We start from the raw sequence: 55,961 nt of genomic DNA on the forward strand, positions 1-55,961 counted from the left end.
GGATTTTGATATATCATCAATTAATGCAATTAAAGCCAGTTTGATGGGACCATTATCAGGAATTGGAGATTCATTCTTCTGGGGAACATTCCGTGTTATTGCAGCAGGTATTGGTATTAGTTTAGCACAGAAGGGTAACCCACTTGGACCTGTATTATTCCTGTTACTGTATAATATTCCTTATTTCCTTACAAAATATTTCTTATTAAGACTTGGATATAATCTTGGTGGACAATTTATTAAAAAAGCGTATGAGAATGGTCTGATTGAAATTATCACAAGAGCAGCTGGCATTTTGGGACTTATGATGGTTGGTGCAATGATTTACTCTAATGTAAGTTTAGCAACAACAGTAAAGTTTACATTAGGGGATATGACATTTAAGCTTCAGGAGATCTTAGATCAAATTTTAAAAGGATTTTTACCACTTATCGCTACCATGGGATGCTTTGCTCTGCTAAGGAAAAAAATAAGTGCCAATAAGATAATTATTGGAATCTTGGTTTTATCTTTAGTTTTAAGTCTTTTTAAAATAGTATAAATAATGATTATACAGGATTGCTCTAAATAGAGCAGTCCTGTATAGTTTCTTGATAGTTTTATTGTATAAAAAAGGGAAAGGAAATAAATATATGAAGTATCAAAATCCTATTATAGAAGGTTTTTATCCGGATCCGAGCGTATGCCGTGTTGGGGAAGAATATTATTTAATCACAAGTTCATTTGAATATTTTCCTGGAATTCCGATTTTTAACAGCAAAGATCTGGTGAATTGGGAACAAATCGGACATTGTCTGACAAATGATAAACAGCTGCCGATACAGAATGCTCTAAATTCTTATGGAATTTATGCCCCAACAATTAGATTTCATAATGGCAGGTTCTATGTGATTGCAACAAATGTTACAAATTATTATAATTTTATTGTCTGGGCAGAGAATCCAACCGGACCATGGTCAGATCCTGTTAAGTTAGAAGAATGGGATGGGATTGATCCATCATTGTTTTTTGATGATGATGGGAAGGTATATATTATGGGAAATTCTTATAAAAAAAAGGCAGAGACTCTGGGATGCTATATGGCAGAATTGGATATCAATACAGGAAAATTAAAAACAGAAAGACGATTGGTATGTACTGGATCTGGTGGGAAAGCGCCGGAAGCCCCCCACCTTTATAAGAAAGATGGAAAATATTATCTGATTTTGGCAGAGGGAGGAACGGAATATGGACATATGGTAACTGTATTTAGAAGCGATAACCCTTATGGACCATTTGAAAGTTATGAGAATAATCCCGTTCTGACACATAGAAGTAGAAAGCATACATTTCAAGGAATCGGTCACATGGATCTTGTAGAAGATCACCAAGGAAACTGGTGGGGCGTATGTCTGGGGATGCGTCCAAAGGGGAGTCATGCATATTTCCATCATCTTGGAAGAGAGACATTCCTTGTGCCAGTTGTATGGACACAAGATGGCTGGATAGAAGTCGGAACAGACAAAATGGTAGCAGAGACATATGAAAATCCATTGATGACAGAGGAACAGAAAAGACCTGGTGATTTTGAAGATGATTTTTCGACAGAATGCAGGCCGAAAGAATGGGTATATCTGAGAAATCCGGAAAGAGGAAATTACGCATTAGATAAAAGTGGAAAAGGATTCTGGTTGACAGGTAATAAAGAGAGTCTTAGCTCAGGAGGTGCATGTACTTTTATCGGAAAACGACAGTGTCATTTTGAGTGTGATACAACGACGGACTTTTATGTGGATTTTAAGAACGAAAATGATGAGGCAGGTTTAACTGCCTATATGAGTGATCGTTATTATTATGCTATTTGTGTAAAGAGAAAAAATAATGAAAATTATATTGTTTTACGAAAAAAAATTGCTGATTTTGATATAGAGGAAACGGCGGTATTACTGGAGGATGATCATGTAGTTCTTGGAATAGAAGCGGATGAAAAAATGTACAAATTCTATTTTAAGGATTCAAAAAATAAAAAATGGTTTATTGGAAAAGCTGAATGCAGATTTTTGGCAAGTGAAATCTCTGCAACTTTTACAGGAACTATTTTGGGAATTTATGTTACTGCAAATGGGAATGAAGAAACTCCGAAAATATGTGTTAATAATTTTAAATATGGTACTTTATAGGTTAGAAATTGTACTATCGAGAGGATAAAATATTTGATTATGAAAAAGGGCTGTAAAAAAGTCTTTATCTAGGAAGCGCCAGAACTGGCAAATGCTGAGTCTGGAGAGACCTCTTCAATTATTATAATGCAGTTTCCAGGCATCTCTTGTAAAGACAATAAAGTAGTGGATTAGACAATTCAATTATCGTAAAATTTGCGGCAGTACCACATCTTCGTAGAGCGGTGCCTGCCGTCTTCTAGTTTATAGTCCTCTTTCTCCCGCTTGTTGGAGCGTTCTGCGGAAGCTCTTCCGGCATATTCCTTTTCCCCTGCTTTGCTGTCCCTTGGCGGTTTGTTAAACAACCTTGGATTGTCATCCGTAAAGATGTGTACAGTCCGGCCGTATTTCACTGGTGAACAGGGATGCTCACAGAAGCAGCCACGTTTCCGGTTTGCTTTTGGGCACCAGTACTTTGCACGGTGCTTGGCAGCCTCATATCCATCTTTGTGCATGCGTAAGCCCAACTTACAGACAGGGACACCGTCATCGTCAATGGTGAAATCGTCTTTATACGTGAAATGCCCGGAGTGTCCCGGGTTCAGGTCCATAAAGGGTGTGGTGTTCTCCCTTGTGCAGTATTCATAGACAGCGTAGGCATCATGGGCGGAATCCAGAGGGAGCTTCTTAATGCGCAGTTCCGGAAGATACGCTTTCATGGTGAAAAAGGAATGGAGAAAGGAAAGCATGTCATGCCGGGAAGCCTTATAAAATCAGGACTGAAGATTCCGAGAAGTTATTGAAAGAAGAAGGAAGGTAAAAATGCGACTGAAAAATAAGAGAAAGAAACGATCATCTTGTTTAACGAGTCCGCGGGTGAGGCGAGCATCTATACGTATAATGCCGGATTAAAAACTTGTTTGGAAAAGTTCAGCAGACAGTATCCGCAATTCTGCCGTATGAAAGAACAGAATAGATATGGCGGTGTGGAGTATTTGATCGATAAATCCAGACTATCTATTCATTTACAGTCATCGTATAGTAAAGAACGAATTGAGACTGTAACTCGAAATCTAAAAAATGGATTATGCAGATAATTAAAATGATAATGAACTGAAAAAGTAAGAGGATGTTCCAAAACAAGAATGATTATTAAATAGCTTTGGAACATTCTCTTCGTTAGATTAAGCCTTGTTGGAGGGAAGATTTTTTGTTAATAGTATTGTATAAAGATATTCTTGACAAAGAGTCCTGAATAATTATTTTGAGCTTGTGCACAGATTGCCTCTTGGATGGATTTGCTATTTTTATATGCTCAAATTTCCTTAATTTTTTTTCGGCAAATCACAGTAGAATATCCGCATACACCTCCGTCATAGCTCCCCCATAAAATTTCTGTGTTTTTGGGAATTCTAATAGATATTTTGTGGTCAGTATAATTTTGAATAAATAGATATTCATATTTTTCTCCAGATCTACTTGATACCTCAATACCATCGGGTATATCTGTCATAATTTGTTGTAGTTGATTTTCTGTGATTATTCTATTATATAAATCATGATAAAAGTTCATTTCTGCATCGGCACATACATAATATGCAATTCCTTTTCCATATTTATGCCGTGTAAGTGCGGGATAACCTTTATAAAAATTATCACCGTAAACCATAAGGGGCTCAGCATCTTTGAGACGCACTAAATCACATAAATGTTTACAGGAATACGAATTTTTCATATTCATCGGATTGCCTGTAAAAGGAAGTAGATGATTGACTTCGTGATCGCATAAGCTATCAATCTCTTCACTACGTAATCCTAAAACATCCATAAGACCATGAGGTGTTCCACCAAGGAAACACAGATCTGTCTCATCTACTATCCCACTCCAATATGTCATGATTAAGATTCCACCGTGTTCAACAAATTTTTTTAGTTTTTTTTCAAATCCGTTACGGAACATATAAAGCATAGGTGCAGCGATAATTTGATATTGTTCTAAGGATTGATCCATATTTATTATATCCGTGTTTAAACCGTTTTCACGCAACCCGCGATATGACTTTAGGGCTGCTTCATGGTAATATAGTCCCTCATTTCTTGGACCTTTCGCGTTTTCCATAGCCCATCTACTTTCCATGTCATATATAATTGCGGCAGTAGCATGAACACGTGTGTTAGTAATCTCTTTGATTTGTTTTAGTGCTTTTCCCAGTTCTGATACTTCGCGGAATACACGAGTATCCGCTTCCCCATAATGATCAATTACTGCACCATGAAATTTCTCAAACCCCCCTCGACTCTGACGAATTTGAAAGAATTGAACACTGCAGGATCCATGCGCAATGGCCTGAAGGGATGCATTAGATAACAGGCCAGGTTTTTTAATTTTGCTGATGTTCATCCAGTTAGGGCTGGCGGGACATGATTCCATTAGAAAGAAAGGTTTTTGTTTCATAGAGCGCATAAGATCATGTTGCATTGCTGTGTCATATGCTGTTTGAATATCTGGTTGTTGATGCCATGCAGGATAGCTATCCCAGGAGATATACTCTACATGTTCTGCGAGCCGGTAATAGTTAAGTCCTGTATAGTCATCCATAAAATTTACCACTGCGGGCTGTGTTGCTCCAGCATCGCGGAGAGCTTTTATCTCACAACACATAAAGTCGGTGGTTTGATCTGTTACAAATCGTTTCCAGTCCAGTGAAAGCCCATGAAGACCTTTGTCACCGATAAATGAAGGACTTTCAATTTGATCGAAAGAATTATATGTATGGCTCCAGAATGTTGTCCACCATGCATGGTTCAATTTATCAATACTTTGATATTTGCTTTTCAACCAATTTCGGAACGCATTTTGGCATAGAGGACAATGACATTCATCTCGATATTCGTTTGAGATATGCCACATAATTACTGCCGGATGATTTTTGAAATTTTCTGCAAGCTTCTGATTGATGATACGAACTCTTTCACGATATGCGGGTGAAGTGTAGCAATGATTATGCCTTTCACCGTATAGATAACGCATACGATTTTCCTGTACTCGCAGTACTTCAGGATATTTTTCTGCCAGCCAGCGGGGGCGAGAGCCTGATGGGGTCGCAAGAATTACACGAATATCGTGACAATACAGACTATCTATAATTTCTTGAAGCCATTCAAAATGGAATTCATTTTCCTGTGGTTCCAGTACAGACCAAGAAAATACACCGAGAGTCACGGTGTTGATACCTGCTTTTTTCATTAAAGTAATGTCTTTCTTTAATATGTCTGGTTGGTCAAGCCATTGCTCAGGGTTGTAATCTCCGCCATAGATAAAATGGTTAGATAAAAAGATATCTTTCATCTAAAAATCTCCTCTCAAAATCAGTTATATGTTTCAGAGTATAAAGCTATCTTTGATTCAGAGCAATACTTTGTACTGCAATAAACCGTCCACCTTTTTGCACAGCTAATAGGCAAAAAAAAGATTTTTTTGCGATAAATAATTAGGATAAAATGAGAAATGTAAGAAGATAAAGGAAAGGAGAAGAGAAAATGATGAAACCAGAATATCACATAACGCCGGAATATGGATTTCTTAATGACCCAAACGGATTAGCACAGTTTAATGGAAAATATCATGTGTTTTATCAGTGGCTTCCAGAAGTAACCCCGCAGGGAAATAAGCGGTGGCGACATTGTGAATCAGATGATTTGATTCAGTGGAAGGATAAGGGCTGTGGGTTACAACCGGAAGAGTGGTTTGAGAAAAACGGCTGTTATTCAGGTTCAGGTGTCATTGACAATGGACAATATTATCTGTTTTATACAGGTAATGTCAGAGACAAAACCGGGGGCCGGGAAACCTATCAGTGTGCAGCGGTCTCAGCGGATGGAAACAATTTCACAAAAATAGGACCAGTAGCCTATCTTACAGAAGCATATACATCTCATTTTAGAGATCCCAAAGTGTGGCATAAAAATGGAAGATGGTGGATGATTGTTGGTGCTCAAACAAAGAAATTAAAGGGAAATGTGGCGCTGTATGTATCGGATAATTTAAAAGAATGGAAATGGCTTGGCAATCTGTTGGACGAATCCATGGATTGGGGGTATATGTGCGAGTGTCCAGATATCATTGAAAGTGAAAAACGGGATTTTCTTGTTGTGAGCAGACAGAAGGAAGACGGTTGCCGTGCCATGGCATTTGCTGGAAAGATGGATTATAAAATAGGAAGATTCAAAATAGAAGATTGTTCAGGAAAGTATCTGGATGAAGGAATGGATTTTTATGCACCGCAGAGCTTTGTTGATGAGAAAGGAAGATGCCTTCTTTTCGGATGGCTTGGCTCCGGAGAATTTGACTATCAAATGAGCCAGCCTGCAGTAAAAGAAGGATGGCTTCACAGTCTAACGATACCTAGAGAGATTTTTGTTAAGGACGGTGAACTTTGCCAGAGACCGGCAGAAGAATTAAAAGTTTTGAGAAAGCAGAGACAGAAGTTTTTCAGCTGTGGAAACACTATGATAGATCCAGAATCCTCATGCATAGAAGTCTATGCAAAAGGACTGACAGGAAAATCGATATCAATTGATATTGGTGGAGTGTTGAAAATAGATTATTCAAAAGATAGTAAGGCGTTACGTGTACAGAGAAAAAAATGGGATGTTGACGAGTATGATGAACGGATGCTTGTGGTAAAAAATTTAGTCGATATTCACATCTTTCTAGATAACTGTACAGCAGAGATATTTGTCAATGAGGGAAAGACTGTACTTACCATGAAAGCTTATTTTGACGTTGATACTAAGATACTGGTTTATTCAGATAAGCAAATTGAAGTTCAGACATGGTTATTGGAGGTAAAATGATGGGTAATACAACAGATTATAATGCGATAGCAAAACAGATTATCGAGACAGTTGGAGGAGCAGATAATATTATCTCGGCCGCGCACTGCGCAACAAGGCTCCGCTTGATCGTAAAGAATAGAGACATTATAGATGATAAAAAAATTGAGGAAATTGATCTTGTAAAAGGATGTTTTTTTACCGCAGGGCAGTATCAAATTATATTGGGGACGGGAATTGTCAATAAGGTTTATGATGAAGTAATTAAAATAGGAATATCCGGTTCATCTAAAAATGAACAGGCGGCTGCAGCAGCGGAAAAGGGAAATACAGCGCAGAGACTAGTTCGTGTATTTGCGGATGTATTTGTTCCTATCATACCGGTTATGGTAGCGACAGGTCTATTTATGGGACTTAGAGGTCTTCTTACACAAGAGGCTCTGCTAGCATTCTTTGGAATGTCAGCTGATGCAATTCCGCAACAGTTTCTTGACTTTACATCCATACTTACAGATACAGCATTTAGTTTTTTACCAGTACTTGTATGTTGGTCGGCATTTAAAAAATTTGGTGGGTCCCCAGTGCTTGGTATTGTAATTGGCTTGATGCTTGTAAGTAATGTGTTGCCTACGTCTTGGGACGTGGCTCAAGGCGTGACAGAGCCAATGACATTTTTTGGATTTATTGATGTGAGTGGTTATCAGAGTTCAGTTCTTCCAGCATTTATTATTGGATTTTTAGGTTCAAAAGTGGAACAGTGGTTACATGATCATGTAATAAATGCACTTGACTTGATTGTAACTCCGTTTGTGACAGTTTTTGTTTCCCTCTGTCTAGGACTTTTTATTGTAGGACCTATCTTCCATACGGTCGAGATGGCTCTTGTAGGTGTTGTTACAGCACTTTTTTCACTTCCCTTTGGTATTGGAGGACTCATTTGGGGAGCATTATGTCAGGTGATTGTTATTACAGGAGTACACCATGCACTTAATTTGGTTGAAATTGAGATGTTGGCAAGTACATCATGGAATCCAGTCAATCCAGTGGGCTCATGCGGTATTGTTGCACAGGCTGGTGCTGCGATGGCAGTTGCTGTAAAATCAAAATCGGCAAAAATGAAATCCCTTGCTTTCCCATCTTCGGTATCGGCGCTTCTTGGAATTACGGAACCTGCAATTTTTGGTGTTAACCTTAGGATGGTGAATCCATTTGTATGGGGATGTGTAGGAGGCGGCATCGGAGGATGGTTGGCTGCGTTATTAAATTTGAGAGGTACAGGGATGTCTGTGACCGGTATACCCGGAATGTTACTGTATTTAAATGATCAACTTCCGCTCTACATATTTGTGAATGCGGCAGCGTTTGCAGTGGCATTTGTGCTCACATTCTTATTTGGAATGAAAGGAAAAGAACAGGAGTAACATGGATAATAGTCAGATTAGAGCGCTGATTGGTAAGATGACTCCAGAAGAAAAAGCCGGGCAGCTAACACAGCTGCCTACTCGGCTTTTTGGAAATAATGAAAGTGAGCTTACCGGTACAGATAATAGATTGCGTATTACAGATGAAGAAAAATGGTTGGCAGGAAGCCTTTTAGGCCGACTTGATGCGAATTCTATGCGACATATTCAAAAAGAAAACATGAGCAGGAGTCGGCTTGGGATACCAATGATGTTTATGACAGATATCATACATGGATATCGCACAATTTTTCCGGTGCCACTTGCTCTGTCGTGTTCATTTGACACATCTCTTGCATGGAGATGTGCAAGATGTAGTGCAGAAGAAGGAAGCGCGGCAGGATATCAGGTGACGTTTTCACCTATGGTGGATTTAGTACGTGATCCCAGATGGGGAAGAGTAATGGAGAGCTTCGGTGAAGACAGTAAACTTTCTTGCGAATTTGGGAGAGCAATGGTACAGGGATATCAGGGAAATGACCTGAAAAATCCATCTACACTGGCAGCCTGTGCTAAGCATTTTGTTGGATATGGAGCAGCTGAAGGGGGACGGGATTATAATCAAGCTGATTTATCTGATTACACGCTTTATAATCAATACTTTCCTTCCTTCCAGGGGTGCATTGTAAATAATGTAAAACTTGTAATGGCAGCTTTTGAATCCGTAAATGGGATACCTGCTACAGCCAATAAGCGATTTCTAAAGAAAATTCTCCGGGAAGAACTGGGGTTTAATGGGATTATCATTTCAGATTGGAATGCTTTGCCGGAATTGATTTGTCATGGTGTGGCTGAAAATGAAAAGGATGCGGCTGAATTGGCCTTGAAATCAGGAATTCAGATAGAAATGGCGTCTGATATTATTTTTAAACATATTAGATTGATTCTGGAAGAAAACCCTGATCTCGAAAAAATACTGGATGAAGCCGTGGAAAAGGTTCTTACGCTAAAAGCAGAGCTTGGACTATTCGAGGATCCATACCGGGGTGTAAGCAGAGAAAACGAGCAAAAAACCCTTATTAGCATAGAAAAACGCCGTGCTGCTTTGATTGCAGCGCAGGAGTCTAGTGTCCTTCTGAAGAATGAAGGGATATTGCCACTCAAAAAAGATTGTCCAATTGTTTTGACCGGTCCATATGCTGATTCCGGAGATATCCTCGGTCCATGGTCGGTGGATGGAAGGATAGAGGATGCAGTTTCTGTTTTGGAAGGATTGAAAAACAGAGGGGGAAAGATTATTGATGTAATTCAAACCGGATCTGAGAATATTGCTCCAGAAATGACAGAGAGCATCTTGTCTTCAGCAAAGCAGGCGGATATTGTGCTGCTAACTTTGGGGGAACCGGTATCGTGGTCTGGAGAAGCCGGAAGCAGATCTTTAATAGAAATTCCGAAAGATCAGTGCAAGCTTTTACAAAAATTGCATAAGAATGGTGTTAAGACGGTAGTGTTGCTGTTCAATGGAAGACCTCTTGATTTAAGATCCATTTTACCGTGGGCAGATGCTATTCTTGAAATGTGGTTTCCTGGAACAGAGGGAGGAAATGCAGCTGCAGATCTTGTATATGGAAATGTGAATCCATCCGGTCATCTGACTATGAGTTTTCCCTATGGGAGTGGGCAAATTCCAGTCTATTATAATAGAGGTAGAACTGGTCGCCCGGCAGAATATCTACAGTCTGAACCAAGATATAAGTCTCAATATTTGGATATTCCTAATGAACCTCTTTACTCATTCGGTTTTGGAATGAGTTATACAGAATATTGTGTGAGGAAGAACGGTGAGATAAAGAAAAAAGGGAATGGAAATTATGTGATTCCTATTTATGTTTCAAATATTGGAAACATGGACGGTAAAATTGTGGTGCAAATATATATTCATAAGATTAAATCTATTATCTCTCGTCCTGTGCAGGAGCTTGTAACATGGGAAAAGATTTTATTGAAAGCAGGTGAAGAAAGAAAAATTGAAATTGTGTTGAATTCAGATGTGTGGAATTATTGGATTCCAGGAGAAGGCTGGACAAAAGATATAGGTGACTATATAATTACTGCTAGCACAGATAGTCAACATAAAGATGTTAAATGGGAACTGACTGTAAAATGAGATAAGCTGAAAGGCAGGAACAGTACATGTACAGCAGAAAGATTAAACTTATTCGGGTACTTGTGGAGAATGAAAAGATGTCATCAGCAGAACTGATGAAAAAATTGAATGTCAGTCAACGTACACTTCGTGCAGAAATACGCGAAATTAATGGTATTTTAAAGAAAGAAAACGTATATATCCGTTCGTTTAATGTAGGTGGTTATTACATAAAGAAAGAGGATAAGCGCTTAATCCAAAAAAGTTTGGAAGAGATGATTATAGAGAGTAAGCAGATGATTTTTCCAGAAACACCGAACGAAAGATTTCTCTTTGGATTTACATGGCTGTTTTTTCAAAAAAATCCTGTGTCTATACAGCATGCTGCCGAGAGTTTATATGTATCTAAAACGTCTATGCTTGAAACGAAAAAGCAGATTCAGGATACTATTAGATGGTATCATAACATATATCTGGAATCAGGTTCTCGAGGTATGTGGATTAGCGGAGATGAGGCTATAAAACGTCATGTTCTGGCAGAAATTGTAAATTATTGGACGTATGGTTCTATCTTGATGGAACGTGTCATAACCTTTTTGTTCGGTCAAAAAAAATATCAACACTATATTTCTCTTTTTAAAGCACTTCCCAAGATTCTTTTATATTATGGATATCGTTTAATTGACAAGGGAATTGAAGGGTTTGCACTTGATATTTTTCTAAGTTTAATGCGTACGGAAGAAGGATTCATATTAGATGAAAACAATTCTTATTTTGAAGTGCCATGTATAGAAAAAGTTTGTGGATTTATGAATGAAATGGGGTATACAATCAAGGAAGAAGAAAAGCAATATCTTTACAAATGCTTACAAGCAAAGAGATTATTATATGATACGAATATGAAATGGGAATTTGATCAGGAATTTTTAGAATTGATTACAGATTTTTTAACAGTTGTTGATCAGAAATATCATACAGAATATCAGAATAATGAAGAATTAAAAGAAAAGCTTATTATTCATACGATGAAAATGTTTCAACGCCTGAAAGAGGGATATTTTGAAACAAATTCCATCCTGAAAGATATCCTTGCTAATTATGAAAGAGAAGTCAATATGGCAGATGAAATAAATACGCTCTTGCAGGAACGGTATGGTTTAACAGTAAATATACACGAGATATGTTATATTGCAGTGTATCTTAGAGCGTATTCTTGCAGAAAATTAACGGCTATTATATTGTGTGATATTGGTGAGAGTATTGCGGATAATATGGAACGCCAAATTAAAGACTATTGTGGAGAAAAAATTCATATCATAAAAAGGATGTCTCTTTCAGAATATAGAATGAATCCCATTTCGGTGGATTTACTGATAACCGGTTCACGTGTATATAATGTAATGCTACCCGAAAAGACAAAAGTTATTTATGTGGATTATCTATTAAAAGAAGAAGATTTAAAAAAAATACAGGATTATTTATTAGAAAATTCGAATATGGTCAAATAGACAAGTAGGAGTAGGAAATGTTGTTTTATAAGAAAAATAATAAAGTAGAAGAAAAAGAAAATGAACTAAAAGCATATATTTCTGGAAAAGTTATTTCAATCACAGAAGTAGCTGATTCAGTGTTTGCATCTAAAGTACTAGGGGATGGAATTGCAATTTTACCAGACGGAAATACAGTTTTTGCTCCTTGCGGAGGTACAATTTCTATGCTTGCTGATACAGGACATGCAGTAGGAATTACAGCAGACAATGGAGCAGAAATTTTGATTCATATTGGTCTTGATACGGTGTCGTTAAATGGAGAAGGATTTAAGATAATGACAAAACAAGAAAAAAGAGTTAAACTTGGCGATCCATTGATAAAATTTGATAAAGGATTCATTGAAAAGAAAGGTCTTGCATCAGATTGTATTCTAGTTGTAACTAATGCGGATGCTTTTCCAAAACTTGAGTTTCAGAGTGGGATAATGGCAGATCAAGGAGAAACAGTGATTGGTACTTTTTAGAATATAGTTACTATAATCCTTTTTGTTAAAGCCAAACATAACATTGACAATGAACGCCAACCCTATTGTTAGCACGTGCAAACATCGGGCTAATATTCTAGGGTTATATAAGGCTGACAGAAATGATATTTAGATTGACGGAGAATAAAATATATGTTCGATTCTCCGAGCTATTATATTTCATGATCTGTTCTTCTTTTTTAGTATATGTAGTTTTATAAAGTCTGATGGCGGTAGTGATAAAATGCTCACACCAGGACCACATCGGTCATTTCCTGTATGTTGCGCAGCACGTCCCCGGGGATATCCCCATCGATGATCAAATGGTCGATATCATGCCAGCTTGTGTACTGGATCAGGGAAGATGCCTGGGCCTTGGAGCTGTCTGCGATCACCACATTGGTTCTGGCGTTCGGTATAATGGCCTGCTTTGTCTGGGCATCCTGAAAGTCCGATACAGCAGGTCCTTTGTGCTGTTCAAAACCATTGGTCCCTAAGAATGCAATGTCAACCTTCAGGGAGTTGATCAGGCTGGTAGCCTGGAAGCCCTCGGCTGCCATGCTGTTTGGATTCAGCATGCCGCCGGTAAGAATCACCTTATTGTTGCTGTGAACCAAGGCATAAGCAGCCTCCAGTGAAGTGGTCACAATGGTGTAGCCGGATTTCTTGCTCAGCATTCCTGCCAGGCAGAAGATGGTGCTTCCGGAGTCCAGGAATATCACATTGCCGTCCTCAATGAACTCCATAGCCCGTTCGCACAGCTTTTCTTTCAGCGGTACCTTCTCCCTGACCCTGGACTCCCACGGCAGAGGTTTTAGTTCATAGACAGAAGTGGCCCCGCCGTGGCTTTTCTTTACCGCTCCTATTTCATTTAGATGTAGTAAATCCCGCCGGATCGTTTCTCTGGATACCTGGAACTGTTTCGCAAGCTGGCTGATCTTTACGCTCCCATTGCTGTTTAGCAGCCTTATGATTTCTTTTTGGCGTTCTGCCGCGATTAATTTTCCCATGCTGTGTCTCCTTCGTAGATCAAACTATGATAAGTTTTCTTATTGAACTATTTTAGAAATAGTTTACATCATTTTAATTGCGAAGTCAAATTTATACAACACAAAAAACTGCAAAACTGCAAAAAAAGCAAAATATTATGTTGACATTGTTGGGTTGTGAATCTATAATGAAAGCATAAAGCAACAAAAGACCACAATTAAAAACATATTGCCACATGTTAAGGAAAAGGAGAATATCATGGAAGCAGTCAATTTAAAGATAATCACGGATGAACTGTCAAAGTTTTCAGGGATGGTCAAAGAAGAAGAAATCCAGGGTCTGGCAGATGAGATCAGGAAAGCAAACAAGATCTTCCTGGCAGGAGCAGGTCGTTCTGGACTGGCAGCAAGAGGATTTACCAACCGTTTATTACATATGGGATTTGACGTGCACTTTGTAGGAGAGATCTCCTGTCCGCCGATCAAAGAAGGAGACCTGATCGTCCTCGGATCTGGCTCAGGAACAACGCAGAGTCTGATCGTCATGGGTGAAAAGGCAAAGAAGGTTGGAGCAAGAATCGCTACTGTGACTATGTTTCCTACACACACCATCGGACAGATGGCAGATGTGATCGTGACAGTGCCTGGATCTACCCCGAAGAAAGCAGAAGGAGAAAAGAATCTGGCAGAATCCAATCAGCCAATGGGAAATCTGTTTGAGCAGATGAGCTGGCTGACCTATGACAGCATTATCATGAATCTCATGAGCGACCTGGGACAGACAAGCGAAGAGATGATGGGAAGACATACAAATTTAGAATAGGAATCTAAAAAGGAGGAAGAACATTGCAGAGATTTGTAAATAATCCGGATTACATTGTAGAGGATATGGTTAAAGGCTTTCTGAAGGCTCATGACGATCTGATCGTTAAAAATGAAAAAAATGACCGCGTTGTCCAATATAAAAATGCTCCGGTAGAAGGCAAAGTCGGCCTGGTCACCGGAGGCGGAAGCGGACATGAGCCTGCGTTCCTTGGATACGTAGGAGAAAATATGATGGATGCGGTAGCTGTCGGAGAGGTATTTTCTTCTCCGTCTGCCCAGGCATTTTATGACGCATTTATGGCGGCAGACTCTGGAAAAGGTGTTGCCTGCCTGTTTGGGAACTATGCCGGTGACAACATGAATGTAAAAATGGCTATCCGCAAAGCAAAGAAACAGGGAGTCACTGTAAAATATGTGACAGCAACGGATGATGTGGCATCTTCTCCGAAAGAGACAAAAGAAAAACGCCACGGAATCGCAGGCGGAGTCTTTATGTGGAAGGTTGGAGGCGCTAAGGCAGCTAAGGGAGCAGACCTGGACGAAGTCATCGCTACAGCGCAAAAGGCAGTGGACAACACGAGAAGTATCTGTGTGGGACTGAGCCCGTGTGCAATCCCGGCAGTGGGCCATCCGAACTTTGACATCAAAGAGGGGGATATGGAATTCGGTATCGGCCATCACGGTGAGCCAGGGATCAATGTCCAGAAACTAAAACCAGCCAAGGAAATTGCCAATGATATGGCAAAAGCAGTCATTGATGACCTGGAGCCTGCTGACGGTGATGAAGTGGCAGTGCTTTTGTCCGGATTGGGTGCTACACCGATCATGGAACTGTATGTGCTCTACGATGAGATTGAAGCATACCTGAAAGAGCAGGGGCTTTCCATATATAAAGTACTGATCGGTGACTATGTGACCTCACTTGATATGAATGGTGCGGCTCTTACTGTGATGAAGCTGGATGAGGAGTTAAAAGAGCTGCTTGACTATGATGCCAAAGCGCCAGGTTTAAAATAAATTTATAGACAATGTTAATCATTTAGGAAAGGAATCCAATTATGAAATTACAGTTAGCATTAGACGAAATGCCGTTAGTAGACGCCTTGAGATTTGCAGATAAGGTAGCAGAGCACGTTGATATCATTGAGATCGGAACTCCATTTGTTATGGATGAGGGAATGCGCGGAGTGCGTGAGTTCCACCGTTTCTTCCCTGACAAGGAAATCCTTGCGGACTTAAAGATCATGGACGGAGGATACCTTGAGGCGAGTTATGCATATGAAGCTGGGGCGGCTTACGCAACCATCCTCGGAGTGTCTGACAACCTGACCATTGAAGGAGCTTTGAAGGCTGCCAGAGATTATGAAAGGAAGCTTGTGGTAGACATGATCTGCGTAGAAGACCTTCCAAGCAGGATCGCAAAGATGGAAGAGATCGGCGTTGACATACTGGCAGTACATACCGGAGCTGACCAGCAGGCAGCGGGAAGAGAACCGATTGAGGATCTCAAAGTTATGACAGAAAATGCAAAGAAAGCACAGATCGCCGTAGCCGGAGGAATCAATAGCAAAACCATTGACAAATATGTAGCATTAAAACCGGAGATCATCATCGTGGGTTCTGCTATTGGCCATGCAGATGATCCTGTAGCGGAAGCAAAAGCAATCAAAGACGCAATGTTGTAAAATAATATAAAAGTGATGAGGTGAGAACAATGACTAGTTTTAAAAATGCCGAAGCAGGTTTGATTGTTGACCAGCTGATCAAGACCATCCAGGAACAGAGAGATTATCTGAGTGAGATTGACGGCAAGATCGGGGATGGGGACCACGGTATCAACATGAATAAAGGCTTTACAATGTGTGAAGAAAAGTTAAGCCATATGACATATAATCTGAGTGAAGCTTTTTCAACCCTTGGTGAGACATTGTTAGACGACATTGGAGGTTCTATGGGACCGCTGTATGGTATGCTGTTTGATGAAATGGCCATGGCCTGCGAGGACGCAGAAGATATAGACGCAGAAGTCTTCGGTGAGATGCTGGTCAATGCGGTAGAGGGTATCCAGGAGATCAGTCCGGCAAAAGTCGGAGATAAATCAATGATTGATACCCTGGTCCCTGCCAAGGAAGCCTTTATCGCGGCAAAAGAAGAAGGAAAAGAATTTGTACAGTGTCTGGAAGCAATGAATGATGCGGCCGAAAGGGGATGGCAGTCAACAAAGGATCTTGTGGCAAAGATAGGCCGGGCAAGCCGTCTGGGAGAGCGTTCCAGAGGTGTTCTGGACGCAGGTGCCACCAGCTGTTACTTCATTGTGACAGGGATTGGAAAAGCAGCAATCGGGCTGCTGAAATAAATCTGCCTGAAATATACAATGTGAGAGATTGAGGAATTTCTTATTCAGGAAAGGCTGTCATGCCGGGAAACTGGGGACAGCTTTTTGCATGTGTCCCTTTTACAAGTATAAAGAATTAAGAGCAGAACCGGGAATGGTTCTGCTCTTACAAATGAAGAGGATCATTTATTTTTTCTTCTCACACATTAAAAGATGTTCACAAGCCAGGACCACTCTTCCATCCTGATTGATAACTTCTAATGCCTCTGTTACCACCCCCATATCAGGATTTTTCTTATGATCCTTCTTTTCTTTAATAGTGACTTTAGTATGAATGGTGTCACCGATAAAGACGGGACCGATGAATCTCAAACGGTCATAGCCGTAGGAAAAAGCCGCAGGATTGATCACATTGGCAGTAAGTCCCACACCTATGCTGAAGGTTAATGTTCCGTGAGCAATCCTCTTTCCAAAAGCGGTTGTCTTTGCAAATTCCTTATCTAAGTGATGGGGGAAGAAATCGCCGGTCTGGCCTGCATGCATTACGATGTCAGTCTCTGTGATGGTTCTTCCGATACTTTCTCTGACACTTCCAATTTCATAATCTTCATAATAAATTGCCTGTTCCATGATAAATCTCCTTTTTAATGAATATAAAGTTCGTTATCCTGTCCGATGGCAGGAGCTGCTTTTTTATTTGTATAGCGCTGCCGGTCAATGGTGATCGGACATCTCGTTGTATATAATTCGGTACCGTTTTTGCGGGTAATCTTTTGGATCATTTCAAGTTCCTTAAATCCGTCCAGCTGCATCAGTTCATCCCAATTCAATACATCGGCACACCAGATGTCTGCTCTTTCAAGAATAGAAAGCCAGTGAGAAGTGGTATTAGTTTTTAAGAAATCTTTTAAGATTGTTTTAATTTCATCTCTCTGATCAGACCAGGAAGAGGGATCAGTATACTGAAGTAGAGCTTTACATCCGATGAGCTCCCCTAAATAAGGGATCGGAACCATGGCCAGTGCAAGGTAGCTGTCTGCAGTCTCATAAATTCCGTATGGAGCACCGATATATGCATTGGCATTATTCACAGCGCTGCGCACAGGTTCTTCGTATCCATCATTGAGATAGGTTGTAAATACTTCAAATTGAATGTCTAAAATTGATTCCAAAAGACTTACCTGGATCAGTGATCCTTCGTTGGAATGTTCTCTCTTGATCAGTGCGGATAAAACTCCCTGCACCAGATGCTGACCGGCAAACATATCTGCAACAGAAAGGCCAAAAGGCATGGGAGCATCATTCCGATTTCCGTTCAGGAAAGGAAGGCCAGACAGCGACTGGACCAACAGATCCTGTCCGGGCTTTTGTTTCCAGGGGCCTTTACAGCCATAGCCGCTGATCTCGCCGTAAATGATCCGGGGATTTATTTTTTTTACAGAATCATAATCTAGTCCCAGTTTTTCTGTAACTCCGGGACGGAAGTTAAATAAGGTCACATCGGACTGACTGATTAAGTCCGCAAGGATACTTTTGCTCTTTTCTGCCTTCAGATCCAGTGTAATGCCGTCCTTATTTCTGTTGATTGCGTGGAAAAGAGAACTGTCCCCGTCAATCATGCAGTTGGAAATATAAAGCGTGCGACAGATATCTCCTGTTTCTGGTTTTTCCACTTTGATGACATGGGCACCCATGTCAGCAAGTCGCAAGGCAGCGGAAGGAGCGGATAAAAACTGGCTGAAATCTAATACAGTAATGCCTTCAAGGGGCTTCATAGTGCATCTCCTTTCTCTGAGATCAAGCCGAATTCACGGCTGATTTTTTCGGTGTCTTCTCCTAATGCAGGTGCCCACTTGGAAGACTTCATAGAATCTCCGTTTACAGTGATCGGACATCTGGACGTCCACAAATCCTGACTGGTATGCGGACGCTTTACATTTTGAAGAAAGTCCAGGGCTTGAAAGCCATCGGACTCTATTAAACGATTCCAACTATATACATCAGAGCACCAATAACCGTTCGCTTCCAAGATGTCTAGCCAATGACCGGTTGTTTCTGATTTTAACTTTGCTCCGATGAGCTGCTTGATCTCCTCTCTTTTTGTAAACCATTCGTTCTGATCCGTATACCGGGCAAGTTCATCAATGTGGAGATATCTGCCCAGATCTGTCACAGAGCCCATTGCCAGTGCTATGTAATTATCTCTGGTTTCATAGATACCGTAAGGGGCGCTTAAGTATGCATGGGCATTGTTGTATTTGCTGCGCTGAGGCTGCTTATGACCGTCATTCAGATAGGTTGTCAGAACTTCAAACTGCATATCTAAAATAGATTCCAACAGGCTGACCTCCACAAGGCCGCCCTTGTCAGTTCGGAATCTTCTGAACAAGCAGGCCATGATCCCTTCTGCAAGATGAACCCCGGTATAGGAATCGGCAATAGAGAGAGCAAAAGGTGCAGGGGGTTCACCGTCATTTCCATTTAGCCATGCAATTCCTGATAAGGACTGCAGCAGCAGGTCCTGACCTGGCTTCTTTGTCCATGGCCCTACTGTGCCGTATCCGGTAACGGTTCCGTATACAATACGAGGATTTATTTTCGTTACCGCATCATAGTCCAGGCCTATTTTTTTCATAACACCGGGCCTGAAATTCTCGATCATTACATCTGCTTTTTCGATGAGTTTTTTTACGGCCGCAAAGTTACTTTTGTTTTTCAGGTCAGCACAGAAGCTTTCTTTGTTGCGGTTGATTGTCTGAAATAAGACGCTGTCTTTATCTGCAATTAGATTCTTCAGGGTCATACTGCGGCTGCCGTCTCCAGAAGAGGGGCGTTCTATTTTGATAACTCTTGCGCCAAGGTCTGCCAGGCGCAGAGCGGCAGAAGGACCAGCCAGGTACTGGCTGAAGTCTAAAACTAAGATTCCTTCTAGTGGTTTCATGAGTTTTCTCCTTTCGATTTGAGATAAAGGGCATTTAACTGATTCAGTGTTTTTTTCGGATCACCGCCGTTCATAACATAATCCTGGACATAATCACCTGCATGATCCTGGAAGTACAAGTATCCGCTGTATCTTGGACGCAGATAAGAGTGATCCAGGGTTTTTAATGTGTCTTTGAAGAAATCCATACACCGGCTGTTGGCGGTTTTATCTGTCCATGCACCGCGGTGGCCCGGCTGTCCTCCGTTATCAAAGAATAAGGTTCTTTGAATGAGAGGAGATGCCGTATACTCAGCAAATTCAACAGCGGTATCAATATTCTTGCACTGGCTTGAAATGGCAAGACCGGTACCTCCTAAGACTGTTCTGAACATATTTCCTTTGTAAGTGACCACATCTGCTGCTTTCAACAGGTGTTTTGCATAACCTTCCCTGGAATAGTTGGTATATCCATAAGCGAATGGACAATAATAGATTTCCTCTTGTGAAGAGAGAACCTCATGGACCTGGATTGGATCCCAGGAAAACATCTCTTTAGGACAGTAACTGGCAAGTTCTCTCATAGTCTCTAAAATTTCAATTCCCGAGGAGATATCGATGACTTCATCCTCTGTAAAAAAGCCGGAAGCAGAAGTGGCTGCAAACATATAGAAGTCCATTAATAAGTTCAAAGGGATACCGGCGTAAGCTACCACCCCCTGTTTTGCCAGAGTCAGCACTTCCTCAAAGGTCATAGGGACATTTTGTCCAGTGTTCTCAAAGTAATCCGGCCGGTATACTGCGATGGGAGTAGCTGCATCAATTGCCAATGCGCTCTGGAATCCCTGAAAATTGTAACTGATATGGGAAGCACCCACAGAATTCTCAGCCTGATCTTTTAGGAAATCTTTAGACAAATACTTTTCTAATGGAAGCAGGATTCCTGTGTCTGCAGCAAAACCAGCCCATGGATGGTCAATGATCAATAAATCATATGTCTTCGCCAGATTTTCTATAGGAGCATCGGCAAATTCCTGGAGAGAACGTTTTTCCCATTGAATATCGACACCCGGATGGAGTTCACTGAATCGTTGTGATACGGCTACGATAGAGGTAAAACCTCTGCTGTGCGACCATGTGATACCTTTTAATGTTTTGTTCATGAATGTTACCTCCTAACATTATCTCAAGTCGGTAATACCAAGGATGATATGTTGGTACTACCAAAATTTTTTCTTTTATTATATGTTTTATTGTATAATAGGAAAAATAAATGCGTCAATGGGAAAAATAGATAAAAACTGATAAAATATTTAGTTAATATTGCATATTGCATTAAAATAAATGCAGTGTTAAAGTGTAGACAACTGGTATCGTGGTAGTACCAAAAAACGAATGTGAATTAAGGAGGATGTATTAATGGTGATTTATGGTTTTGGTGTTTTGCTGCTTGCATGTCTGTTTCAGGGGAGTTTTGGTATCTGTTTTAAAAAATATCAGCCTTTTTCATGGGAAGCGTTCTGGGTGTTATTTTCAATTGTAGGAGTTCTGCTTATTCCTCATATCTGGTCGTTCATAGAAGTTCCTAATTATATAAGCTACATTATGCAGACCCCGGCGAAGACACTATTTTTTGGGGCGCTGGCAGGATTCTTTTGGGGGATCAGTTCTATTTGGTACAGTAAGTCCATTGATATGATAGGAGTTTCCTTGGTAACCGGGATCAACCTTGGACTTTCTAATCTGCTGGGAAGTTTTGTTCCCATGGCCATCCTCGGCAATGTGCCGTCTGCAAGAGTATTGGCTGTTCTTCTGGTCGGTCAGGCCGTTTTATTAGTAGGAGTTGTGATTTTATCAAAAGCCGGATTTATGAAGAATGATGATACCAGGGAAAGTATGCAGACAGAGGGAAAGAAAGGTTCCTTATTTGTGACAGGACTGATCATGGCACTGGCATCCGGGGCAGGTTCTGCAGCCATTAATATCGGCGCAACAGCATCAAATTATCCTGTGAATCTGGCGGTTGCGGATGGCATCAATCCTACAAGTGCTAGTTTATTATCATGGGTAGTGGTATTCTTCGGCGGTTTCATCGCAAATTTTGTCTACGCTATGATCAAATTGATCAAGAACAAAACTTATACGGATTATACCAAACCGGGATGCGGAAAAGCATACTTTAAAGTTCTTATTACATCCATTGTGTGGTTCAGCGCACTGGCTGTCTATGGAAAAGCGACATCATTGCTGGGAACCTTTGGACCGGTAGCCGGATGGGTTGTCTTTAATGGTTTGGCACTGATCATTGCGAATTTATGGGGATTTGCCGACGGTGAATGGAAAGGCTTTGAGAAAGCAAAAAAGGTGGCATTACTGGGAAATGGCGTCATCGTAATAGCGTTGGTGATCGTGGGTATATCAAATGGTTTGTAAATTAATTATAATGATATTGAATAGGAGGAAGCAAAAATGGTAAGCAGTGTAAAGGAATTAAACTATGTACCAGAAATGCCTGAGAAGGCAAGAAATATTGTGATCATAGGTGCGGGAGGGATCGTTTCAGGATCTCATCTCCCGGCATATCGGCTGGCAGGATATCCGGTGGTGGGCATCTATGATCTTGATGAGGAAAAGGCCAAAAGTGTGGCAAAAGAATTTGGGATCGCAAATACAGCGTCTACTGTAGAAGAACTTGTAAAGATCGGAACAGAGTATGATGCGGTATTTGACATCGCGGTTCCAGCTTCAGCGACAGCTGCGATCTTAAAACAGCTTCCGGATGGAGGGGGTGTTCTGATGCAGAAGCCCATGGGTGAAAGCATTGAACAGGCAAAAGAGATTCTGGACATCTGTCATCAAAAGAATCTGACTGCAGGAGTAAACTTCCAGCTCCGCCAGGCTCCTTATATTATAGCGGCAAGAAAGCTCATTGAAGAAGGTGTTATCGGGGATGTTGTAGATGTGGACTGGAGAGTTGTAGAACTTCATCCATGGCATTTGTGGGATTTTCTGTTTGAAAAAGAGAGGATGGAAATCAATTATCACAGCATCCACTACATTGACTGTATCCGAAGCATTGTCGGGGATCCGTCAGGAGTTTACTGTAAAACCATGCAGCATCCCAAAATGAGAGATCTGGCTCAGACACGTACAGCTGTCATCATGGATTATGGAAAAGATCTGAGGGTAAACATTCATGTCAATCACAATCATGATTTTTCAAATGACTATCAGGAAAGCACATTAAAGATTGAAGGAATGAAGGGTGCTATCCGTGTGACGGTTGGTTTGATCCTTGATTATCCGACGGGACGGCCTGATAAACTGGAATATATTACAGATGACGGCAAGGGATGGCGTGAAGTAGAAGTGAAGGGAAGCTGGTTCTCAGAAGCATTTATCGGCACTATGGGTGGATTGATGAAGAAGTTAGATGATCCGGATTATCATTATATGAATAGTGCAGAGGATGCTTACCGCACTATGTGTGTTGTGGAATCCTGCTATGAGTCAAGTGCTGATGGTGCAACGCCGGTAGAATATTAAAGGTAGTGTAAAGTAGCCTATGAAAAAACGAGCCAAAGAAAAATAGAGCTCAATGAACCTTGATAATTGCAGATATTATAGATGCTGACAGCATACGCCACCCTTGACGGCGCGCCAAAGCAATGCTCTGAACGTCATACCGACGGCGAAGAACTCAAGAACAGCTAGCAGCTCTGTTTCGTTGCAGCTTCAGGATTTCCTGTCGACCAGGAAAAATCAGGAGCTGCCATTTGTCGGGTATGCCACTTGCACCTTCCAACAATTCCACCTTATTTAGGGGTTCTTTTCCGCCGGATAATTCGTGTGGACGTAAGAAGTTGTAATAGGCAATCCAAAGGGAGGCGTTGTGAACAGCACCGCTTTCTGTGCCATAGCCGCAAGTAATGCCGTACGATTCTTTGAAGGTGTGGTTAAGACGTTCTATGAACTGCATAAACGGACGGAACTTTTTGAATTTATCAAAGGCCATGCGTATGGTGAGGATACAGGGACCTGGCTCTCTGGAAGTGGATACCTGATATCCGAGAATCGAGCGAGAGACTTTGTCCATGATGACAGCAGCTGTCTTAGCATAGTTGTTGCTGATACATTTATGGACACGGAAGTGTTTTCGGTCTTTGACAGGCTGGAGTGCATGACTACAGTATGGGCATTGGAGTTTTAAAGCAGTAACTATCTGAAGGAATATTTCGGGTCTTACCCTTGTGAGGCTTTACTGGTTTTTTCTGCTTTGCCATAGCTGAGGTGGTAATACTCGGTACCATATTAAAAATGGAGGGGATATCATGAAATTAATAGATACGCATTTACACCTTTGGAATATTAATGAGTTTTCTCTGCCGTGGCTGGACGGAGAAGGTTCTGTTTTAAAAAGAAATTATTCTATAAATGACTACAGCAAAGATATGGCGGCAGGATCAGATTATGAAATAGAAAAAGCGGTTTACGTGGAAGTGGACAGCGCCGATTTTGAAAAGGAACGTGAAAATCAATATGCATTAAACCTTTGCAGGGACAGTTCCAATATGGTATCTGCAGCTATTATTTCCGGTGACCTGACGAAAGATCAATTTAAAGAATATATCAATGCTTATCGGGATATTCCTCAGGTGAAAGGGGTAAGGCAGGTGCTTCATGTACCGTCTGTAAAGCCTGGAACATGTCTTTCCGGACAATTTATTGAAAATGTACGCTATCTTGGAGAAAACGATTTTCTCTTTGAGGGATGTTTAAGGAATGAAGAGCTTCATGATCTGTATCAGATGGCAAAACAATGTCCAGATACAATGATCGTTTTAGATCATATGGGAATTGCAGATCCGGATATTATTTCAAAGCCGGCTCCGGATGCAGAGGAACTGGCGTATAAGCGGCAGTGGATAAAAAACCTGACATTGCTGGCAGGACTTGAACATGTCGTGTGTAAAATCTCAGGACTAAATCCTGCCGGAGAGTGGAATGTAGATACTTTACGTCCGGCTGTGGATATTGCACTGGACATCTTTGGCGAAGACCGGGTGATGTTTGCAAGCAATTATCCGGTATGTAATATAGCAACCGGACTGTCCCCGTGGATTAAAAGCCTGGATGAAATTACAAGAGAGCGGGGAGAAGAGTTTCAAAAGAAACTATTTTATAACAATGCCAAACGGATTTATCATTTATAAGAAAGGAAATCATTATGGGAAAAGTACAGCGTTTTGGAAGTATTTCAAAAGTGAAACCGGAAAAATTAGAGTATTATAAAAAGCTGCATGCCAATCCATGGCCTCAGATCAATGCGATGATCAAAGAATGTAATATTGAAAACTATTCTATTTATTATCATGATAACCGTCTGTTTACTTATTTTGAATATACAGGGGATGATTACGAGGCAGACATGGCAAAAATGGCGGCAGATCCTGAAACTCAGAGATGGTGGGATGAATGTATCCCGTGTCTTGCCCCATACACAGAGGACGGACCGTGGCTTGATATGGAACGCGTATATCGCTTAGATTAGTATTGGAGGAAGAGTGAAAAATAAAGTAGATTTTGAGACGCACTTAAATTAGTTATCGTTGCGTTTTACTAACTTAGTGCTATCGTAACCGAGAGATTCAAGGTAGGCGAAAACATTGTTTTCGTTTAATGTAACCCGCTCTACATGATTTTGAGGATTCATCAATTCCTCATAGTCAGTCGGGGTAAAAGGCTTCTTTTCGGAAACCATGTGGTAAATACAGACCATCATCATACGTGCAATGGCGATAATGGCTTTCTTGTGACCACGACGCTTTTTGATACGTCCATATGAGCAATTATTCTTGATAAGCCAGTTGTGAAACCTTTGGATATCCGAGTTAATGGTGGAAAAAGATTTTTGATTATACTCGGAAATTCCGTTCTTGCCGGTGGTTACGATGGTTGCAACGATAACATTTTTGTGGACATCAAGCCCACAGCAGATGGAGTATTTTAGCTTCATCATAAGTATCACCACCTTAACTAAAAAAGGAATAGCAGCATTGACTGTCATCCTGCGACTAAATAAACATGGTTTATTACCAATGATAAGAGTCCGGGCTCAATGTCCCACTTGTTTGTGCTTGAAAGGATGACGGCACATATAAAAATACGGGGTGAAATAAATTCGCCACTCCTCCTCCCGTGCTCTGTAGTGTATTGCTATTCCATAGGAAGATTATATAACGGAAAATGGAGGGGCACAACTTTTTTCATTAACCTGTTTGTGCCTTGAGCGAAGCGAAAGGAATGGTAAAAATGATGAAAGGTTTATATGTGGCATCTATCACCCCTTATGATAGAGAGAATAAGATCAATGAAGAAGCAGCCAAACAGCTGTTTAGCAAGAATTTGGAAGAAGGTGCAAAAGGATTTTTTGTGGGAGGCAGCTCCGCAGAATGCTTTCTGATGACGAGAGAAGAAAGGGTTCAGTTGTTTGAAATAGCCAGCGGATTTAAAGAAAAAGCAGATCTCTTTGCCCATGTGGGAGCGCTTTCCACGGATGAAGCAATCTATTATGCCAAAGAAGCCAAAGCGATGGGATATGAGAATATTGCGGCAACACCTCCTTTTTACTTTGGATATTCACAGAAGGCCATTGCGCAGTACTTTTATGATATTGCTGAGGCGGTTGATATGCCGATTTTATATTATAATATCCCTTGTAATACATATAAAGAGTTGGATTTGAACAATGCGGATACGATTGCCTTGTTAAAGTCGGGAGCCTTAAGTGGTGTAAAGCATACTAATCTGGATGTGTATCAAATGGAGAGAATCAAAAATGTGAACCCTGAGTTATTGACATTCGGCGGATTTGAACAGAATATGGTTGCCTTTTTAGCGTTGGGATGCGACGGATTCATTGGAAGCACATTCAATTTTATGCTTCCGCACTACAAGAAAATTTATGATTTATATCTGGACGGAAAATCGGAAGATGCAAGAAAGCTCCAGATCAAAGCAAATAATATTATGGAGTGTATCTGGAATATCGGATTGTTCCCTGCGATCAAACATATCTTAAATGCCAGAGGAATGTATGTAGGGGAAGTGAGAAAACCGTTTCTTGAGTTAAGTCAGGAAGAAAAAGAAATTGTGGATCGTGTGGTCAGAGAAAATTTAGAGAACTAAAAATAAAGAAGTATTTCCGCTGAATGTGGGAAATACTTCTTTTTATTGTGTATTATTGTTCAATGGATGCGGAATTATCTATGGTAATAGATTGAATAGAATATTTAAAAAAGTCATCTAAGGCTTTTTTTAGTTTCTCCCGGTCATCCTGGTGAAAACAGTCAATGATTTTTTTGCGGTAATAAATGGCAGACGCTCTCGAGGTTGATAAAGCAAGAATCTTCATAGCTGATTCTTTCCTGAGGAGTACCATGGTCTGCATGAGCTTGTTATAGATGTTGTTGCCACATGCACTTCCTACATAGAGATCAATATCTGAAATCAATGTATAGAAAGTGTCTGACGAAATTTCATTGATATCGGCATCAAACAGGACATCACCATAAGAAGTGATACGGGATATAATGTCTGGAGTCCTGTGATCAAAACATGTTAAATATACTTCAGTTTCGATCAACTTCCTTGCGGCATAAATTTCATCATGATTGTGGATCTCCTGATGATATATCCATAATAAAGTTTCATCGGGGATCTTGATTCCTTCCTCGTTGACAAAGCTGCCGTCACCTGGTTTGATCGTGATCAGACCAATCAGTGATAATGCGCGAAGTGCCTCACGAATCCTGCTTCTGGTGACATTGAACATCTCGCCCAAAGCGCGTTCATTTGGAAGTTTTTCTCCTGGTTTTAATTGTCCGGAAGTGATCTGAGAAGCAATCTCCTGCATGATCTGTTCCGTTAAAGTGATTTTCTTGACTGGTTCAACTTCCATGAAGCTAACCTCCTTTGTTTAAAATCGATACTCTAATTATACTGATAAAACAAGGAAATAGCAACTGATCTAGGTGCGGGAAAAACGAATCTGGGTACCTTTAATACTTCAGATAGACGTGCTTTGCACGAAAAGACACCGGCGCAGGTCCTCCTTCACTGACTTGTGCAGGATGGATTCGGAGTCATACCGAAATCTTCAAATGAGAGAAGGATCCGGCAGAACATGGGGAATTTTGATTTCCAGCTGACAGATGAAGAGATGAGCCGCATGCAGGAGCTCGCAGAGAAGCAGATCCAGATGGGAGATAATCCGAGAACCTACCGGTTCCCACTGCTGGATGAAATGATCGCGGCTGGAAAGGAACCGGAGAAGGATAAATTCGGGAATTATATGTAAGAAAGCGAAAAAAGAAGGACGGGTGTGCCCGTCCTTCCGATGTTTCCAGGGATATTAGGTCTGTTCAATAAAATGTGTATTAGTTTAGCTTTTTACAATCCCTGCTTAAAAAGCTACTTAAATTTATAGTATTTTTCCGTATAATTCTGATCCATATAATTCATACCTTTTGAGGAAATATTCCAAGTACATATGACCTTAATATTTTTGGCGAGATATCTTTTTTTAGATCCATTTCGCTTACAGCGGATGACATCTACAAGAAAGCCTTTTTTGAGAGTTTTTTTATAGTTTGAATAATATAAAGTTTTTCCGCGGACCGTATAATTTGCACATTTGGAGATTGTTTTAACTTTATCATTTTTTGTGGATAAAAACCTGAGAGGCTGTCCGCCATAGGCGTCTCCTGAATAGGGGTCTAAATATAAGTAATTTCCAGAACGGGTTGTCGAAGTGACATTCTTTGCAAGCCACTTTATCTTTTTTTTGTTTTCATAATTTTAGACCACCCTTCCTTATTTTTTATAATTATACGATATTCTGGGAGATTATCCAAGTTATTAATTGGAAAACTACAGATAATGACAAATTGCATTTCTCAAATAGATATGCTACATTTATTCTAGATAAAAGTAGTCAAACCAAAAAGAAAAATTAGAAATAGGAACAAAATATATGGATATCACTGATACAAGCGGAATAAAGAAAACAGTATTTGAAGAGATCAGAAAATTGGCAGAAGATTACGGCGTTAAAAAGGTTATTTTATTCGGCTCCCGTGCCCGTGGGGATTACCATAAGAAAAGTGACATTGATCTGGCAGTGTGCGGCGGAGACACAAATCGGTTTACACTGGCAGTGGATGAGGAGACTTCTACTCTGTTGATGTATGATGTAGTAGATTTGGGTCTGCCGGTTCAACAGGAATTGAAAGATAAGATAATTGAAGAAGGGTTAGTCATCTATGAAAAAATTTGAAAACTTCTGCAAGGCAGCAGATAATTTAGAAGATATATATAAGTATAAAGAGCCGTATGACAACGTTGTTCTCACTGGTTTGGTAGGGCTCTATGAAATCTGCTTTGAGCAGTCATGGAAGGCGGTCAAAGAAGTTCTATATGACAATGGAATAAAAGAGGCAGCCACAGGTTCACCCCGCAGTATTATAAAACTGGCTTACAGTTCAGATCTGATAAAGGATCAGGAGGTCTGGCTGGAGGCGCTGATTTCCAGAAACAATGTTGCTCATGCATACAATCATGCTATCGCCATGGATATTGTCAAAAAGACAAAAGAGAGATATGTTGATATGTTCCGGGAATTGAGAGAAGAAATAAAAGAAAACTGGATTTAAAGGTATTTCTTCTATATTATATAGCAAAAAGAAAAAACTTTGACCAATTTAGAAAATTTACAGTCTGGTATTCCAAAAAAAACAAAAAAAGCCTTGCAATACCTTGGATATTCGTATATAATCAAATCGTTGTGACCTTGATAGCGGTGAAGCGTGAGGTTGCTGTACCGGCAAAAGCCGGCGCAGGTTTTCCGTGGAGCGAATGTCAAGTTGTTAAAACTGGCGACAAGTCACTGTACGAATATTACAATCTATTTTTATAATATAAAGATAGAGACGCAGTGTGTAAATCTTACGATACACACGGAGGAGTGTACAGTCACCACTTGTCGTGCTACAAGAAATTTATAGTGCGAAAAGGAGGCGGCTTTTTTTATGGCAGCAAGTCAAGTAATGAGAATTACATTAAAAGCGTATGATCATCAATTAATCGATGCATCAGCAAAGAGTATCATCGAAACAGTAAAGAAGACAGGATCTAAGGTGAGCGGACCGGTACCGATGCCGACAAAGAAGGAAGTAGTTACCATCATCCGTGCCGTACACAAGTACAAAGATTCCAGAGAACAGTTCGAGCAGAGAACTCACAAGAGATTGATTGACATCATCACACCAACACAGAAGACAGTCGATGCATTATCTAAGTTAGAAGTACCGGCTGGTGTTTACATCGATATCAAGATGAAAACAAAATAGGAAGTTATCCCGCAGGGTTATGAACAAATAAGGAATCCCCTTTAGCTTTCATAGCGTCTAGGATGATTTTAACGTCATGCGTTATAATCCGCTGTAGATTAAATAGGAGGAAATATCAATGAAAAAAGCGATTTTAACAACAAAAGTCGGAATGACTCAGATCTTTAACGAAGACGGAGTTTTAACACCGGTTACTGTACTGCAGGCTGGGCCTTGTGTCGTTACTCAGGTAAAGACAGAAGAAAACGATGGCTACGAAGCAGTTCAGGTCGGATTTGCAGATAAGAAAGAAAAGTCTGTAAACAAACCGGAGAAGGGGCACTTCGACAAAGCAGGTGTTGCACCTAAAAAATTCGTGAGAGAATTCAGATTTGAAAATGCTTCTGAATACACAGTAGGTCAGGAAATCAAAGCTGACATTTTTGAAGCAGGAGATAAAATCGATGCAACTGCTACATCCAAAGGTAAAGGATATGCAGGTGGTATCAAACGTCACGGTTTAAGTACTGGTCCTAAGACACATGGTTCTAAGTATCACCGTCATGCAGGTTCCAATGGTATGGCTTCTGATCCGAGCAAAGTTTTCAAAGGAAAGAAAATGCCGGGACAGATGGGTGCTGAAAGAGTTACCATTCAGAATCTGGAAGTAGTAAAGGTTGATGCAGAAAAAAACATTATTTTGGTAAAAGGTGCTGTACCAGGACCTAAGAAATCTTTAGTAATGTTGAAAGAATCAGTGAAGGCGTAGGCCTAGGGAAGGAGGACAAACAGATGGCAGAAGTATCTGTGTTAAACATGGAAGGAAATGAAGTTGAGAAATTAAATCTTAACGACAGCATCTTCGGTGTTGAAATAAATGAGCATTTAGTGCATTTGGCAGTTGTAAGCCAGTTAGCAAATAACCGTCAGGGTACACAGAGCGCGAAGACACGTTCAGAAGTACGCGGCGGCGGAAGAAAACCCTGGAGACAGAAAGGTACCGGTCATGCAAGACAGGGATCTATCAGAGCTCCGCAGTGGACAGGCGGAGGAGTTGTATTTGCTCCGAAACCAAGAGAATATTCTAAGAAGTTAAATAAAAAGGAAAGAAGATTAGCTCTGAAATCCGCTTTAACTTCCAGAGTCAATGAAAATAAGTTCATCGTAGTAGATGAGTTCAAATTTGACGAAGTAAAGACAAAGAATGTTGCAAACATGTTAAACAACTTAAATGTAAAAAAAGCGCTGGTTATCATGGGAGATAAGAACGACAACTTAATCTTATCTGCAAGAAACATTCCTGGAGTAAAAACTGCTCTCACAAGCACCATCAACGTATATGATATCTTAAAATATGATACCGTTGTTGTTTCTAAAGAAGCAGTAGCAAATATTGAGGAGGTGTACGCATAATGGCAGACATCAAATATTATGACGTTATTTTAAAGCCGATTGTAACTGAAAAAAGTATGAATGCAATGGCAGAGAAAAAATACACTTTCTTAGTTCATCCGACTGCAACAAAATCTCAGATTAAAGAAGCAGTGGAAAAGATGTTCGAAGGAACAAAGGTTGCCAAAGTCAACACAATGAACTACGACGGAAAGACAAAAAGACGTGGAATGACTTTCGGAAAGACCGCTAAGACAAAGAAAGCGATCGTACAGTTGACAGAAGAAAGCGCAGATATCGAGATCTTCGAGGGGTTATAGGCATTGAGCACTTAGAGAGTGCAAGCGAAAGCGCAGCATGAGCTTAGTGCGAAAGCCGTTACCGAGACTCAGTGAAGCCGAGCCGCAGGCGAAAGCTGAACGCTAGTCGAGTGTAACTACCTTAATATATTTTATTGAAGCTATACGCAACAAAAGCGTGATATTAAATTGGAATTGAAAGGAGAAAGACATGGGAATCAAGACATATAACCCATATACACCTTCCAGAAGACATATGACCGGGTTAGATTTTACTGAAGTGACAAAGAGCACTCCTGAAAAATCTCTGACAACTTCCTTAAAGAAGACAGCCGGCCGTAATAATCAGGGTAAAATTACAGTAAGACACCGCGGAGGCGGAGTCAGAAGAAAATATAGAATTATCGACTTCAAGAGAAGAAAAGATGGTATTCCGGCAACAGTAACAGCTATCGAATATGATCCGAACAGAACAGCAAACATTGCACTGCTCACATATGCAGACGGTGAGAAAGCTTATATCATCGCTCCGAACAAATTAGCTGTAGGCGCTACAGTTATGAACGGTCCGGACGCTGAGATCAAAGTTGGAAACTGCTTACCGATGGCAAACATCCCGGTAGGTACAGAAATCCACAATATCGAAATGTATCCTGGAAAAGGCGGACAGTTAGTTCGTTCCGCGGGAAATTCCGCTCAGCTTATGGCGAAAGAAGGAAAGTATGCAACCCTTCGTCTTCCGTCAGGTGAGATGAGAATGGTTCCTGCTGTGTGCAGAGCTACTATCGGCCAGGTTGGAAACATTGAACATGACCTCGTAAACATCGGTAAAGCGGGACGTAAACGCCATATGGGATTCCGTCCTACAGTCCGCGGTTCTGTTATGAACCCTAATGACCATCCGCACGGTGGTGGTGAAGGTAAGACTGGTATCGGCCGTCCGGGTCCATGTACACCTTGGGGTAAACCGGCACTTGGTTTGAAGACACGCAAGAAACACAAACAGTCTAACAAGATGATCATTAGAAGAAGAGACGGTAAAAACGTTAAATAGTTTAAGGAGGTAACTTATGGCTCGCTCACTGAAAAAAGGACCATTTGCGGATGCAAGCTTATTGAAAAAAGTTGATGCAATGAATGAAGCTGGAGACAAAAATGTCATCAAGACATGGTCCCGCCGTTCCACAATCTTCCCATCCTTTGTAGGGCATACAATTGCCGTACATGACGGAAGGAAGCATGTGCCTGTATATATAACAGAAGATATGGTTGGACACAAACTCGGGGAGTTTGTTGCGACCAGAACATTCCGTGGTCATACAAAAGCAGAAAAGAAATCAGGAATCAGATAATCGATAGAGGAATGGAAGGAGGTTTCACAATCCATGGCTAAGAAATACAGCAGATCTCAGTACAAAAAAGAAAGAAATGCACAAAAAGATACGAGACCTAGCGCTACCTTATCCAATGCCAGAGTGTCTGTTACTAAGGCATGTTTCGTATTGGATGCGATCAGAGGAAAGAGCGTTCAGGAAGCACTTGGTATCTTATTATATAACCCAAGATACGCATCTAGTTTAATCGAAAAATTATTAAAGTCTGCAATTGCCAATGCAGAAAATAATAATGGAATGAATCCGGAAAACCTTTATGTTGCAGAGTGTTATGCAAACAAAGGACCAACAATGAAAAGAGTTAAACCTCGGGCACAGGGAAGGGCATACAGAATCGAACACCGTATGAGCCATATCACTGTTGTGCTTGACGAAAGATAGAAGGAGGCAATAATGGGACAGAAAGTTAATCCTCATGGTTTAAGAGTTGGTATTATCAAAGACTGGGATTCCAGATGGTATGCAGAAGGCGATTTTGCAGATAACCTGGTTGAAGATGATAAGATCAGAAAATATGTAAAGAAAAAATTATACAATGCAGGAATCTCCAGAATCGAAATTGAAAGAGCTTCCGACAGAGTAAAATTGATCGTCTATACAGCAAAACCTGGAGTAGTGATCGGAAAAGGCGGATCTGCCATTGAAGAACTTAAAAAAGAACTCCAGAAGATGACAGACAAGAAACTGCTGATTGACGTAAAAGAAGTAAAAAGACCGGACAAAGACGCACAGTTAGTTGCAGAAAATATTGCACAGCAGTTAGAGAACCGTATCTCTTTCAGAAGAGCTATGAAGTCCTGCATGCAGAGAACGATGAGATCCGGAGCACAGGGAATCAAGACATCCGTATCCGGACGTTTAGGCGGAGCTGACATGGCCCGTACAGAATTTTACAGCGAGGGAACAATTCCTCTGCAGACACTCCGTGCAGACATCGATTATGGATTCGCTGAAGCAGACACAACTTATGGTAAAGTCGGAGTTAAGACTTGGATCTACCATGGTGAAGTTCTTCCGACGAAAGAAAAGCAGGAAGGGGGAAATAAATAATGTTAATGCCTAAGAGAGTAAAACGCCGTAAACAGTTCCGCGGAAGCATGCGCGGAAAAGCGACTCGCGGTAATAAAATCACTTACGGAGAATTCGGTATCGTGGCAACAGAGCCGGCTTGGATCAGATCCAACCAGATCGAGGCAGCCCGTGTCGCTATGACCCGTTACATCAAGCGTGGTGGTAAGGTTTGGATTAAGATTTTCCCTGATAAGCCAGTGACAGCACAGCCTGCTGAAACTCGAATGGGTAAAGGTAAAGGTAACTTAGAGTACTGGGTAGCAGTTGTAAAACCAGGACGCGTTATGTTTGAGATTTCTGGTGTAAGTGAAGAAGTTGCAAGAGAAGCTTTACGTCTTGCTGTTCATAAACTACCTGTTAAGTGTAAAATTGTTTCTCGTGAAGCTTTAGAAGGCGGTGACAACAGTGAAAACTAAAGAATTTGTAAAAGAGTTAAATAATAAATCTATTGATGAATTAAACAAAGAGCTAGTAGCTGCGAAAAAAGAATTATTCAACTTGAGATTCCAGAATGCAACAAATCAACTTGAGAACACAAGCAGAATCAAAGAAGTTAGAAGAAACATCGCTCGTATTCAGGGAGCGATTACAGCAAAGGCTAACGCTTAAATCGAAAGGAGGAATTTGTTGTGGAAAGAAATTTGAGAAAAACCCGTGTCGGGAAAGTTGTAAGCGACAAGATGGATAAGACAATCGTAGTTGCAATCGAAGATAATGTAAAACATCCATTATATAAGAAAATCGTGAAAAGAACTTACAAGTTAAAAGCTCATGATGAAAATAATGAATGCCGTATCGGAGACAGAGTTAAAGTTATGGAAACAAGACCTCTCTCTAAGGACAAGAGATGGAGACTTGTGGAAGTAGTCGAAAAAGCGAAATAGATTGTTCCATTAGGAAAGGAGAAACAGCATGATTCAACAGGAGTCAAGACTTAGAGTGGCTGACAACACTGGGGCAAAAGAAATCCTTTGCATCAGAGTGTTAGGTGGATCCACTAGAAGATATGCTAACATCGGCGATATTATTGTAGCTACGGTCAAAGATGCAACACCAGGTGGCGTTGTAAAAAAAGGTGATGTAGTAAGAGCCGTTGTTGTTCGTACGAAAAAAGGTGCCCGCCGTAAAGACGGATCTTATATTAGATTTGATGAGAACGCTGCAGTTATTATCAAAGAGGATATGAATCCAAGAGGAACTCGTATCTTTGGACCAGTGGCAAGAGAGCTCAGAGACAAAAAATTCATGAAGATTGTTTCATTAGCACCAGAAGTATTATAAGGAGGAAACACTGTGTCAGGAATTAGAATTAAAAAAGGCGATCTTGTGAAAGTCATCGCTGGAAAAGATAAGGGTAAAGAAGGCAAAGTTGTTGCAATCGACCACAAGAAGAATACTGTTATCGTTGAAGGTGCTAATATGCTCACAAAGCATACAAAACCAAGCGTACAGAACCAGCAGGGCGGTATTGTGACAGAAGAAGGCCCGATCCATATTTCCAACGTGATGTTTGTTCATAACGGCAAAACTACAAAGATCGGCTATAAAGTAGAAGACGGTAAAAAAGTCCGTGTTGCAAAGGCAACCGGAGATGTGATTGATTAATAAAGAGAGGAGGTTTCGGACAGTTGAGTAGATTAAAAGAACAGTATACCAACGAAATCATGGAAGCCATGATGAAGAAATTCGGATATAAAAATATAATGCAGGTACCAAAGCTCGAGAAGATCGTGATCAACATGGGCGTTGGTGAAGCAAAAGAAAATAAAAAGCTCTTAGATGCTGCTGTTGCAGATCTGGAAACGATCTCCGGACAGAAAGCGATCGTAACCAAGGCAAGAAAATCTGTTGCTAACTTCAAGTTAAGAGAAGGAATGCCGATCGGATGCAAGGTTACATTAAGAGGAGAGAGAATGTACGAGTTTGCTGATCGTCTGATCAACCTGGCACTGCCTCGTGTACGTGACTTCAGGGGTGTAAGCCAGAACTCTTTTGATGGAAGAGGAAACTACGCATTAGGAATCAAAGAACAGTTAATTTTCCCGGAAATTGAATACGACAAAGTGGATAAAGTCAGAGGTATGGATGTAATTTTCGTTACAACAGCCAACACAGACGAAGAAGCTCGTGAATTATTAACCTTATTTGGTATGCCGTTTAAGAAATAGTTAGGAGGGTTCCCATGGCTAGAAAGTCAATGGTATTAAAGCAACAGAGAAAACAGAAGTTTTCAACAAGAGAATATAGCCGTTGTAGGATTTGTGGACGTCCACATGCTTACTTGAGAAAATACGGAATCTGCAGAATCTGCTTCCGTGAGTTAGCGTACAAAGGACAGATTCCAGGCGTGAAAAAGGCCAGCTGGTAAGAATAGGGAAGGAGGAACTAACAATGACAATGAGCGATCCGATTGCAGATATGCTTACAAGAATCCGTAATGCAAACACTGCGAAACATGATACCGTAGAAATTCCTGCTTCTAAGATGAAGGTTGCGATTGCTGAAATCCTTTTAAAAGAAGGTTTCATCAAATCTTTCGACATCAAAGAAGAAGGTGCATATAACAACATCGTTATCACATTAAAGTACGGACAGGACAAGAATGAAAAGATCATCACAGGTCTTAAGAGAATTTCTAAACCGGGACTTCGTGTGTATGCAAACTCAGAAGAACTTCCTAAAGTATTAGGCGGACTTGGAGTAGCGATCATTTCAACAAACAAAGGTGTTCTTACAGACAAAGAAGCAAGAAAAGAACACGTAGGCGGAGAAGTACTTGCGTTTGTATGGTGACCTAGAGCACTTAGTGAAGGCAAGCGTCAGCGCAGACTGAGGTCAGTGCGAAGGTCGTTCGGAGGAATTTAATGAACCGAACTTCCTTACAAAAGGCTTGCGTAAGTTTCGAAAAAATTTTTTAACTTGAATTTATCTTATTGTTAAACTTTATATTATATAATAAAACGAATTCTGAAAACAGAAAGGACGCCCAGTCCTTTCCGACAATTTAAGGAGGTAACCTATGTCTCGTATAGGTAGATTGCCAATCGATATCCCTCAGGGAGTTGAGGTTAAGATTGAAGAAGGAAATAAAGTGACTGTGAAAGGTCCTAAGGGAACACTGGAAAAGAATCTTCCGGTGGAGATGGAAATTAAATTAGAAGACAACCAGATCGTGGTATCCAGACCGAATGACTTAAAGAAGATGAAATCCTTACACGGGTTGACCAGATCTTTGATCGCCAACATGGTGACTGGAGTGTCTCAGGGATATGAAAAGAAGCTTGAAATTAACGGTGTTGGTTACAGAGCACAGAAAAAAGGAAAAGAAATTACTTTCAACCTTGGATTTTCACATCCGGTAGCAATGACAGATCCAGAAGGCATCGAAACTGAAATGGAAGGTCAGAATATCATTATCGTTAAAGGTATTGATAAAGAAAAAGTTGGACAGTACGCTGCGGAAATCAGAGAATTAAGAAAACCTGAGCCTTACAAAGGAAAAGGTATTAAATATGCTGATGAAGTTATCAGACGTAAAGTCGGTAAGACTGGTGCGAAGTAAAGGAGTGAGATAGGATGATTAAAAAACAGTCAAGAAGCAAAGTTCGTGCGAAAAAACATTTAAAGCTTCGTAATCATATTAGCGGAACAGCGGAGAAACCGCGTTTAAGCGTATTCAGAAGCAATAATCATATGTACGCTCAGATCATTGATGACACCGTTGGAAATACTTTAGTATCAGCATCCACTTTACAGAAAGACGTAAAAGCTGATTTAGAAAAGACTGACGATGTAAAAGCGGCAGCTCACTTGGGAAAAGTGATTGCTGAAAGAGCTATCGCAAAAGGTATCTCCACCGTTGTTTTTGACAGAGGCGGATTTATTTATCAGGGAAAAGTAAAAGCATTAGCAGACGCAGCACGTGAAGCTGGTCTTAAATTCTAACAGGAGGAAATCAAATGAAGCGTACAATGATCGACCCTAGCCAGTTAGAGCTGGAAGAAAAAGTTGTATCTATCAAACGTGTTACCAAAGTAGTAAAAGGTGGACGTAATTTCAGATTCGCAGCATTAGTTGTTGTTGGAGATAAGAATGGACACGTTGGTGCAGGATTAGGAAAAGCAATGGAAATTCCAGAAGCGATCCGCAAAGGAAGAGAAGCGGCTGCTAAGAAATTAGTGGAAGTACCGATTGACGAAAAAGGAAGTACACCGCATGACTTCACAGGTAAATTCGGAAGTTCATCTGTATTATTAAAGACATCCCCGGAAGGTACCGGAATCATCGCAGGAGGTCCTTCCCGTGACGTATTGGAGCTTGCAGGATATAAGAATATCCGTTCTAAGTCCTTAGGTTCCAATAACAAGCAGAACGTTGTTCTTGCAACGATCGAAGGACTTAAAAACTTAAAAACTCCAGAAGAAGTAGCAAAGCTTCGCGGAAAATCTGTAGAAGAGCTCTTAGGTTAGGAGGAACATGAAAATGGCAGATAAATTAAAAATTACTTTGGTAAAATCTACAATCGGTGCCATTCCAAAGCATAGAAAGACAGTGGAAGCTTTAGGACTCAAGAAGTTAAACAAAACTGTTGAAATGCCGGACAATGCAAGTGTCAGGGGAATGATTCATCAGGTTCAGCATTTAGTAAAAGTAGAAGAAATTTAATTGTAGATTAGGAGGTGCGAAGGATGGAATTATCAAACTTACGCCCTGCAGACGGATCTAAGCACAGCGACAATTTCAGAAGAGGTCGCGGACATGGTTCAGGAAATGGAAAAACTGCAGGTAAAGGACATAAAGGACAGAAAGCCCGTTCCGGCGGCGGAGTAAGACCGGGATTTGAAGGCGGACAGATGCCTTTATACAGACGTATTCCAAAGAGAGGCTTCACTTGCATTAACTCTAAAGAAATCATTGGAATCAACGTATCAGCATTAGAGAGATTTGAAGACGGAGCCGAAGTTTCTGTTGAGACTTTAGTAGAAGCAGGAATCGTTTCTAATCCTAAAGACGGTGTCAAAATCTTAGGCAGTGGGGAACTCACAAAGAAACTTACAGTAAAAGCAAATGCTTTCAGTGCAGGGGCAAAAGAAAAGATCGAAGCTCTTGGAGGAAAAGCCGAGGTGATTTAGTATGGCGAATGCATTGACAAATGCGTTTAAAAACAAAGAACTAAGGAAAAAGCTTACGTTTACGGTGATCATTCTGATTGTCGTGCGCTTCGGGTCACAACTGCCGATTCCAGGAATCGATACTGCCCAGGTGACTGCATATTTAAAGAGTACTTTGGGAGATTCATTCAATCTCCTGAACTCTTTTACCGGCGGGTCCTTTTTGCAGATGTCAGTATTTGCACTGAGTGTTACGCCATATATTACATCTTCCATCATCATGCAGCTGATGACGATCGCTATCCCTGCATTGGAGGAGATGCAGAAAGACGGCGAAGATGGAAGAAAGAAAATAGCTAAGATCACGAGATACGTGACGGTTGTATTAGGACTCATCGAGTCCGCCGGTATGACCATCGGTTTCAGCCGCAGCGGTGCGCTGGGAGCTGAACACACCAATTTTACCATTGTGACGATGATCATTGCCCTGACAGCAGGTGCGATCCTCGTTATGTGGCTTGGTGAGCGTATCACGGAAAATGGTATTGGAAACGGTATTTCTATCATCCTGTTGATCAACATCGTATCAGGAATGCCGAAAGATTTTTATGCGCTCTATAATCAGTTCATGAAAGGCAAACAGATCGGACCGGCACTTATTGCAGGATGTGTGATCGCAGCTGTTGTGCTGTTGACTGTCGTGTTCGTTATCATCCTTTCAGATGCTGAACGCCATATTCCGGTACAGTATTCAAAGAAAGTTCAGGGAAGAAAAATGGTCGGCGGCCAGTCAAGCCATATTCCGCTGAAAGTGAATACAGCCGGAGTTATCCCGATTATCTTCGCCTCATCTATTATGCAGTTCCCGCTGATCATTCAGCAGCTGTTTAAGTATGAGAGCAATGGATTTATGGGAAAAGTTCTGCACAGTTTAAGTTCGTCCACATGGTTTGACGCAAATCATCCGAAGAGATCGCTGGGTCTTCTTATATATATTGTACTTGTTGTTATTTTTGCATATTTCTATACATCGATTACTTTTAATCCTCTGGAAATCTCAAATAACATGAAGAAACAGGGAGGATTTGTACCGGGTATCCGTCCGGGCAAACCGACAGTGGATTATTTAAACAAGATCTTAAAATATATTATTTTTATAGGTGCAGCTGGACTAACAATTGTAGCAGTCATTCCGTTTTTCTTTAACGGTGTATTTAGTGCTCAGGTTTCTTTTGGAGGAACTTCCATCATTATCGTGGTTGGAGTTATATTAGAAACGATCAAGCAGATTAAATCTCAATTGTTAGTGCAAAACTATACTGGTTTTTTAAATGACTAATGTGCGATAAGCTGTAGGGAATTCTACAGCTTATTTGTGCATTACATAATGTAAGGAGGATTCATTATGAAGATTATTATGTTGGGGGCTCCAGGAGCAGGAAAGGGAACTCAGGCAAAGCAGATTGCAGAGCAGTATAACATTCCGCATATTTCGACCGGTGACATTTTCAGGGCGAATATCAAGAATGGAACTGAGCTTGGCAAAAAAGCCAAAGAGTATATGGACCAGGGACTGCTGGTTCCGGATGAGCTGGTAGTTGATCTCGTGGTTGACAGGATTGAGAAAGACGACTGCCAAAAGGGCTTCATTTTAGATGGATTCCCAAGGACGATTCCTCAGGCAGAAGCGTTGGATGCGGCTCTTGCTGCAAAAGATATGAAAATTGATTATGCGCTGGATATCGAGGTTCCGGATGAGAATATCATTGACCGGATGTCCGGAAGACGTTCCTGCAAGGAATGCGGTGCGATCTTCCACGCAAAATATAATCCTCCGAAATCAGAAGGAATCTGTGATATATGCAGCGGTGAGCTGATCCTCCGAGATGACGATAAGGAAGAGACAGTAAAGAAAAGGCTGGATGTTTATCACGAACAGACCGCACCGCTGATCTCTCACTATAAGAGTGCAGGCAGCCTGCATGAGATCGACGGCACAAGGCACATTGATGTAGTATTTGATGAGATCAAAAGTATTTTAGAGGCATAAGATTAAGATGGCAGTGACGATCAAATCAAAAAGAGAAATCGAACAAATGAGAGAGGCCGGTAAGATCTTGGAAGAGACGCATGACCGTTTGGCCGAGATCATCAAACCGGGAATTTCTACTTTAGAGATTGACGAGTTCGGGGAAAAGATCATAAGGGAATACGGGTGTATTCCTTCTTTTCTGAATTACAATGGTTATCCGGCATCCATCTGTGTGTCTGTCAATGACGAAGTGGTCCACGGCATTCCAAAGAAGGAGCGGATCTTAAAAGATGGAGATATTGTCAGCCTGGATGCAGGGGTCATCTATCAGGGATACCACTCTGACGCCGCCAGGACTTATGGCGTCGGGGAGATCTCAGATGAAGCAGCCCGCCTGATCAGGGTTACAAAGGAAAGCTTTTTTGAAGGTATGAAGTTTGCCAAAGAAGGGAATCATCTATTTGACATTTCCGAGGCAATCCAAAGACACGTAGAGAACAATGGCTATTCCGTGGTGAGAGACCTGGTGGGCCATGGGATCGGAACGCATCTCCATGAGGACCCTCAGATCCCGAATTTCAAGGAACGCAGAAAAGGCATGAAGCTCAGGGCAGGGATGACATTGGCTGTAGAACCGATGGTTAACGCCGGAACATGGGAAGTAGAATGGCTTTCTGATGACTGGACCGTTGTGACGGCAGACGGAAGCCCTGCCGCCCATTATGAAAATACAATCTTAATAACCGAAAATGGTTACGAATTATTATCATTATCAAAGTAGAAAAAGGAGTCGGAAAAATGGCAAAGTCAGAAGCAATTGAAGTAGAAGGAATCGTATTGGAGAAACTGCCGAATGCGATGTTTAAGGTAGAGATCGAGGGAGGGCATGTGATTTTGGCACATATCAGCGGAAAGCTCAGAATGAATTACATCAAGATCCTTCCGGGCGACAAGGTTACTCTTGCACTTTCTCCGTATGACCTGTCAAAGGGAAGAATTATTTGGAGGGATAAATAAGAAAAGCCTTGAAAATTAAATAACATGATGATATAATTGAATCCGAACGTTTTGGGAAAGGAGAATTACAAGTGAAAGTTAGAGCATCTGTAAAACCTATGTGTGAAAAATGCAAGGTAATTAGAAGAAAAGGTTCTGTCAGAGTGATCTGTGAGAATCCGAAGCACAAACAGAGACAGGGATAATTTCTATTTCATATAGCAAGGATTCCTATCTTTGTTCTTTGTGTGTTTATATTACTGTATTCAAGGTACCATACAGTAATACTTTTTGTTAGGCGGCTGCAGTATGGAACGCAGATTCCATGCTGATATTTATATAGATAAAATCGTAGTCAGGCAAGAGACATATATATCATTTCACCGTACGCGGATATATGGATTGCCCCTGAACAACATTAAAATGAATAATTTTTGGAGGAAGAAAAAACATGGCTCGTATTTCAGGTGTTGATTTACCAAGAGAAAAACGTGTGGAGATTGGACTTACCTATATTTATGGAATCGGTCTTACAAGCTCTAAACGTATTTTATCAGAAGCAAATGTAAACCCGGATACTCGTGTACGTGACCTGACAGATGATGAAGTTCGCAGAATCAGCGAAGTTATCTCTGAGTCACAGACAGTAGAGGGAGATTTAAGAAGAGAAATCGCTCTTAATATCAAGAGATTAAAAGAAATAGGATCTTACAGAGGAAAACGCCATAGACAGGGACTGCCTTGCCGTGGACAGAAGACAAAGACAAATGCCAGAACATGTAAAGGTCCTAAGAAAACTGTTGCAAACAAGAAAAAATAACAGCATATACATGGATCATCAAATATTTGATGGTATACTTTGGACGGAAATACATGACACGCCCCGTTGGGTTGTCAGGTTTTCTCGCTGTTTAGTGGATATGGTTTAGTTTAAAGAAAGGTAAAGAGTTAATTATGGCTAAAGTTACAAAAAAAGCGGCTAAAAAACGTGTGAAAAAGAATGTTCAGCACGGACAGGCACACATTCAGTCATCTTTTAATAATACAATCGTTACATTAACTGATGCTCAGGGAAATGCTCTTTCTTGGGCCAGCGCAGGTGGATTAGGATTCAGAGGATCCAAGAAATCTACTCCTTATGCGGCACAGATGGCTGCTGAGACAGCAACAAAAGCAGCATTGGTACACGGTTTAAAAACAGTGGACGTTATGGTAAAAGGACCGGGATCAGGAAGAGAAGCAGCAATTCGTGCTTTATCAGCAGCTGGTCTGGAAGTTACAAGCATCAAAGATGTAACACCGGTACCTCACAACGGATGTCGCCCACCAAAACGCAGAAGAGTTTAATTAGGAGGAATTTGAAAGATGGCAATTGATAGAACTCCAGTCTTAAAAAGATGTAGATCCTTAGGCCTCGATCCTGTATTTTTAGGAATCGACAAAAAGTCTAACAGAACCTCAACAAGAGGAAATAGAAAAAAGAGTGAGTACGGACTTCAGCTCCGTGAAAAACAGAAAGCGAAGTTTATCTACGGTGTATTAGAAAAACCGTTTAGAAACTACTACGCAAAAGCAGAAAAGATGAAAGGTCAGACAGGTGTAAACCTTATGACACTTCTGGAACTGAGACTTGACAATGTATTATTCCGTCTCGGATTTGGAAGAACAAGAAAAGAATGCAGACAGATCGTTGACCACAAGCATGTTCTTGTAAACGGCAAAACAGTCAACATCCCATCTTACAAAGTATCAGTAGGTGATGTGATCGAGATTAAAGAAAAACACAAAACTTCTCCTAGATACAAAGAAATCTTAGAAGTGACCGGCGGAAGAATGGTTCCTTCTTGGTTAGAAGCAAATCAGGAAGCACTGAGCGGAACTGTAAAGGAATTACCTGCAAGAGAAGAGATCGACGTTCCTGTAAATGAGACACTGATCGTCGAGTTATATTCTAAATAATCGTAATAACCCTCAACAAATTCCTAACCCAGAAGGAGGGCTTAAATGTTTGAATTTGAAAAGCCAAATATTGAGATTAGTGAGATTTCTGAAGATAACCGTTTTGGGCGTTTTGTAGTCGAGCCGTTAGTGCGCGGCTATGGAACGACACTCGGAAACTCCTTAAGGAGGATCATGCTCTCATCTCTGCCGGGCGCTGCAGTCAGTGCCGTAAAGATCAAGGGTGTGCTGCATGAGTTCAGTTCAGTCCCGGGAGTGAAAGAGGATGTCCCTGAGATCATCATGAACATCAAGTCCCTGGCGATTAAGAATAACAGTCCTACGGACGAACCAAAACAGGCCTTTATTGAGTACTCTGGAAGCGGTGTCGTGACTGCCGGTGACATCAAGGCTGACAGTGATATCGAGATTTTGAATCCTGATATGGTCATCGCGACGTTGAGCGGAGATGACGCACATCTGGATATGGAACTTACGATCACAAAAGGCCGCGGTTATGTCGGTGCTGACAAAGCAGACAAGGAAGGCAACTCTATCGATGAGATTGCAGTTGATGCAATCTATACTCCGGTAGAGCGTGTGAATTTAAAGGTGGAAAATACCCGTGTAGGACAGGTGACAGACTACGATAAGCTTACTTTGGATGTCTTTACAAACGGAACCCTTTCACCGGACGAGGCGGTCAGCCTCGCCGCTAAAGTATTGTGCGAACACCTGAACCTGTTCGTAGATCTCTCTGAGAATGCCAAGACAGCAGAAGTCATGGTAGAAAAGGAAGACGACGAAAAAGAAAAGGTTCTGGAAATGAGCATTGACGAACTGGAACTTTCCGTTCGTTCTTATAACTGCCTGAAGAGAGCAGGAATCAATACCGTGGAAGAACTGACCAACAAGACTTCGGAAGATATGATGAAGGTCCGCAACTTAGGACGCAAATCATTAGAAGAAGTTCTTGCAAAATTAAATGAACTTGGATTGGCATTAAATTCAGGGGACGAATAAGAAATCATAAAAAGACCCGCCTAGGCTGAAGGTATGAAGTAGGCATGGCGAAAAATCACAGGAGGTCATTACAATGGCAAAGTATAGAAAATTAGGAAGAACATCTTCTCAGAGAAAAGCATTATTGCGTTCACAGGTAACAGATCTTTTATACAGAGGCAAGATCGTTACTACTGAAGCAAAGGCAAAAGAGATCCGCAAGATTGCAGAAAAACTGATCGCTATGGCAGTCAGAGAAAAAGATAACTTTGAGACAGTCACTGTTGATGCTAAAGTAGCAAAGAAAGACAGCGACGGAAAACGTGTCAAAGAGGTTGTGGACGGAAAGAAAGTTACTGTATATGAAACAGTGAAAAAAGAGATTACAAAGGATATGCCTTCCCGCCTTCATGCAAGAAGACAGATGTTAAAGGTATTATATCCGGTGAAAGAAGTTCCGACAGAACTTGCAGGCAAAAAAGCTAATACAAAGACTGTTGATCTTACAGAAAAGTTATTTAACGAGTATGCACCGAAGTATGCCGATAGAAATGGTGGGTATACAAGAATCGTCAAAATCGCACAGCGTAAAGGTGACGGTGCTTTAGAAGTATTGCTTGAATTAGTTTAAGATTGATCCTATAAAAAGCAGCAGGAGATTGAACGGGCCTCTGTTAAGTACACAGGAAGAATAACTAAAAATTGTATAAGTAAATGCGGCCATGTTGTTGGCCGCATTTTTTATGCAGTTTTTTATGATGAAGGTATTCAGCAAGTGTCTTTCTGCGGACATCCTTGTTAGCAGATTCTGATATTTCCCTTTCTAAACGGAAAAAGACTGTTTGAAGAGATGCACTTATGTTTTGTATATTATGTATATCATAGTTGAGTATATATAAAATAGATGCATCAATTTTACCAACTACACGGTCAAAAGTTATGAAGATTACACATAAAGTAACTGAGAAACAGTTGATGAAAGAAGTTTGGCAGGGAGAATTAAGTATGGAAAAAAAGCTAATGATAAAAGAAAGCTTCAATTTGGGTAAAGGCTGGAATTTGATGTTTTTTGCAATTTTAGCAATGTTAGTTACAAATGCGGGTGTTAACGATGGATTAAACATTGCACTTCCGCAAATTGCGAAAGGAGCAGGATTAAACTATGATTTATGTCTGAGTATGGGTACGGTAGCAGGGTTTGTCGGTGTGGCAATGATGCTTGTAATTGCAAAGTTCAGAGATAAATTCGGGGGAAGAAAAGTAAGTTCGGCATTATTTATTATATTTGGATTAACATATTATTTTTTATTCCTAAGAGCAGCAAATATTGTAATGTATGCCATTGCACAGTGCATTATGGTTAGCTGCGGACAGGGATGCTTCTATCTATGTACAGGGCCAATGCAGTCTGATTGGTTCCCTAAAAAAAGGGGAGTTGTCAATGGAATCAGTACAATTGGAGCAAATATTGGTACAGCGGTTTTAGCGCCCCTCATGACTTTTTTATTAACGGTGGCAGAGTATAAAACAAGTTTTTCACTGTTTGCAATTACCGCCATTGTCTTAGGAATCTTTGCGTATATTACATTGCGCGATAATCCGATAGAAGCGGGTATGTATCCGGATAATGTTTCAAAGGAAGTTTATGAAACAGAGTATAAACAATTATCAGAAAAAGATGAGTATGTAAGTGATTGGACCATTCCTAAAATGTTAAAATGCAAAGAGGTGTGGATTGCAGCGATTGTTCCGGGATTTATTACGTTGGGACTTTTGGGTATCATTACACAATTCGTAAAAAGAAATATGGCGTTAGGTTTATCTAATGGAGTTGCAATTTCGGCAATGACAATCGCGGGGCTTGTCGGGATTATTGGAAGTTATGCAATTGGATATATGGATACAAAACTTGGTACAAAAAAGGCATGTATGATTTATTGTGCAGTATTTGCGACGGGAATTCTATGTAACCTTCTTGCGTCATTATGGATGCCGTTGGTATATGTTTCAATTATTATTGTAGGTTTTTCATTGGGTGGAAGCACCAATATGTCACTGTCATTTCCAGCGTCTATTTTCGGAGTACTTGATTATGCAAAGGTAAACGGAGTGATTTTTCCAATCAATTATTGTATCGGATGTCTGAATTTTGCGGTGAACGCAGCAGTCATGAAATTTACAGGCAGTTTGACAGGAGCGTACGTAGTATATTTATGCCTTTTCCTGATCAACATTGTGATTGTAGCAATAACGGAAGAAGGAAAGTGGGATAAGCTAAAGCATCCGGAACCGGCAAATAATAAATAGCAATGGATCTGAACCAAAAAAGAGAGAGGATATTCCTTTCTCTTTTTTGGATTTTGAAATGTTAAGAATCAGAACTATATGTCAAGAAAAAATCTAATAATGCTTGTTTTGTTTTTAAAAACTTGGTTTCTTCTATGTCAAATAAATTTCCATACAGCAGATTCAGGAAACTGAAAATAAGTGTGGTATCTTCCGGCCGGACAGCTAATGAAATGATGGTACGAATCTTGTATCCATTCCGGCGAATTCGATGTTTCATTGTGGCAATGGAAAGACAGGTTCTTGTACTTGGAGTTAAAGCGTACATCAGAACAATACTGGGTTTAAATGCAAAAGTTAAAATTGCTTCTCTTTGAAACAACTTTGTAATGTAGTCAGAGGTCACATAACCGTGCCGGATAAAATCTCCAGCTAAAAGTTCCGCTACTTCCAGATAATTATCACTTTCTAATTGTTCATGCCAAAATGCGTCCTGAAGCAGCTTGTGGATAGAAGGAAGTCTGTTAGAACACAGTCGTATGATTTGTAATTTTGAAATATAAGCATCCAGTTTTTCTTCATCCTGAGCGGTCAGAAATGGGGAAATCCTAATCGTTTGGCAATCTTTATTTTCTGTTATATTTTTATTAATCGTTGTCACGATCAAATCCACTTTAGAAAAATCATAGCTGTCTTTTATGTAGACAGGGAGCAGCGCAGTAATTGAAAGATAATCCTGAAATTTGCTCAGAATTTTTTGTTTCAAATACCAAGTGGAAGACAGATTTAAATGTGACATAACAACTGTTTTTAATTTTGGCGCCGTTCTATTGTTATAAGATAAAGCTCCGGAAATACAAAAAGCTAAAAATAACAGTTCGGTATAATCTAAATAGTTTTTATAGTATTCGGCGGCAAGCGGCTGAACCAAAAAAGCGATTTCAAAAGAAATAATTAGATTGCTGCGGGCAATATCATAGGGAATATCAACATTATTGAAGTGATGGACCGGAAGAAACATATAACGGAAAAATTGGAGGATGGTAATGAAAAAATCTTCATTTTCCGTTAAGTCTATATGATAAGTTTCTTTGATGATTTGCAAATAGCGATTGCATATCTCAAGGGTATTTTTATTAAAATATGTCCCGGCTGTTGCAAAACTTAGTTTACTTGCGTCTAAGAGCCGTGCACAAGAAATATGTAAGTATACTTCTTGCCGTTCTGCTTCCGGAAATCTGCAATTTAATTTCTTCTCCAATGCATCAAAAATTTCTTTGGCTGCATGAACAGCGGTGGCATCTTCATAAGCTAAAGCAGTTATATCAGTGAGAATATGTCCGTTAATCACTCGATAGTACATAATGGCAATCGAGAGATTCAAAATTACCATATTAATATCTTCAAAAACAATATTGTATTTTTGAAGATATTTCTGTGTAATAGGCATAATCAAATTTACAATTTCTTCTTCCAGATATTGATACTGATAATAAGTATTCCCCCGGGCATTATAATTCCAATTTTCAGTAAATAATTTGTTAAGAATGGCTCTCCTCTTCTGTTCGTCTTTTCCGAAAAAAATTGTATTTTTGGCGCGGTGAAAATCAATGTGAGGGAAGGGAAGAATATATTTGCTGCGCAGCATTTCTAAATCGTGCTCTAAGGTTGTATGGCTGATGTACATTTCATCTTCTAAATCATATAGATTAATTGGATGTTCGGCAAGGCAAAGCCGAAAGGCAATATGCCGGATCCGGTCTTCTCTCGATAAAAAGGAACGCCCTGTCTGGCTTAATTCCTTTAATAAGTTATTGTCTTCCGAAAATAGCAGATACCCACGGCTTCTTTTTGAATGTACTTGAATACCATGGTCTTCAAGGAGTTGGTTCATTTCGTTAATATCATTTCTGATGGTTCTGGCGGATACATTCAGATGTTTTGCAAGCTCTTCTCCAGTTACGTATTCTGTTTTTTGTTGAATATAGTTTAACAGTTTTCTTTGACGCAAAGTTAATGAAGTGTGTTCCATAATTTCCTCCTTGTACAGGAATTACAATTCATTGTTAAGGATATTTTACCTTTATTATAATAATAAATTACTAGTATATAAAATAAATAAAATTTCCGTTTTAAAACGGAAAATCCTTGTTTGAGCATAAACTTACAATAGACTAAGATTTAAATACAAATTTAAAGGAGGATTCAAACAATGAAGTACGAAAAAATCAGAGAACAGGTATTAGAAGCAATTTTAGATGCAGTTGATCAAGGATTAATCAAAGGAACATCAGGAAATATCGCATTAAGAGATGACGAGGACGATGTTGTTGCAATTACACCAAGTGGAGTTCCATATAAAGGAATGACATTAGAAGATATTGCAATCGTTGACTTAAATGGGAAATGGCTGGATGGGAATTTTAAACCATCTTCTGAAGTTCCAATGCATACAGCAGTCATGAGAGCCAGACCAGATGTAAAAGCTACGGTACATACACATGCAATGTTTGCAACAATCATGGCTATGGGAGCAGAAGAGATCAAAGCAACCACACCTCCGCAATGTGAATTTGTACCCGTCAGAGTAGTACCATTTACAATGCCGGGCAGTGATGAAGTTGCCGATCGGGTTGTGGAAGCTTTAGGAGAAAGTGGAAAGTCAGTTCTTATTAAAAATCACGGAATGTTCTGCTGCGGAAAAAATATGAAAGCTGCGATGTCAGCAACCGTATATACAGAGGAAATGGCAGTTACAGAATATTATGCAAGAGTTCTTGGAAACTTTGAGCCAATGCCTCAGGAAGCAGTTGATAAAATGCAGGCATTAATCGCAGCGGATCAGGCAGTCTAGAGTCAGGGGGATTTAAAATGGCAAAAGAATTTTTTGTAAAAAGCAATGTGGTATTTGGAAAAAATGCCGCAAAGGCGCTGCCGGAGATTTTAAAAGAATACGAAGCAAACAACGTTATGGTTGTGTACGATGCCGGAGTTAAGATGGCAGGTATCTCTGAAAAAGTATTAGCTGAAATTAAAAAAGCAGATGTGAATGTAACCATATTTGACGGAGTGATTCCAAATCCGACAAACGAAGTAGTTGAAGAGGCAGCATCCATTGCACTGCAAAATAAAATTGATGTTTTTGTTGCAGTTGGCGGCGGAAGCAGTATTGATTTAACAAAAGCAGTAAATATTTTGATGACAAATCCAGGACCAATTGGACAGTATGGCGGAATTGGCCTTGTAAAAAAAGGAGTACTGCCATTGATCGCAGTGCCAACCACAGCTGGCACGTCAAGTGAAGTTACAAATGTAGTAGCTTTAACAGATATAAAGGCAGTATGTAAGTATGTGATTATTGATAACAAGCTGGTTCCGGACAAAGTCATAGCGGATCCGGAATTTACAAAAACAATGCCCGCAGGTGTTACGGCAGCAACAGGAATGGATGCCATTACACATGCAGTGGAAAGCTATATTTCTAACATGGCAACTCCTTTAACCCAATATCATTCCATCAAAGGCCTTCAGATATTTCATGAGAATCTTCCAAAGGCAGTTGCGGATGGCTCAAACATGGATGCGAGAGAAAATATGATGCTCGGTTGTATAATTGCCGGATTTGGATTTTCTAATGCGAACTTAGGATTGGTCCATGGAATCGCACATACCTTAAGTGCACATTTCCACTTGGCCCACGGAATGGCAAATGCAACGGTACTTCCATATGTTATGGAATACAATGCAGATACATGCCCTGAAAAAATGATCGAACTTGCCAAAGCAATTCAGCTTCCGGTGAGCGGAAACCCAGAAGAAGACAAATATTCTTTATCTAAAGAATTGTTAAGGCTGACAAAAGAATTAAAAATAAAAACATTGTCAGAACAAGGAATCAAAGAAGAAGATTTCGATATGATTGCAAACGATGTATTGAAAGAACCTGTTCTTAATTTTAATCCGAAACAAGGGGTTACAAAGGATGATGTTCTGGCTATTTTGAAAAAAGCCCTGTAATAAGAAAAGGAGACAGTATGGAAGAAAAGAAACTATGCGGAAAAAGATATCCACATTTATTTTCACCATTGAGAGTCGGAAATGTAAAGATGAAAAACAGAATCATCTGTGCGCCAACAAGTCCAAGCATGATTGATTTAAATGGCCATTTTACACCGGAGATGACAGCATACTTAGAAGAAAAAGCAAAAGGCGGGGCAGGTGTAGTTACATACGGAGAGGCGATTGTACACTCTGCAACAGGAAAATCCCATAACAAACAGCTTCAACTAGATGCTTTTGGAGTCAGACAAGGCATGACGGAGGCAGCAAGATTGATTCATAATGCAGGGTCGTATGCAAACATCCAGCTCTCTCATGGTGGTATGTACGGAGGTCTTGCCAGCGTTGGCGGAGATGTGGACAAGGAAAATATTGCGTATGGTCCCAGTGATTTTGAAATGCCGCAAGGACATGTCACAGAGATGCCCCGGGAATTGATCTATGAAATTATTGAATCTTATGGAAAAGCTGCAAAGCTTTGTAAGGAAACCGGTTTTGATATGGTTCAAGTACATGCAGCTCATGGCTGGTTATTTTCACAATTCTTATCGCCCGTTTTCAATCAGAGAACCGATGAGTTCGGCGGGTCTTTAGAAAACCGGGCAAGATTTTTCATGCTTTCATTGGACGCTGTAAGGAATGCAGTTGGACCATTATTTCCGATTGAAGCGCGTATATCCGGGGATGATTTTACCGACAGAGGTTTGGGCATGGATGACTGTGTGAAAGTAGCGGAAATGATCGATGACAAAGTTGACCTTATCAATGTCTCATGTGGAAATCATGAGGATCCGGATATGTTTTGCCGAACTCATCCATCTGCATTTTATAAACGAGGAGTTAATGTATATCTTGCAGCAGAAGTAAAGAAACATGTAAAAACTCCGGTTGCATGTGTGGGATCACTCAACGACCCGGCTCAAATGGAAGAAATCATTGCATCTGGAATGGCTGATGTTGTGGAACTTGGAAGGGCAAGTCTTGCAGATCCATACCTTCCACAAAAAGCTTATAATGATGAAGCTGATGATATTACACCATGCCTTCGATGCTATGAATGTTTTGGTGCAACTGGTGAATTGGAGATGGTAAAATGTGCGGTTAACCCAATTATGGGAGAGCAGCTGCAGGCGAGATATAAAAGACCTCTGCCGGAAAAGAAGAAAAAAGTTTTGATTGTCGGCGGCGGACCGGCAGGTATGGAAGCCGCGATTACAACAGCCAGGCGGGGACACCAGGTTACACTTGTGGAAAAAACAGAAAAGCTGGGCGGAAATCTTCATGCAGCAGGAGCTGCATATTTTAAAGAAGATGTACAAAAGCTGATAAAAGTTTTAAGCAGCCGGGTAAAGAAAGCGGGTGTAAAGGTAATTCTGAATACAGAGGTCACACCAGATTACATTAAAACGTTTCATCCGGATGCACTTATGGTGGCAATCGGATCGGAAGAATTAAGGCCGCCAATAAAGGGGCTTGATTCAGATCATGTAGTTATGGCTATTGAAGCGGAACTTCATCCGGAAAAACTTGGCCAGAAGGTTGCTATTGTTGGCGGCGGTCTTGTGGGGGCAGAAGGTGCAGTTGGATTCAAACATGAAGGCAAAGAATGTGTGATTATCGAGATGAAATCAGAGATCGCAGAAGAAGTAAACTCATTTTACAGAGGCGGTCTTATGGTAGAAGTTGAAAAATCTGCAGCGTGCTATTTGAATACAAAGGTGAAAGAAATCCTTTCCACAGGAGTTTTGTGTGAAAAGGACGGAGAAGATATTATCATCGAAGCAGATACGGTTGTATGTGCCTTAGGTTTTAAGTCACCATTTGAAAAAGTGGATGCACTTACAGATTGTGTTGACGAATATTATATCCTTGGTGACTGCAGGAAGGTTGGAAAAATATACGATGCGATCAACACAGGATATTATACAGGATTACGTGTTTAATATAAAGACGAAATTTATATCACCTGAATATTGGGAGGAAAACGATGAAAAAAAGGTTAGTACTTTGTACTCAGCTTCCTGAAAAGAGAAGACAGGAAATTGAAAAGCTATGTGATGTTACAGAGGCAGGAGAGTTAAAACACGGAAAAGGAAACGTAACAGAAGAGATGATCCGTGAGGAATGTAAAGGATTTGAGATCGTTGTTTTAGGAGATGAAAATGCAAAGGCGGATACAATCAATACATGGATTGAATCTGGAATGAAATTCATTGGAGTTGCCAAAGGAACACCAGTTACAGTTGACAATGAAGTGCTAAAGGCAGCAGGGATTCCACTGTCATACACACCGGGAAGAAACAGGGTTGCCGTTGCAGAATTTAATATGGGATTAATGATTGCGGCAGCACGAAATCTGGCCCTTAGTTCCACAGGACTTTCTAAAGGGGAACATACAGGACCAGCGAAAGAAAATATCTATGATGTTCCGGATGTTAAAAATGTAACATTTGGTCCGTTAGACGAGAACCATCCTTTCACAGATTATGGGATTGGATTTGAACTTTATGGAAAGAAGCTTGGCATTGCCGGATATGGTGCAATCGGACGTGAAGTTGCTGTTAGAGCAAAAGCATTTGGTATGGAAATTTTAGCATATGATCCATTTATGCCAGAGGAAGTAATCACAGCAGATGGCGCCAAGAAAGTTGATTTGGATACGATGCTCACAAAGAGTGATATGGTAAGTCTTCATCTTCCGGTAATTGAAGATACAAAGGCATCTGTTAATAAAGACTGGTTCTCTAAAATGAAGAAATCAGCTTTCTTGATTAACACAGCACGTGCGGCAGTCATTGACCAGAAAGACCTTGTAGAAGCACTTCAAAACGGAGACATTGCAGGTGCGGCGATTGATGTGTACTGGGAGGAACCGGTTCCGGCAAACCATCCGTTATTACAGATGAGAAATGTTGTATGTACACCACATATGGCAGGGTTAACAACAGATGTGGACGGATGGTCTGGTGAAATGATGTCTCAGGAAGTATTAGCTTACTTAAATGGAGAAGAACGAAAATACATCTGGAAAAGATAAGAGGAGGAGTATAAAATGGAAAACACAAAAAATAAAAAATTCATTGCTGCCGGATTGTTGGTGATGTCGTTGACTATGGCGTGTAATAGTGCATTGGCGCCGATTTTAGCGGAGGTTGGAAGATTCTTTCCAGGGGCAGGTGATTCAGCAATTCAGATTGTTTTGACCCTGATTAATTTGACAACTTTACCGGCAATGTTCATAGAACCAATGTTGGAAACGAAGATCACCAAAAGAAATATTGCAGTAATTGGTACAATTCTTATGCTCGTGGGAGCCTTGATACCACAAGTATTAAATACGCAATTATGGATGCTTTATGTAGCAAGTATTGTAATCGGGGTAGGTTTATCTTTTGTTGTTGTAACAAGCTCATCGTTGATTTCTGACTACTTTACAGGACTTGAAAAATCAAGAGTCATGGGATTACAATCAATTTTTGTAAGTATCGGCGGAACTATTATCGCAAAAGGTTCTGGTTTATTAACAGCTATGGCTGGATGGGAACGAGGATACCTCGTATTTTTGATTACGATACCTATCGTATTGATCATTCTGTTTACAGTACCTAAGGGAGAAACAATACCGGCAGTTGTAAAAGGTGAAAACAGCAGGATTTCAAATGAAATGGTGTATTTTGGTGTCTTATGTTTAATCACAGGTATTTTTGTTGCAACATTTAATACAAATATTGCTATGTACATCGACCGAAAAGGAATTGGGGATGCAAGTACAGCTGGTACGGTTGCTTCTATTATGCAAGTTGTAGGTATCGTAGGAGGCCTCTTGTTAGGAACAACTGTTAAAAAGTTCAGGAAATTTACTATTGGTGCAGCGATTCTTTTGATGGCGGTAGGTACCGCAATGGTTGGTGTGTCTACAAATTTCTATGTCATCTGTATAGGAGCATTAGTTGTAGGTTTTGGTTTTGCAATCAGGAATCCAGGTGCAGTAACATTTGCGGCAAATATGGTTCCGGCGGCACAGGCTTCTCTTGCAATCGCTATCGTATCTGCAACCTATAATATTGGTAACTTTATCTCAGCATACGTAGTAAATGCAATGGCAAATGTAATGGGAAATGATATTTCCAACCGTTTTATTGTTTCAGCAATTGGACTGGTAGTCGTTGGTATCATCGCTTGTGTCAAGACACCAACAACGAATGCACAGGCACTAGATTCTCAAGGAGAATAATCTCCGACATCGGAGAAAAACTATAAGGGACGACACCTTCTATTATGGTGCCCGCCATAAAAACGCTCCGCGAGGATGCACACAAAATGCGAAAGGAAAACATTTGACTTCGTCAAATCGCATTTGGCGCTCAAAGTTGTCAAGCCCCTCTTGAAG

67 protein-coding genes (1 of these 67 cut by a window edge) are annotated in these 55,961 nt (G+C 40.5%); 57 read left to right on the forward strand and 10 right to left on the reverse strand.

Annotation, left to right across the window (positions count from 1 at the left end; genetic code table 11):
* Window positions 1-541 carry the 3' portion of a PTS system mannose/fructose/sorbose family transporter subunit IID gene (locus tag CI597_RS06950; RefSeq protein ID WP_024729320.1) on the forward strand. Its footprint begins 281 nt before the window's first position, so the window shows 541 of its 822 coding nt (coding positions 282-822); its start codon lies beyond the left edge, outside the window; its stop codon occupies window positions 539-541.
* A gap of 91 nt (window positions 542-632) precedes the next feature.
* Window positions 633-2,159, forward strand: coding sequence for a glycoside hydrolase family 43 protein (locus CI597_RS06955; protein WP_024729321.1), 1,527 nt, complete (start codon window positions 633-635; stop codon window positions 2,157-2,159).
* 179 nt (window positions 2,160-2,338) lie between these two features.
* Here the strand turns inward: CI597_RS06955 and CI597_RS06960 are convergent, their stop codons facing one another.
* Window positions 2,339-2,887 carry a hypothetical protein gene (locus CI597_RS06960; protein ID WP_186992416.1) on the reverse strand — a complete coding sequence of 183 codons (549 nt, stop codon included), beginning with the start codon at window positions 2,885-2,887 and terminating at the stop codon, window positions 2,339-2,341.
* A gap of 566 nt (window positions 2,888-3,453) precedes the next feature.
* The gene (locus CI597_RS06970) at window positions 3,454-5,487 is read right to left on the reverse strand and encodes a beta-galactosidase (protein WP_024729323.1); all 2,034 of its coding nucleotides are present in this window, start codon (window positions 5,485-5,487) and stop codon (window positions 3,454-3,456) included.
* A gap of 191 nt (window positions 5,488-5,678) precedes the next feature.
* Here CI597_RS06970 and CI597_RS06975 point away from each other — a divergent pair, with 191 nt between their 5' ends.
* From CI597_RS06975 to CI597_RS06995, 5 genes are read left to right on the forward strand one after another with little or no spacing between them, the layout of a single operon-like run.
* Window positions 5,679-6,995, forward strand: coding sequence for a glycoside hydrolase family 32 protein (locus CI597_RS06975; RefSeq protein WP_235824568.1), 1,317 nt, complete (start codon window positions 5,679-5,681; stop codon window positions 6,993-6,995).
* A complete protein-coding gene (locus CI597_RS06980; RefSeq protein WP_024729325.1) occupies window positions 6,995-8,395 on the forward strand; it encodes a sucrose-specific PTS transporter subunit IIBC in 1,401 nt (466 codons plus the stop codon). The genes CI597_RS06975 and CI597_RS06980 overlap by 1 nt, the downstream gene beginning before the upstream one ends.
* Before the next feature lies 1 nt (window position 8,396).
* Window positions 8,397-10,541: a glycoside hydrolase family 3 N-terminal domain-containing protein gene (locus CI597_RS06985; RefSeq protein WP_095142902.1), complete on the forward strand. Its 2,145-nt coding sequence runs from the start codon at window positions 8,397-8,399 to the stop codon at window positions 10,539-10,541.
* Window positions 10,542-10,567: 26 nt separating this feature from the next.
* Window positions 10,568-12,028 carry a BglG family transcription antiterminator gene (locus tag CI597_RS06990; RefSeq protein WP_024729327.1) on the forward strand — a complete coding sequence of 487 codons (1,461 nt, stop codon included), beginning with the start codon at window positions 10,568-10,570 and terminating at the stop codon, window positions 12,026-12,028.
* A gap of 17 nt (window positions 12,029-12,045) precedes the next feature.
* Window positions 12,046-12,534, forward strand: coding sequence for a PTS sugar transporter subunit IIA (locus CI597_RS06995; RefSeq protein ID WP_024729328.1), 489 nt, complete (start codon window positions 12,046-12,048; stop codon window positions 12,532-12,534).
* 248 nt (window positions 12,535-12,782) lie between these two features.
* Here CI597_RS06995 and CI597_RS07000 read toward each other — a convergent pair whose 3' ends face one another.
* Window positions 12,783-13,544 (reverse strand): DeoR/GlpR family DNA-binding transcription regulator, encoded by a 762-nt coding sequence (locus tag CI597_RS07000; protein WP_024729329.1) that lies wholly within the window; start codon window positions 13,542-13,544, stop codon window positions 12,783-12,785.
* 238 nt (window positions 13,545-13,782) lie between these two features.
* On the opposite strand from CI597_RS07000, the gene hxlB reads away from it, so the two are divergent.
* The 4 genes from hxlB to dhaL are packed head-to-tail and all read left to right on the forward strand — an operon-like array spanning window position 13,783 to window position 16,704.
* On the forward strand, window positions 13,783-14,346 hold the full coding sequence (gene hxlB, locus CI597_RS07005) for a 6-phospho-3-hexuloisomerase (RefSeq protein WP_024729330.1): 564 nt from the start codon (window positions 13,783-13,785) through the stop codon (window positions 14,344-14,346).
* 23 nt (window positions 14,347-14,369) lie between these two features.
* Complete coding sequence (locus CI597_RS07010) at window positions 14,370-15,365, forward strand: dihydroxyacetone kinase subunit DhaK (RefSeq protein ID WP_024729331.1); 996 nt, start codon at window positions 14,370-14,372, stop codon at window positions 15,363-15,365.
* A gap of 41 nt (window positions 15,366-15,406) precedes the next feature.
* On the forward strand, window positions 15,407-16,033 hold the full coding sequence (hxlA, locus tag CI597_RS07015; RefSeq protein ID WP_024729332.1) for a 3-hexulose-6-phosphate synthase: 627 nt from the start codon (window positions 15,407-15,409) through the stop codon (window positions 16,031-16,033).
* Window positions 16,034-16,062: 29 nt separating this feature from the next.
* Window positions 16,063-16,704, forward strand: a complete 642-nt coding sequence (dhaL, locus tag CI597_RS07020) for a dihydroxyacetone kinase subunit DhaL (RefSeq protein WP_024729333.1) — start codon at window positions 16,063-16,065, stop codon at window positions 16,702-16,704.
* A 165-nt stretch (window positions 16,705-16,869) separates the two neighbouring features.
* Here the strand turns inward: dhaL and CI597_RS07025 are convergent, their stop codons facing one another.
* Genes CI597_RS07025 through CI597_RS07040 form a run of 4 tightly spaced genes read right to left on the reverse strand, consistent with a single transcriptional unit; the run spans window position 16,870 to window position 20,766 of the window.
* Window positions 16,870-17,313 (reverse strand): MaoC/PaaZ C-terminal domain-containing protein, encoded by a 444-nt coding sequence (locus tag CI597_RS07025; RefSeq protein WP_024729334.1) that lies wholly within the window; start codon window positions 17,311-17,313, stop codon window positions 16,870-16,872.
* A gap of 14 nt (window positions 17,314-17,327) precedes the next feature.
* Window positions 17,328-18,458: a CaiB/BaiF CoA transferase family protein gene (locus tag CI597_RS07030; RefSeq protein ID WP_034550698.1), complete on the reverse strand. Its 1,131-nt coding sequence runs from the start codon at window positions 18,456-18,458 to the stop codon at window positions 17,328-17,330.
* Complete coding sequence (locus tag CI597_RS07035; RefSeq protein WP_024729335.1) at window positions 18,455-19,624, reverse strand: CaiB/BaiF CoA transferase family protein; 1,170 nt, start codon at window positions 19,622-19,624, stop codon at window positions 18,455-18,457. Before CI597_RS07035 ends, CI597_RS07030 begins: the two co-directional genes overlap by 4 nt.
* On the reverse strand, window positions 19,621-20,766 hold the full coding sequence (locus tag CI597_RS07040; protein ID WP_024729336.1) for an ABC transporter substrate-binding protein: 1,146 nt from the start codon (window positions 20,764-20,766) through the stop codon (window positions 19,621-19,623). Before CI597_RS07040 ends, CI597_RS07035 begins: the two co-directional genes overlap by 4 nt.
* Window positions 20,767-21,022: 256 nt before the next feature.
* Between CI597_RS07040 and CI597_RS07045 the strand changes: the two genes are divergently transcribed.
* The 5 genes from CI597_RS07045 (at window position 21,023) to CI597_RS07065 (ending at window position 25,154) form a co-directional block, all read left to right on the forward strand.
* On the forward strand, window positions 21,023-22,036 hold the full coding sequence (locus CI597_RS07045; protein WP_034550701.1) for an L-rhamnose/proton symporter RhaT: 1,014 nt from the start codon (window positions 21,023-21,025) through the stop codon (window positions 22,034-22,036).
* Between the two features lie 36 nt (window positions 22,037-22,072).
* Window positions 22,073-23,149 carry a Gfo/Idh/MocA family protein gene (locus CI597_RS07050; RefSeq protein WP_034550703.1) on the forward strand — a complete coding sequence of 359 codons (1,077 nt, stop codon included), beginning with the start codon at window positions 22,073-22,075 and terminating at the stop codon, window positions 23,147-23,149.
* 346 nt (window positions 23,150-23,495) lie between these two features.
* Entirely contained in the window at window positions 23,496-23,813 is a 318-nt protein-coding gene (locus CI597_RS17920; protein ID WP_024729338.1) for a hypothetical protein, read from the forward strand.
* 121 nt (window positions 23,814-23,934) lie between these two features.
* Entirely contained in the window at window positions 23,935-24,816 is an 882-nt protein-coding gene (locus CI597_RS07060) for an amidohydrolase family protein (RefSeq protein ID WP_024729339.1), read from the forward strand.
* Window positions 24,817-24,830: 14 nt separating this feature from the next.
* The gene (locus CI597_RS07065; RefSeq protein WP_024729340.1) at window positions 24,831-25,154 is read left to right on the forward strand and encodes an L-rhamnose mutarotase; all 324 of its coding nucleotides are present in this window, start codon (window positions 24,831-24,833) and stop codon (window positions 25,152-25,154) included.
* A 48-nt stretch (window positions 25,155-25,202) separates the two neighbouring features.
* Here CI597_RS07065 and CI597_RS07070 read toward each other — a convergent pair whose 3' ends face one another.
* A complete protein-coding gene (locus CI597_RS07070) occupies window positions 25,203-25,622 on the reverse strand; it encodes a hypothetical protein (RefSeq protein ID WP_024729341.1) in 420 nt (139 codons plus the stop codon).
* Between the two features lie 293 nt (window positions 25,623-25,915).
* On the opposite strand from CI597_RS07070, the gene CI597_RS07075 reads away from it, so the two are divergent.
* The gene (locus CI597_RS07075; protein WP_235824570.1) at window positions 25,916-26,791 is read left to right on the forward strand and encodes a dihydrodipicolinate synthase family protein; all 876 of its coding nucleotides are present in this window, start codon (window positions 25,916-25,918) and stop codon (window positions 26,789-26,791) included.
* Between the two features lie 52 nt (window positions 26,792-26,843).
* Here CI597_RS07075 and CI597_RS07080 read toward each other — a convergent pair whose 3' ends face one another.
* The gene (locus tag CI597_RS07080; RefSeq protein ID WP_024729343.1) at window positions 26,844-27,563 is read right to left on the reverse strand and encodes a FadR/GntR family transcriptional regulator; all 720 of its coding nucleotides are present in this window, start codon (window positions 27,561-27,563) and stop codon (window positions 26,844-26,846) included.
* Window positions 27,564-27,788: 225 nt separating this feature from the next.
* On the opposite strand from CI597_RS07080, the gene CI597_RS18420 reads away from it, so the two are divergent.
* From CI597_RS18420 to CI597_RS07255, 35 genes are all read left to right on the forward strand, one after another.
* Window positions 27,789-27,962 (forward strand): hypothetical protein, encoded by a 174-nt coding sequence (locus tag CI597_RS18420; RefSeq protein WP_235824571.1) that lies wholly within the window; start codon window positions 27,789-27,791, stop codon window positions 27,960-27,962.
* A gap of 675 nt (window positions 27,963-28,637) precedes the next feature.
* Window positions 28,638-28,940 (forward strand): nucleotidyltransferase family protein, encoded by a 303-nt coding sequence (locus CI597_RS07090; RefSeq protein ID WP_024729344.1) that lies wholly within the window; start codon window positions 28,638-28,640, stop codon window positions 28,938-28,940.
* Entirely contained in the window at window positions 28,927-29,316 is a 390-nt protein-coding gene (locus CI597_RS07095) for an HI0074 family nucleotidyltransferase substrate-binding subunit (protein ID WP_024729345.1), read from the forward strand. Before CI597_RS07090 ends, CI597_RS07095 begins: the two co-directional genes overlap by 14 nt.
* A gap of 375 nt (window positions 29,317-29,691) precedes the next feature.
* On the forward strand, window positions 29,692-30,012 hold the full coding sequence (gene rpsJ / locus CI597_RS07100; protein ID WP_009289945.1) for a 30S ribosomal protein S10: 321 nt from the start codon (window positions 29,692-29,694) through the stop codon (window positions 30,010-30,012).
* A gap of 118 nt (window positions 30,013-30,130) precedes the next feature.
* Entirely contained in the window at window positions 30,131-30,760 is a 630-nt protein-coding gene (rplC, locus tag CI597_RS07105) for a 50S ribosomal protein L3 (protein WP_024729346.1), read from the forward strand.
* Window positions 30,761-30,783: 23 nt separating this feature from the next.
* Complete coding sequence (rplD, locus tag CI597_RS07110; protein ID WP_024729347.1) at window positions 30,784-31,404, forward strand: 50S ribosomal protein L4; 621 nt, start codon at window positions 30,784-30,786, stop codon at window positions 31,402-31,404.
* A complete protein-coding gene (rplW, locus tag CI597_RS07115; protein ID WP_024729348.1) occupies window positions 31,404-31,703 on the forward strand; it encodes a 50S ribosomal protein L23 in 300 nt (99 codons plus the stop codon). Before rplD ends, rplW begins: the two co-directional genes overlap by 1 nt.
* Before the next feature lie 190 nt (window positions 31,704-31,893).
* Entirely contained in the window at window positions 31,894-32,736 is an 843-nt protein-coding gene (gene rplB, locus CI597_RS07120; protein ID WP_024729349.1) for a 50S ribosomal protein L2, read from the forward strand.
* A gap of 16 nt (window positions 32,737-32,752) precedes the next feature.
* Window positions 32,753-33,034: a 30S ribosomal protein S19 gene (gene rpsS / locus CI597_RS07125; RefSeq protein ID WP_006568489.1), complete on the forward strand. Its 282-nt coding sequence runs from the start codon at window positions 32,753-32,755 to the stop codon at window positions 33,032-33,034.
* Between the two features lie 33 nt (window positions 33,035-33,067).
* A complete protein-coding gene (rplV, locus tag CI597_RS07130) occupies window positions 33,068-33,457 on the forward strand; it encodes a 50S ribosomal protein L22 (RefSeq protein ID WP_006568490.1) in 390 nt (129 codons plus the stop codon).
* Between the two features lie 12 nt (window positions 33,458-33,469).
* On the forward strand, window positions 33,470-34,126 hold the full coding sequence (gene rpsC, locus CI597_RS07135; protein ID WP_024729350.1) for a 30S ribosomal protein S3: 657 nt from the start codon (window positions 33,470-33,472) through the stop codon (window positions 34,124-34,126).
* On the forward strand, window positions 34,126-34,563 hold the full coding sequence (gene rplP, locus CI597_RS07140; protein WP_006568492.1) for a 50S ribosomal protein L16: 438 nt from the start codon (window positions 34,126-34,128) through the stop codon (window positions 34,561-34,563). The genes rpsC and rplP overlap by 1 nt, the downstream gene beginning before the upstream one ends.
* A complete protein-coding gene (gene rpmC, locus CI597_RS07145) occupies window positions 34,553-34,756 on the forward strand; it encodes a 50S ribosomal protein L29 (protein ID WP_006568493.1) in 204 nt (67 codons plus the stop codon). Before rplP ends, rpmC begins: the two co-directional genes overlap by 11 nt.
* Window positions 34,757-34,776: 20 nt before the next feature.
* Window positions 34,777-35,031, forward strand: coding sequence for a 30S ribosomal protein S17 (rpsQ, locus tag CI597_RS07150; RefSeq protein WP_006568494.1), 255 nt, complete (start codon window positions 34,777-34,779; stop codon window positions 35,029-35,031).
* Between the two features lie 28 nt (window positions 35,032-35,059).
* Window positions 35,060-35,428 carry a 50S ribosomal protein L14 gene (gene rplN / locus CI597_RS07155; protein ID WP_006568495.1) on the forward strand — a complete coding sequence of 123 codons (369 nt, stop codon included), beginning with the start codon at window positions 35,060-35,062 and terminating at the stop codon, window positions 35,426-35,428.
* A 12-nt stretch (window positions 35,429-35,440) separates the two neighbouring features.
* Complete coding sequence (gene rplX / locus CI597_RS07160) at window positions 35,441-35,752, forward strand: 50S ribosomal protein L24 (RefSeq protein ID WP_024729351.1); 312 nt, start codon at window positions 35,441-35,443, stop codon at window positions 35,750-35,752.
* A gap of 23 nt (window positions 35,753-35,775) precedes the next feature.
* The gene (rplE, locus tag CI597_RS07165) at window positions 35,776-36,315 is read left to right on the forward strand and encodes a 50S ribosomal protein L5 (protein ID WP_024729352.1); all 540 of its coding nucleotides are present in this window, start codon (window positions 35,776-35,778) and stop codon (window positions 36,313-36,315) included.
* A gap of 14 nt (window positions 36,316-36,329) precedes the next feature.
* Window positions 36,330-36,515, forward strand: coding sequence for a type Z 30S ribosomal protein S14 (locus CI597_RS07170; protein ID WP_006568498.1), 186 nt, complete (start codon window positions 36,330-36,332; stop codon window positions 36,513-36,515).
* A gap of 23 nt (window positions 36,516-36,538) precedes the next feature.
* Complete coding sequence (rpsH, locus tag CI597_RS07175; protein WP_024729353.1) at window positions 36,539-36,940, forward strand: 30S ribosomal protein S8; 402 nt, start codon at window positions 36,539-36,541, stop codon at window positions 36,938-36,940.
* 226 nt (window positions 36,941-37,166) lie between these two features.
* Window positions 37,167-37,709 (forward strand): 50S ribosomal protein L6, encoded by a 543-nt coding sequence (gene rplF, locus CI597_RS07180; protein ID WP_024729354.1) that lies wholly within the window; start codon window positions 37,167-37,169, stop codon window positions 37,707-37,709.
* A gap of 14 nt (window positions 37,710-37,723) precedes the next feature.
* Window positions 37,724-38,092: a 50S ribosomal protein L18 gene (gene rplR / locus CI597_RS07185; protein ID WP_024729355.1), complete on the forward strand. Its 369-nt coding sequence runs from the start codon at window positions 37,724-37,726 to the stop codon at window positions 38,090-38,092.
* 14 nt (window positions 38,093-38,106) lie between these two features.
* The gene (gene rpsE, locus CI597_RS07190; protein WP_024729356.1) at window positions 38,107-38,616 is read left to right on the forward strand and encodes a 30S ribosomal protein S5; all 510 of its coding nucleotides are present in this window, start codon (window positions 38,107-38,109) and stop codon (window positions 38,614-38,616) included.
* A gap of 13 nt (window positions 38,617-38,629) precedes the next feature.
* Window positions 38,630-38,812 carry a 50S ribosomal protein L30 gene (gene rpmD, locus CI597_RS07195; protein ID WP_009289941.1) on the forward strand — a complete coding sequence of 61 codons (183 nt, stop codon included), beginning with the start codon at window positions 38,630-38,632 and terminating at the stop codon, window positions 38,810-38,812.
* Window positions 38,813-38,835: 23 nt separating this feature from the next.
* The gene (rplO, locus tag CI597_RS07200) at window positions 38,836-39,279 is read left to right on the forward strand and encodes a 50S ribosomal protein L15 (RefSeq protein WP_006568504.1); all 444 of its coding nucleotides are present in this window, start codon (window positions 38,836-38,838) and stop codon (window positions 39,277-39,279) included.
* 1 nt (window position 39,280) lies between these two features.
* Window positions 39,281-40,597 (forward strand): preprotein translocase subunit SecY, encoded by a 1,317-nt coding sequence (gene secY / locus CI597_RS07205; protein ID WP_024729357.1) that lies wholly within the window; start codon window positions 39,281-39,283, stop codon window positions 40,595-40,597.
* A gap of 66 nt (window positions 40,598-40,663) precedes the next feature.
* Window positions 40,664-41,308, forward strand: coding sequence for an adenylate kinase (locus tag CI597_RS07210; RefSeq protein WP_024729358.1), 645 nt, complete (start codon window positions 40,664-40,666; stop codon window positions 41,306-41,308).
* Between the two features lie 7 nt (window positions 41,309-41,315).
* On the forward strand, window positions 41,316-42,071 hold the full coding sequence (gene map, locus CI597_RS07215; protein ID WP_024729359.1) for a type I methionyl aminopeptidase: 756 nt from the start codon (window positions 41,316-41,318) through the stop codon (window positions 42,069-42,071).
* 17 nt (window positions 42,072-42,088) lie between these two features.
* The gene (infA, locus tag CI597_RS07220) at window positions 42,089-42,307 is read left to right on the forward strand and encodes a translation initiation factor IF-1 (protein WP_006568508.1); all 219 of its coding nucleotides are present in this window, start codon (window positions 42,089-42,091) and stop codon (window positions 42,305-42,307) included.
* A 71-nt stretch (window positions 42,308-42,378) separates the two neighbouring features.
* Window positions 42,379-42,492 carry a 50S ribosomal protein L36 gene (gene rpmJ / locus CI597_RS07225; protein ID WP_024729360.1) on the forward strand — a complete coding sequence of 38 codons (114 nt, stop codon included), beginning with the start codon at window positions 42,379-42,381 and terminating at the stop codon, window positions 42,490-42,492.
* A 245-nt stretch (window positions 42,493-42,737) separates the two neighbouring features.
* Window positions 42,738-43,106, forward strand: coding sequence for a 30S ribosomal protein S13 (gene rpsM / locus CI597_RS07230; protein WP_006568509.1), 369 nt, complete (start codon window positions 42,738-42,740; stop codon window positions 43,104-43,106).
* A gap of 134 nt (window positions 43,107-43,240) precedes the next feature.
* Window positions 43,241-43,633, forward strand: coding sequence for a 30S ribosomal protein S11 (gene rpsK, locus CI597_RS07235; protein ID WP_006568510.1), 393 nt, complete (start codon window positions 43,241-43,243; stop codon window positions 43,631-43,633).
* Between the two features lie 18 nt (window positions 43,634-43,651).
* Window positions 43,652-44,245 (forward strand): 30S ribosomal protein S4, encoded by a 594-nt coding sequence (gene rpsD / locus CI597_RS07240; protein ID WP_024729361.1) that lies wholly within the window; start codon window positions 43,652-43,654, stop codon window positions 44,243-44,245.
* A 45-nt stretch (window positions 44,246-44,290) separates the two neighbouring features.
* Window positions 44,291-45,247 (forward strand): DNA-directed RNA polymerase subunit alpha, encoded by a 957-nt coding sequence (locus tag CI597_RS07245; RefSeq protein ID WP_024729362.1) that lies wholly within the window; start codon window positions 44,291-44,293, stop codon window positions 45,245-45,247.
* Between the two features lie 73 nt (window positions 45,248-45,320).
* A complete protein-coding gene (locus CI597_RS07250; RefSeq protein ID WP_024729363.1) occupies window positions 45,321-45,857 on the forward strand; it encodes a bL17 family ribosomal protein in 537 nt (178 codons plus the stop codon).
* Between the two features lie 374 nt (window positions 45,858-46,231).
* On the forward strand, window positions 46,232-47,533 hold the full coding sequence (locus CI597_RS07255) for an MFS transporter (RefSeq protein WP_024729364.1): 1,302 nt from the start codon (window positions 46,232-46,234) through the stop codon (window positions 47,531-47,533).
* A gap of 61 nt (window positions 47,534-47,594) precedes the next feature.
* Here the strand turns inward: CI597_RS07255 and CI597_RS07260 are convergent, their stop codons facing one another.
* Window positions 47,595-49,544, reverse strand: coding sequence for a BglG family transcription antiterminator (locus CI597_RS07260; RefSeq protein WP_024729365.1), 1,950 nt, complete (start codon window positions 49,542-49,544; stop codon window positions 47,595-47,597).
* A gap of 180 nt (window positions 49,545-49,724) precedes the next feature.
* On the opposite strand from CI597_RS07260, the gene CI597_RS07265 reads away from it, so the two are divergent.
* From CI597_RS07265 to CI597_RS07285, 5 genes are read left to right on the forward strand one after another with little or no spacing between them, the layout of a single operon-like run.
* Window positions 49,725-50,366: a class II aldolase/adducin family protein gene (locus tag CI597_RS07265; protein WP_024729366.1), complete on the forward strand. Its 642-nt coding sequence runs from the start codon at window positions 49,725-49,727 to the stop codon at window positions 50,364-50,366.
* Window positions 50,367-50,383: 17 nt separating this feature from the next.
* The gene (locus tag CI597_RS07270) at window positions 50,384-51,529 is read left to right on the forward strand and encodes an iron-containing alcohol dehydrogenase (RefSeq protein ID WP_024729367.1); all 1,146 of its coding nucleotides are present in this window, start codon (window positions 50,384-50,386) and stop codon (window positions 51,527-51,529) included.
* Between the two features lie 17 nt (window positions 51,530-51,546).
* Window positions 51,547-53,514: an FAD-dependent oxidoreductase gene (locus tag CI597_RS07275; protein WP_024729368.1), complete on the forward strand. Its 1,968-nt coding sequence runs from the start codon at window positions 51,547-51,549 to the stop codon at window positions 53,512-53,514.
* Window positions 53,515-53,558: 44 nt separating this feature from the next.
* Window positions 53,559-54,608 (forward strand): 2-hydroxyacid dehydrogenase, encoded by a 1,050-nt coding sequence (locus CI597_RS07280; protein WP_024729369.1) that lies wholly within the window; start codon window positions 53,559-53,561, stop codon window positions 54,606-54,608.
* A gap of 15 nt (window positions 54,609-54,623) precedes the next feature.
* Window positions 54,624-55,805, forward strand: a complete 1,182-nt coding sequence (locus CI597_RS07285) for an MFS transporter (RefSeq protein ID WP_024729370.1) — start codon at window positions 54,624-54,626, stop codon at window positions 55,803-55,805.
* Window positions 55,806-55,961: the final 156 nt, after the last annotated feature.

Origin of the sequence: Anaerostipes hominis (ex Lee et al. 2021) (assembly GCF_002270485.1) — a bacterium.
GTDB classification, from domain to species: Bacteria; Bacillota; Clostridia; order Lachnospirales; family Lachnospiraceae; genus Anaerostipes; species Anaerostipes hominis.

What these genes read in the sequence shown, in the direction of transcription:
- CI597_RS06955 (WP_024729321.1), top strand. Translation starts at nt 633, where the DNA reads ATGAAGTATCAAAATCCTATTATAGAAGGTTTTTATCCGGATCCGAGC.
- CI597_RS06960 (WP_186992416.1), bottom strand. Translation starts at nt 2,887, where the DNA reads ATGCTTTCCTTTCTCCATTCCTTTTTCACCATGAAAGCGTATCTTCCG.
- CI597_RS06970 (WP_024729323.1), bottom strand. Translation starts at nt 5,487, where the DNA reads ATGAAAGATATCTTTTTATCTAACCATTTTATCTATGGCGGAGATTAC.
- CI597_RS06975 (WP_235824568.1), top strand. Translation starts at nt 5,679, where the DNA reads ATGATGAAACCAGAATATCACATAACGCCGGAATATGGATTTCTTAAT.
- CI597_RS06980 (WP_024729325.1), top strand. Translation starts at nt 6,995, where the DNA reads ATGGGTAATACAACAGATTATAATGCGATAGCAAAACAGATTATCGAG.
- CI597_RS06985 (WP_095142902.1), top strand. Translation starts at nt 8,397, where the DNA reads ATGGATAATAGTCAGATTAGAGCGCTGATTGGTAAGATGACTCCAGAA.
- CI597_RS06990 (WP_024729327.1), top strand. Translation starts at nt 10,568, where the DNA reads ATGTACAGCAGAAAGATTAAACTTATTCGGGTACTTGTGGAGAATGAA.
- CI597_RS06995 (WP_024729328.1), top strand. Translation starts at nt 12,046, where the DNA reads ATGTTGTTTTATAAGAAAAATAATAAAGTAGAAGAAAAAGAAAATGAA.
- CI597_RS07000 (WP_024729329.1), bottom strand. Translation starts at nt 13,544, where the DNA reads ATGGGAAAATTAATCGCGGCAGAACGCCAAAAAGAAATCATAAGGCTG.
- hxlB (WP_024729330.1), top strand. Translation starts at nt 13,783, where the DNA reads ATGGAAGCAGTCAATTTAAAGATAATCACGGATGAACTGTCAAAGTTT.
- hxlA (WP_024729332.1), top strand. Translation starts at nt 15,407, where the DNA reads ATGAAATTACAGTTAGCATTAGACGAAATGCCGTTAGTAGACGCCTTG.
- dhaL (WP_024729333.1), top strand. Translation starts at nt 16,063, where the DNA reads ATGACTAGTTTTAAAAATGCCGAAGCAGGTTTGATTGTTGACCAGCTG.
- CI597_RS07025 (WP_024729334.1), bottom strand. Translation starts at nt 17,313, where the DNA reads ATGGAACAGGCAATTTATTATGAAGATTATGAAATTGGAAGTGTCAGA.
- CI597_RS07030 (WP_034550698.1), bottom strand. Translation starts at nt 18,458, where the DNA reads ATGAAGCCCCTTGAAGGCATTACTGTATTAGATTTCAGCCAGTTTTTA.
- CI597_RS07035 (WP_024729335.1), bottom strand. Translation starts at nt 19,624, where the DNA reads ATGAAACCACTAGAAGGAATCTTAGTTTTAGACTTCAGCCAGTACCTG.
- CI597_RS07040 (WP_024729336.1), bottom strand. Translation starts at nt 20,766, where the DNA reads ATGAACAAAACATTAAAAGGTATCACATGGTCGCACAGCAGAGGTTTT.
- CI597_RS07045 (WP_034550701.1), top strand. Translation starts at nt 21,023, where the DNA reads ATGGTGATTTATGGTTTTGGTGTTTTGCTGCTTGCATGTCTGTTTCAG.
- CI597_RS07050 (WP_034550703.1), top strand. Translation starts at nt 22,073, where the DNA reads ATGGTAAGCAGTGTAAAGGAATTAAACTATGTACCAGAAATGCCTGAG.
- CI597_RS07060 (WP_024729339.1), top strand. Translation starts at nt 23,935, where the DNA reads ATGAAATTAATAGATACGCATTTACACCTTTGGAATATTAATGAGTTT.
- CI597_RS07065 (WP_024729340.1), top strand. Translation starts at nt 24,831, where the DNA reads ATGGGAAAAGTACAGCGTTTTGGAAGTATTTCAAAAGTGAAACCGGAA.
- CI597_RS07070 (WP_024729341.1), bottom strand. Translation starts at nt 25,622, where the DNA reads ATGATGAAGCTAAAATACTCCATCTGCTGTGGGCTTGATGTCCACAAA.
- CI597_RS07075 (WP_235824570.1), top strand. Translation starts at nt 25,916, where the DNA reads ATGATGAAAGGTTTATATGTGGCATCTATCACCCCTTATGATAGAGAG.
- CI597_RS07080 (WP_024729343.1), bottom strand. Translation starts at nt 27,563, where the DNA reads ATGGAAGTTGAACCAGTCAAGAAAATCACTTTAACGGAACAGATCATG.
- CI597_RS18420 (WP_235824571.1), top strand. Translation starts at nt 27,789, where the DNA reads ATGGGGAATTTTGATTTCCAGCTGACAGATGAAGAGATGAGCCGCATG.
- CI597_RS07090 (WP_024729344.1), top strand. Translation starts at nt 28,638, where the DNA reads ATGGATATCACTGATACAAGCGGAATAAAGAAAACAGTATTTGAAGAG.
- CI597_RS07095 (WP_024729345.1), top strand. Translation starts at nt 28,927, where the DNA reads ATGAAAAAATTTGAAAACTTCTGCAAGGCAGCAGATAATTTAGAAGAT.
- rpsJ (WP_009289945.1), top strand. Translation starts at nt 29,692, where the DNA reads ATGGCAGCAAGTCAAGTAATGAGAATTACATTAAAAGCGTATGATCAT.
- rplC (WP_024729346.1), top strand. Translation starts at nt 30,131, where the DNA reads ATGAAAAAAGCGATTTTAACAACAAAAGTCGGAATGACTCAGATCTTT.
- rplD (WP_024729347.1), top strand. Translation starts at nt 30,784, where the DNA reads ATGGCAGAAGTATCTGTGTTAAACATGGAAGGAAATGAAGTTGAGAAA.
- rplW (WP_024729348.1), top strand. Translation starts at nt 31,404, where the DNA reads ATGGCAGACATCAAATATTATGACGTTATTTTAAAGCCGATTGTAACT.
- rplB (WP_024729349.1), top strand. Translation starts at nt 31,894, where the DNA reads ATGGGAATCAAGACATATAACCCATATACACCTTCCAGAAGACATATG.
- rpsS (WP_006568489.1), top strand. Translation starts at nt 32,753, where the DNA reads ATGGCTCGCTCACTGAAAAAAGGACCATTTGCGGATGCAAGCTTATTG.
- rplV (WP_006568490.1), top strand. Translation starts at nt 33,068, where the DNA reads ATGGCTAAGAAATACAGCAGATCTCAGTACAAAAAAGAAAGAAATGCA.
- rpsC (WP_024729350.1), top strand. Translation starts at nt 33,470, where the DNA reads ATGGGACAGAAAGTTAATCCTCATGGTTTAAGAGTTGGTATTATCAAA.
- rplP (WP_006568492.1), top strand. Translation starts at nt 34,126, where the DNA reads ATGTTAATGCCTAAGAGAGTAAAACGCCGTAAACAGTTCCGCGGAAGC.
- rplN (WP_006568495.1), top strand. Translation starts at nt 35,060, where the DNA reads ATGATTCAACAGGAGTCAAGACTTAGAGTGGCTGACAACACTGGGGCA.
- CI597_RS07170 (WP_006568498.1), top strand. Translation starts at nt 36,330, where the DNA reads ATGGCTAGAAAGTCAATGGTATTAAAGCAACAGAGAAAACAGAAGTTT.
- rpsH (WP_024729353.1), top strand. Translation starts at nt 36,539, where the DNA reads ATGACAATGAGCGATCCGATTGCAGATATGCTTACAAGAATCCGTAAT.
- rplF (WP_024729354.1), top strand. Translation starts at nt 37,167, where the DNA reads ATGTCTCGTATAGGTAGATTGCCAATCGATATCCCTCAGGGAGTTGAG.
- rplR (WP_024729355.1), top strand. Translation starts at nt 37,724, where the DNA reads ATGATTAAAAAACAGTCAAGAAGCAAAGTTCGTGCGAAAAAACATTTA.
- rpsE (WP_024729356.1), top strand. Translation starts at nt 38,107, where the DNA reads ATGAAGCGTACAATGATCGACCCTAGCCAGTTAGAGCTGGAAGAAAAA.
- rpmD (WP_009289941.1), top strand. Translation starts at nt 38,630, where the DNA reads ATGGCAGATAAATTAAAAATTACTTTGGTAAAATCTACAATCGGTGCC.
- rplO (WP_006568504.1), top strand. Translation starts at nt 38,836, where the DNA reads ATGGAATTATCAAACTTACGCCCTGCAGACGGATCTAAGCACAGCGAC.
- secY (WP_024729357.1), top strand. Translation starts at nt 39,281, where the DNA reads ATGGCGAATGCATTGACAAATGCGTTTAAAAACAAAGAACTAAGGAAA.
- CI597_RS07210 (WP_024729358.1), top strand. Translation starts at nt 40,664, where the DNA reads ATGAAGATTATTATGTTGGGGGCTCCAGGAGCAGGAAAGGGAACTCAG.
- map (WP_024729359.1), top strand. Translation starts at nt 41,316, where the DNA reads ATGGCAGTGACGATCAAATCAAAAAGAGAAATCGAACAAATGAGAGAG.
- infA (WP_006568508.1), top strand. Translation starts at nt 42,089, where the DNA reads ATGGCAAAGTCAGAAGCAATTGAAGTAGAAGGAATCGTATTGGAGAAA.
- rpsM (WP_006568509.1), top strand. Translation starts at nt 42,738, where the DNA reads ATGGCTCGTATTTCAGGTGTTGATTTACCAAGAGAAAAACGTGTGGAG.
- rpsK (WP_006568510.1), top strand. Translation starts at nt 43,241, where the DNA reads ATGGCTAAAGTTACAAAAAAAGCGGCTAAAAAACGTGTGAAAAAGAAT.
- rpsD (WP_024729361.1), top strand. Translation starts at nt 43,652, where the DNA reads ATGGCAATTGATAGAACTCCAGTCTTAAAAAGATGTAGATCCTTAGGC.
- CI597_RS07245 (WP_024729362.1), top strand. Translation starts at nt 44,291, where the DNA reads ATGTTTGAATTTGAAAAGCCAAATATTGAGATTAGTGAGATTTCTGAA.
- CI597_RS07250 (WP_024729363.1), top strand. Translation starts at nt 45,321, where the DNA reads ATGGCAAAGTATAGAAAATTAGGAAGAACATCTTCTCAGAGAAAAGCA.
- CI597_RS07255 (WP_024729364.1), top strand. Translation starts at nt 46,232, where the DNA reads ATGGAAAAAAAGCTAATGATAAAAGAAAGCTTCAATTTGGGTAAAGGC.
- CI597_RS07260 (WP_024729365.1), bottom strand. Translation starts at nt 49,544, where the DNA reads ATGGAACACACTTCATTAACTTTGCGTCAAAGAAAACTGTTAAACTAT.
- CI597_RS07265 (WP_024729366.1), top strand. Translation starts at nt 49,725, where the DNA reads ATGAAGTACGAAAAAATCAGAGAACAGGTATTAGAAGCAATTTTAGAT.
- CI597_RS07270 (WP_024729367.1), top strand. Translation starts at nt 50,384, where the DNA reads ATGGCAAAAGAATTTTTTGTAAAAAGCAATGTGGTATTTGGAAAAAAT.
- CI597_RS07275 (WP_024729368.1), top strand. Translation starts at nt 51,547, where the DNA reads ATGGAAGAAAAGAAACTATGCGGAAAAAGATATCCACATTTATTTTCA.
- CI597_RS07280 (WP_024729369.1), top strand. Translation starts at nt 53,559, where the DNA reads ATGAAAAAAAGGTTAGTACTTTGTACTCAGCTTCCTGAAAAGAGAAGA.
- CI597_RS07285 (WP_024729370.1), top strand. Translation starts at nt 54,624, where the DNA reads ATGGAAAACACAAAAAATAAAAAATTCATTGCTGCCGGATTGTTGGTG.